Annotated in this window: 52 protein-coding genes, 1 pseudogene and 1 other annotated feature (2 of these 54 cut by a window edge); of the genes and pseudogenes, 18 read left to right on the forward strand and 35 right to left on the reverse strand. The window is 45.8% G+C overall.

Annotated elements, in window-relative coordinates:
• From BM358_RS05715 to BM358_RS05735, 5 genes and pseudogenes are all read right to left on the reverse strand, one after another.
• A protein-coding gene (locus BM358_RS05715; RefSeq protein WP_028543168.1) for a TIGR02680 family protein crosses the window boundary here: on the reverse strand, positions 1-1,399 show its beginning. The gene continues 2,789 nt to the left of window position 1, outside the view; only the first 1,399 of its 4,188 coding nucleotides appear in the window; its start codon is at positions 1,397-1,399; its stop codon lies beyond the left edge, outside the window.
• A gap of 2 nt (positions 1,400-1,401) precedes the next feature.
• Positions 1,402-2,595 (reverse strand): TIGR02678 family protein, encoded by a 1,194-nt coding sequence (locus BM358_RS05720; protein WP_028543169.1) that lies wholly within the window; start codon positions 2,593-2,595, stop codon positions 1,402-1,404.
• Complete coding sequence (locus tag BM358_RS05725; RefSeq protein ID WP_028543170.1) at positions 2,567-4,111, reverse strand: TIGR02677 family protein; 1,545 nt, start codon at positions 4,109-4,111, stop codon at positions 2,567-2,569. Before BM358_RS05725 ends, BM358_RS05720 begins: the two co-directional genes overlap by 29 nt.
• A 413-nt stretch (positions 4,112-4,524) precedes the next feature.
• Positions 4,525-4,746: pseudogene (locus BM358_RS05730) on the reverse strand (phosphoribosyl-ATP pyrophosphohydrolase); the annotation flags it as partial.
• Between the two features lie 76 nt (positions 4,747-4,822).
• Positions 4,823-5,362 (reverse strand): hypothetical protein, encoded by a 540-nt coding sequence (locus tag BM358_RS05735; RefSeq protein WP_028543171.1) that lies wholly within the window; start codon positions 5,360-5,362, stop codon positions 4,823-4,825.
• A 452-nt stretch (positions 5,363-5,814) separates the two neighbouring features.
• Between BM358_RS05735 and BM358_RS05740 the strand changes: the two genes are divergently transcribed.
• The gene (locus tag BM358_RS05740) at positions 5,815-6,162 is read left to right on the forward strand and encodes a helix-turn-helix domain-containing protein (protein WP_023987345.1); all 348 of its coding nucleotides are present in this window, start codon (positions 5,815-5,817) and stop codon (positions 6,160-6,162) included.
• A gap of 41 nt (positions 6,163-6,203) precedes the next feature.
• Here BM358_RS05740 and hcp read toward each other — a convergent pair whose 3' ends face one another.
• The 4 genes from hcp to BM358_RS05760 form a co-directional block, all read right to left on the reverse strand.
• Positions 6,204-7,496: a hydroxylamine reductase gene (hcp, locus tag BM358_RS05745; protein ID WP_028543172.1), complete on the reverse strand. Its 1,293-nt coding sequence runs from the start codon at positions 7,494-7,496 to the stop codon at positions 6,204-6,206.
• A gap of 145 nt (positions 7,497-7,641) precedes the next feature.
• Positions 7,642-8,943 (reverse strand): response regulator, encoded by a 1,302-nt coding sequence (locus BM358_RS05750; RefSeq protein WP_028543173.1) that lies wholly within the window; start codon positions 8,941-8,943, stop codon positions 7,642-7,644.
• The gene (locus BM358_RS05755) at positions 8,894-10,891 is read right to left on the reverse strand and encodes a cache domain-containing sensor histidine kinase (RefSeq protein WP_049828518.1); all 1,998 of its coding nucleotides are present in this window, start codon (positions 10,889-10,891) and stop codon (positions 8,894-8,896) included. The genes BM358_RS05750 and BM358_RS05755 overlap by 50 nt, the downstream gene beginning before the upstream one ends.
• A gap of 37 nt (positions 10,892-10,928) precedes the next feature.
• Entirely contained in the window at positions 10,929-11,936 is a 1,008-nt protein-coding gene (locus BM358_RS05760; RefSeq protein WP_023987342.1) for a substrate-binding domain-containing protein, read from the reverse strand.
• Between the two features lie 218 nt (positions 11,937-12,154).
• On the opposite strand from BM358_RS05760, the gene BM358_RS05765 reads away from it, so the two are divergent.
• Entirely contained in the window at positions 12,155-13,381 is a 1,227-nt protein-coding gene (locus BM358_RS05765) for an acyltransferase (RefSeq protein WP_028543175.1), read from the forward strand.
• A gap of 269 nt (positions 13,382-13,650) precedes the next feature.
• Here BM358_RS05765 and BM358_RS05770 read toward each other — a convergent pair whose 3' ends face one another.
• Both BM358_RS05770 and BM358_RS05780 read right to left on the reverse strand, forming a co-directional pair.
• Positions 13,651-13,836, reverse strand: coding sequence for an aspartyl-phosphate phosphatase Spo0E family protein (locus BM358_RS05770; protein WP_028543176.1), 186 nt, complete (start codon positions 13,834-13,836; stop codon positions 13,651-13,653).
• A 226-nt stretch (positions 13,837-14,062) separates the two neighbouring features.
• Positions 14,063-15,460, reverse strand: coding sequence for a helix-turn-helix domain-containing protein (locus tag BM358_RS05780; RefSeq protein WP_028543178.1), 1,398 nt, complete (start codon positions 15,458-15,460; stop codon positions 14,063-14,065).
• Between the two features lie 180 nt (positions 15,461-15,640).
• Between BM358_RS05780 and BM358_RS05785 the strand changes: the two genes are divergently transcribed.
• From BM358_RS05785 to BM358_RS05795, 3 genes are all read left to right on the forward strand, one after another.
• Positions 15,641-16,108: an AbrB/MazE/SpoVT family DNA-binding domain-containing protein gene (locus tag BM358_RS05785; RefSeq protein WP_034094986.1), complete on the forward strand. Its 468-nt coding sequence runs from the start codon at positions 15,641-15,643 to the stop codon at positions 16,106-16,108.
• 214 nt (positions 16,109-16,322) lie between these two features.
• Positions 16,323-16,781 (forward strand): MarR family winged helix-turn-helix transcriptional regulator, encoded by a 459-nt coding sequence (locus tag BM358_RS05790; protein WP_028543179.1) that lies wholly within the window; start codon positions 16,323-16,325, stop codon positions 16,779-16,781.
• Positions 16,782-17,040: 259 nt separating this feature from the next.
• Positions 17,041-17,919, forward strand: a complete 879-nt coding sequence (locus tag BM358_RS05795) for a hypothetical protein (RefSeq protein WP_028543180.1) — start codon at positions 17,041-17,043, stop codon at positions 17,917-17,919.
• 127 nt (positions 17,920-18,046) lie between these two features.
• Here the strand turns inward: BM358_RS05795 and BM358_RS05800 are convergent, their stop codons facing one another.
• A complete protein-coding gene (locus tag BM358_RS05800; protein ID WP_028543181.1) occupies positions 18,047-18,523 on the reverse strand; it encodes a hypothetical protein in 477 nt (158 codons plus the stop codon).
• 376 nt (positions 18,524-18,899) lie between these two features.
• On the opposite strand from BM358_RS05800, the gene BM358_RS05805 reads away from it, so the two are divergent.
• The 4 genes from BM358_RS05805 (at position 18,900) to BM358_RS05820 (ending at position 22,524) form a co-directional block, all read left to right on the forward strand.
• Entirely contained in the window at positions 18,900-19,988 is a 1,089-nt protein-coding gene (locus BM358_RS05805; protein WP_028543182.1) for a glycoside hydrolase family 11 protein, read from the forward strand.
• 37 nt (positions 19,989-20,025) lie between these two features.
• Complete coding sequence (locus BM358_RS05810; RefSeq protein ID WP_028543183.1) at positions 20,026-21,099, forward strand: polysaccharide deacetylase family protein; 1,074 nt, start codon at positions 20,026-20,028, stop codon at positions 21,097-21,099.
• Between the two features lie 177 nt (positions 21,100-21,276).
• Positions 21,277-22,212: a hypothetical protein gene (locus BM358_RS05815; protein WP_028543184.1), complete on the forward strand. Its 936-nt coding sequence runs from the start codon at positions 21,277-21,279 to the stop codon at positions 22,210-22,212.
• Positions 22,213-22,287: 75 nt separating this feature from the next.
• Positions 22,288-22,524, forward strand: a complete 237-nt coding sequence (locus BM358_RS05820) for an NHLP leader peptide family RiPP precursor (RefSeq protein ID WP_013309068.1) — start codon at positions 22,288-22,290, stop codon at positions 22,522-22,524.
• Between the two features lie 99 nt (positions 22,525-22,623).
• On the opposite strand, the gene BM358_RS05825 is transcribed toward BM358_RS05820, so the two are convergent.
• Positions 22,624-24,513: a sensor histidine kinase gene (locus BM358_RS05825; RefSeq protein ID WP_028543185.1), complete on the reverse strand. Its 1,890-nt coding sequence runs from the start codon at positions 24,511-24,513 to the stop codon at positions 22,624-22,626.
• A 132-nt stretch (positions 24,514-24,645) separates the two neighbouring features.
• Positions 24,646-24,933, reverse strand: a complete 288-nt coding sequence (locus BM358_RS05830) for a hypothetical protein (protein ID WP_023987328.1) — start codon at positions 24,931-24,933, stop codon at positions 24,646-24,648.
• A 183-nt stretch (positions 24,934-25,116) separates the two neighbouring features.
• On the opposite strand from BM358_RS05830, the gene BM358_RS05835 reads away from it, so the two are divergent.
• Positions 25,117-25,377: a hypothetical protein gene (locus BM358_RS05835; protein ID WP_023987327.1), complete on the forward strand. Its 261-nt coding sequence runs from the start codon at positions 25,117-25,119 to the stop codon at positions 25,375-25,377.
• 360 nt (positions 25,378-25,737) lie between these two features.
• On the opposite strand, the gene BM358_RS05845 is transcribed toward BM358_RS05835, so the two are convergent.
• The 3 genes from BM358_RS05845 to BM358_RS05855 are packed head-to-tail and all read right to left on the reverse strand — an operon-like array spanning position 25,738 to position 27,982.
• On the reverse strand, positions 25,738-26,409 hold the full coding sequence (locus BM358_RS05845; protein WP_028543187.1) for a hypothetical protein: 672 nt from the start codon (positions 26,407-26,409) through the stop codon (positions 25,738-25,740).
• Between the two features lie 24 nt (positions 26,410-26,433).
• Entirely contained in the window at positions 26,434-27,105 is a 672-nt protein-coding gene (locus BM358_RS05850; RefSeq protein ID WP_023987324.1) for a GNAT family N-acetyltransferase, read from the reverse strand.
• 16 nt (positions 27,106-27,121) lie between these two features.
• Complete coding sequence (locus BM358_RS05855; protein ID WP_028543188.1) at positions 27,122-27,982, reverse strand: carbon-nitrogen hydrolase family protein; 861 nt, start codon at positions 27,980-27,982, stop codon at positions 27,122-27,124.
• A 161-nt stretch (positions 27,983-28,143) separates the two neighbouring features.
• Positions 28,144-28,415: a binding site (T-box leader), on the forward strand.
• A 90-nt stretch (positions 28,416-28,505) separates the two neighbouring features.
• On the opposite strand from BM358_RS05855, the gene BM358_RS05860 reads away from it, so the two are divergent.
• Together BM358_RS05860 and BM358_RS05865 are read left to right on the forward strand one after the other, a co-directional pair.
• Positions 28,506-29,588: a bifunctional 3-deoxy-7-phosphoheptulonate synthase/chorismate mutase gene (locus BM358_RS05860; RefSeq protein WP_013309063.1), complete on the forward strand. Its 1,083-nt coding sequence runs from the start codon at positions 28,506-28,508 to the stop codon at positions 29,586-29,588.
• A gap of 236 nt (positions 29,589-29,824) precedes the next feature.
• Entirely contained in the window at positions 29,825-31,447 is a 1,623-nt protein-coding gene (locus tag BM358_RS05865) for a DUF1593 domain-containing protein (RefSeq protein WP_023987322.1), read from the forward strand.
• Between the two features lie 86 nt (positions 31,448-31,533).
• Here the strand turns inward: BM358_RS05865 and BM358_RS05870 are convergent, their stop codons facing one another.
• Positions 31,534-32,394 carry a TrmB family transcriptional regulator gene (locus tag BM358_RS05870; protein WP_028543189.1) on the reverse strand — a complete coding sequence of 287 codons (861 nt, stop codon included), beginning with the start codon at positions 32,392-32,394 and terminating at the stop codon, positions 31,534-31,536.
• Positions 32,395-32,549: 155 nt separating this feature from the next.
• On the opposite strand from BM358_RS05870, the gene BM358_RS05875 reads away from it, so the two are divergent.
• A complete protein-coding gene (locus BM358_RS05875) occupies positions 32,550-33,452 on the forward strand; it encodes a DMT family transporter (RefSeq protein ID WP_028543190.1) in 903 nt (300 codons plus the stop codon).
• A gap of 117 nt (positions 33,453-33,569) precedes the next feature.
• Here BM358_RS05875 and BM358_RS05880 read toward each other — a convergent pair whose 3' ends face one another.
• Together BM358_RS05880 and BM358_RS05885 are read right to left on the reverse strand one after the other, a co-directional pair.
• A complete protein-coding gene (locus tag BM358_RS05880; protein ID WP_025723205.1) occupies positions 33,570-33,749 on the reverse strand; it encodes an aspartyl-phosphate phosphatase Spo0E family protein in 180 nt (59 codons plus the stop codon).
• Between the two features lie 150 nt (positions 33,750-33,899).
• Positions 33,900-35,132 (reverse strand): MFS transporter, encoded by a 1,233-nt coding sequence (locus BM358_RS05885; RefSeq protein ID WP_023987318.1) that lies wholly within the window; start codon positions 35,130-35,132, stop codon positions 33,900-33,902.
• A 131-nt stretch (positions 35,133-35,263) separates the two neighbouring features.
• Between BM358_RS05885 and BM358_RS05890 the strand changes: the two genes are divergently transcribed.
• Positions 35,264-35,521, forward strand: coding sequence for a YqkE family protein (locus tag BM358_RS05890; protein WP_023987317.1), 258 nt, complete (start codon positions 35,264-35,266; stop codon positions 35,519-35,521).
• 330 nt (positions 35,522-35,851) lie between these two features.
• Positions 35,852-36,529 (forward strand): peptidylprolyl isomerase, encoded by a 678-nt coding sequence (locus BM358_RS05895; protein WP_023987315.1) that lies wholly within the window; start codon positions 35,852-35,854, stop codon positions 36,527-36,529.
• Between the two features lie 225 nt (positions 36,530-36,754).
• On the opposite strand, the gene BM358_RS05900 is transcribed toward BM358_RS05895, so the two are convergent.
• Together BM358_RS05900 and BM358_RS05905 are read right to left on the reverse strand one after the other, a co-directional pair.
• The gene (locus tag BM358_RS05900) at positions 36,755-37,426 is read right to left on the reverse strand and encodes an MgtC/SapB family protein (protein ID WP_028543191.1); all 672 of its coding nucleotides are present in this window, start codon (positions 37,424-37,426) and stop codon (positions 36,755-36,757) included.
• Between the two features lie 122 nt (positions 37,427-37,548).
• Positions 37,549-38,922 (reverse strand): hypothetical protein, encoded by a 1,374-nt coding sequence (locus tag BM358_RS05905; RefSeq protein WP_049828524.1) that lies wholly within the window; start codon positions 38,920-38,922, stop codon positions 37,549-37,551.
• A 259-nt stretch (positions 38,923-39,181) separates the two neighbouring features.
• Between BM358_RS05905 and BM358_RS05910 the strand changes: the two genes are divergently transcribed.
• Positions 39,182-39,973, forward strand: a complete 792-nt coding sequence (locus tag BM358_RS05910) for an SDR family oxidoreductase (RefSeq protein WP_028543193.1) — start codon at positions 39,182-39,184, stop codon at positions 39,971-39,973.
• Positions 39,974-40,089: 116 nt separating this feature from the next.
• Here the strand turns inward: BM358_RS05910 and BM358_RS05915 are convergent, their stop codons facing one another.
• Positions 40,090-40,872: a YwaF family protein gene (locus tag BM358_RS05915; RefSeq protein ID WP_028543194.1), complete on the reverse strand. Its 783-nt coding sequence runs from the start codon at positions 40,870-40,872 to the stop codon at positions 40,090-40,092.
• Positions 40,873-41,012: 140 nt separating this feature from the next.
• On the opposite strand from BM358_RS05915, the gene BM358_RS05920 reads away from it, so the two are divergent.
• Entirely contained in the window at positions 41,013-41,225 is a 213-nt protein-coding gene (locus BM358_RS05920) for a hypothetical protein (RefSeq protein ID WP_013309048.1), read from the forward strand.
• Between the two features lie 93 nt (positions 41,226-41,318).
• Here the strand turns inward: BM358_RS05920 and BM358_RS05925 are convergent, their stop codons facing one another.
• The 7 genes from BM358_RS05925 to BM358_RS05955 all read right to left on the reverse strand — a co-directional run bounded on the left by BM358_RS05925 (position 41,319) and on the right by BM358_RS05955 (position 50,987).
• Positions 41,319-42,590, reverse strand: coding sequence for a methyl-accepting chemotaxis protein (locus BM358_RS05925; RefSeq protein WP_023987309.1), 1,272 nt, complete (start codon positions 42,588-42,590; stop codon positions 41,319-41,321).
• 263 nt (positions 42,591-42,853) lie between these two features.
• Positions 42,854-44,194 carry a hemolysin family protein gene (locus tag BM358_RS05930; RefSeq protein WP_025723741.1) on the reverse strand — a complete coding sequence of 447 codons (1,341 nt, stop codon included), beginning with the start codon at positions 44,192-44,194 and terminating at the stop codon, positions 42,854-42,856.
• 141 nt (positions 44,195-44,335) lie between these two features.
• Complete coding sequence (locus BM358_RS05935; RefSeq protein WP_028543195.1) at positions 44,336-44,995, reverse strand: SGNH/GDSL hydrolase family protein; 660 nt, start codon at positions 44,993-44,995, stop codon at positions 44,336-44,338.
• 168 nt (positions 44,996-45,163) lie between these two features.
• The gene (locus tag BM358_RS05940; RefSeq protein WP_028543196.1) at positions 45,164-46,081 is read right to left on the reverse strand and encodes a PD-(D/E)XK nuclease family protein; all 918 of its coding nucleotides are present in this window, start codon (positions 46,079-46,081) and stop codon (positions 45,164-45,166) included.
• Positions 46,082-46,212: 131 nt separating this feature from the next.
• Entirely contained in the window at positions 46,213-47,508 is a 1,296-nt protein-coding gene (locus BM358_RS05945; RefSeq protein WP_028543197.1) for a galactokinase, read from the reverse strand.
• Positions 47,509-47,697: 189 nt separating this feature from the next.
• Positions 47,698-49,221, reverse strand: a complete 1,524-nt coding sequence (locus BM358_RS05950; RefSeq protein WP_023987305.1) for a copper amine oxidase N-terminal domain-containing protein — start codon at positions 49,219-49,221, stop codon at positions 47,698-47,700.
• Positions 49,222-49,322: 101 nt separating this feature from the next.
• Positions 49,323-50,987, reverse strand: a complete 1,665-nt coding sequence (locus tag BM358_RS05955; protein ID WP_028543198.1) for a PucR family transcriptional regulator — start codon at positions 50,985-50,987, stop codon at positions 49,323-49,325.
• Positions 50,988-51,231: 244 nt separating this feature from the next.
• Between BM358_RS05955 and ald the strand changes: the two genes are divergently transcribed.
• Complete coding sequence (gene ald, locus BM358_RS05960) at positions 51,232-52,362, forward strand: alanine dehydrogenase (RefSeq protein ID WP_028543199.1); 1,131 nt, start codon at positions 51,232-51,234, stop codon at positions 52,360-52,362.
• 91 nt (positions 52,363-52,453) lie between these two features.
• Here ald and BM358_RS05965 read toward each other — a convergent pair whose 3' ends face one another.
• The 5 genes from BM358_RS05965 to BM358_RS05985 all read right to left on the reverse strand — a co-directional run.
• The gene (locus BM358_RS05965) at positions 52,454-52,990 is read right to left on the reverse strand and encodes a mismatch-specific DNA-glycosylase (RefSeq protein WP_028543200.1); all 537 of its coding nucleotides are present in this window, start codon (positions 52,988-52,990) and stop codon (positions 52,454-52,456) included.
• Positions 52,991-53,004: 14 nt separating this feature from the next.
• Positions 53,005-53,868 (reverse strand): aldo/keto reductase, encoded by an 864-nt coding sequence (locus BM358_RS05970; protein ID WP_028543201.1) that lies wholly within the window; start codon positions 53,866-53,868, stop codon positions 53,005-53,007.
• A 12-nt stretch (positions 53,869-53,880) separates the two neighbouring features.
• Positions 53,881-55,110, reverse strand: a complete 1,230-nt coding sequence (locus BM358_RS05975; protein WP_028543202.1) for a beta propeller repeat protein — start codon at positions 55,108-55,110, stop codon at positions 53,881-53,883.
• A 146-nt stretch (positions 55,111-55,256) separates the two neighbouring features.
• Positions 55,257-56,711 (reverse strand): PstS family phosphate ABC transporter substrate-binding protein, encoded by a 1,455-nt coding sequence (locus tag BM358_RS05980; RefSeq protein WP_028543203.1) that lies wholly within the window; start codon positions 56,709-56,711, stop codon positions 55,257-55,259.
• A 192-nt stretch (positions 56,712-56,903) separates the two neighbouring features.
• On the reverse strand, positions 56,904-57,671 hold the end of the coding sequence (locus BM358_RS05985) for a DUF6449 domain-containing protein (protein ID WP_028543204.1). Its footprint extends 1,332 nt past the window's final position; 768 of the gene's 2,100 nt are visible here — the last part of the coding sequence; its start codon lies off the right edge, out of view — the gene reads right to left on this strand; the stop codon is at positions 56,904-56,906.

Raw genomic sequence — 57,671 nt, forward strand, 5'->3', positions numbered from 1 at the left:
TTTGGTCCAGCTCTTTAATTTGTTTGAGAAGTCCTCCAAGTCTTTGAAGCCTGATTCTTATTTCAGACTCCCAATTTGAAAAAAGATAATCCCCATTTTTTTCATTCCGTTTGAAATGGTCAGAGAATGCCAGATAGATGTCTTCAAATGCCGAATCTATCCCCAGTTCCTCCAGACTCTCCATCGCGACTTTAAGTTCTTTATCAATTGCCCACAATTCATTTTCAATATTACGCCTTTCGTTATTAGCATCCATTAATGATTTTTCATTTAACTCATAGCGATTCTTTTTGACTGATTTCTCATTCAATATTCGCGCTAGCTCTTGTCTGGCAGATTGAAGAGCATCATCCAAATCCACTATTTTATCATGCCCCAATTCCTGTCTTGCTTGCTTCAACCCTTCAATTTCACGTTCAATGTTTCGGAGTTTTTGCTCGGTCTCATCATAGTCGACACTCTTGGTTTCAATATCTCTTTGTACTCTCTGATGTTCCAAAGCAATGGTATCCCACGTATTTTTGCTTTCCAAATAATACTTAGCCTTCTCCGCAAATACGTATGAAACATAATCGTCATAACCTTTATCCAGTTTCGTTGCAAAACCAAGGTCGTTTTGCGTTTTTAGAATTTCCCGCTGTGTTTGGTCTTGTGCTTCCACGGTAGTGGTTAAAGCGGACAATTCATGATCGGATAATGGCGGTAATGATTCGTTCAAGGTTTCTTTTAAATCGTCCGGCCCTCCTCCTTTGGTTAATTTAGGGCTCTTAAGCCGTACGAGTACATCGGTAAAAAGCTTAAGTCCTGTTACATCCGGAAACTTGAACAGTTGCTTATTAATCAGTTCCGCGTAATCTTTACTATCAACGACCGTACCACTCTCGCCGATTGCTGTTGTTATTTGTTTTCTATCTAAGGGAATTTGCTCTGGTGAATCATCTAGTACTTCTACCTTATAGAGTGAGATCGGATTTGGTCCACGCCCAATACGCCGATGACGGTCATGAATCACAAACCCCCAGGCATCTTCCAACCTTCTGTTTTTCCGTTTGGAATGTAGTCCAAATCCCGTCGTGATATACTGCTCCGTGTTCGTCAACTTATATTCAATTACAACATAACCAATGCGCTCGATAATGTCCTTGTTTAACGACTCTTCTCCAAGCAAGATGTCATAAAACTTGCGGTCACTTGACTCAAATGGATCCAACCGCTTAGGGTCTTTGTTTCCATCTAGCATGAATGTAAAAAGCGTATTCATGGCAATCGACTTTCCCGCACCATTATGACCACGCAGTAACAGTCTTCCGTTCTTGAAGTAATATTCTTCATAATTAAAATACCAATAGTTAAATAGGATGAAGCGATGAGGCTTCCAACGCTGTGTATGATTAGTCATCATCATACTCCTTTATTATTTTCTTCTTTAGGTTTTTCAAAAAATCTTCCGATTACATCATATAGTTTTAAATCACCTTCTTGCGTTGTCTCCGCTAATTTCCATTCAAATAGCATATTTTTAATTGTATTCTTAATTTCAGTGATACTCATACTTTTTAGGCCCGTCGTCCATCCGTGACTATTCTCATCTATGAGCTGTCGACACATAATATCCAAATCAACATTTGTTAAAACGACTGTCCCATCTTTTTGTTCACCGAGACTGTCATCATCGTCGATGATTTTAAGTCTTAACAACGTTGCAAACTGAACAAGTAGGTTCGATTCAGCATTACTTGCTGGAAAGAACCGACGAAACGTGCTTACGTTTTCTTTTACTAAAAAAGCACTGCTTCCGTAGACATCCAGATTCATATCGTAGTATTTTTCGGCATGTTCATTTAAGTGGCGACTGTACTGTCTTAAGTAATCAAAATCTGACGCCGATACTTCATGCCGATACAAGGCTGGCTCTAAAAACAGTTTCCGGTACAGTAAATGCTTTCTTTCTAGACCTAATTCCCGTTCCTGAGTTTCTTGAATCAACATAATATCATTTAGCGTCAATTCTCCTTCAATATTAAAACCAATATTACGCATAAAATATTTCACAAGCCCGGTTGAACGCAACAGTGCATCATTGGTTTCTCTGTCTTGGAAGTCTTCTATGTTTTTATCAATCACTTCTATCAGACACCGTCGAACAGCTTCTTTCAATACACGAACAAGTGATAGTCGGTTTCTATAGCCTTCGTTACCCTTCCATGTTAATGGTAGGGGGTTTTCATTGACCGATCTCTTGGAACTTCTTGGGTAGTACGAAACGACCGCTTGGCAAACATCTGACAGCGTAAATTGCTTTGATGCCTTTCCATCCAAAAACGCAAGTACACAGTAAAAAATGATGTAATCTTTCACCTCTTTGAAATCTGATATGCCTGTTGACGGTTGAGGCGTTACTTGAAACTTCTCAACTTTTGCAAAATTTGTCCCAACTACCAACTTAAAACGGAAGTAGTCCTTAAAGTAATCTCGCAGAAACCCTTCGTTTTGTTTAATTTCATAAAAAAGCTCTGGATTCTCCTTGCGCACAACCCAAAAATTATCGAGTAGTTGATGAATGCAATTAAGAGACTCCTGAGACAACTTTTTCACGCGTTTTCACCTCGGTAAATGTCATTTGGAAATCGGGCAAGAAGAGGATTCCATCTAAACAATGCAATTCAATAATATCGTTACTAACCTTATGAAGTTTAAATTTCACGCCCAGTTCTGTGGTACCCTCATAAATGCCGTAGCCAACTGGATTCAACAGCGCCGCACTTATCCAATCCAATAATGCCTTTCGAACAAACGGCTCAACTCTGGTTTCCAAATCCTTCAAGATTAAGCAAGGCTGCTCCACGATCGCTTTTAATACAGTTTCTTCGTATGTCAGCCGCTCCGCGAGCAACCGTTGCTGCTCGAGTGCCTCCTGGCTCACTTTCGATACCTTCAAATTCTGCTTTATGGTTCTCTCGGATGGTGGTCGAATACGATACGTCACATCTAGCTCATCCGGGTCAAAATCCCATACCGTACCATCATTCTTTTCCGACGGTTTCCGTGCGACTTTGAAATGCTGGATACCTTCGAATCCAAATAGGTAAGAAAAAACTTGATGGGCTTCTTCCAAGTTGCCGGACTCATGTATCATGTCTGCAAGTCGTAAAAATTCTGTTACTCGACTTTTTTTCACAAATTGTCGCTCTGCATAAAAATGCGCAAGCTTAGACATTTTACTGATGGCATCCCGAGTACGAACTTCAAGTTGAAACGCTTTGCTCGATTTAGTATCACTTGCCAAAAACCAGTTACGGATACCTGTCCATACATCAAAAAAGGTATCGGAATACTCTTTATCCGACACAACCGTAGTGGTCGGCATATTTTTTTTATGACGGACGAGTTGCATTACGATGTTCTGAATTTTCTTCTCTGAAATGTGTGTAATAATATTAATTATCGCAGGCGAATTGCGGTTAAGTTCAACCATGAAATCCGTTAAATAAGAACAGAACTGATTTTTAAATACGATGAAGGCATCGGTTTCCATTTTGCTATCCAATTTATCACCGCTGATATGATTCAAATAATCCGAAGCATCATTATCAAGCTTTGTAAAACGTTCGAACAGCTCCTCCCACGCTTCATATAGTTGAACAAGCGAAGACGAATCCAACTCGGTTTGCATGGAAAATCCGTTTAATTTTACAAGCGCATTATATAGGTGCTCAGTGAGTTTTTTATCCAAAGAACCACCACGTATACGATGAAGTTTTTTCTCCATAAAAATAAGCATTTTTTCAAATTCAATCGTATATTCCGTTAGTGAATATGTTTTTCGATTCCTAATAAGTTCTTCCAATGTAACAGCATCTGTATTATCTTGGTTCAACACTAAGTTATTGTTTTCAACTAAGACCGATAAATCAGCATCTTGCTCTTCGAGTGTATAATCCCCAAATTCCGGAAATTGTTTAAGATGCGTGAAAATTTCTATTGGTAAAACTTCATTATTAAATATACGATGTTGCTCATACACGTATCTTAATATTGGACGATATCGGTGCGTTTTTTGTGTTGACAAATAACTTGCTTCTTTTATTGCACGCGTCAATGACAAATCCAAATGAAACACTCCTTTTCGAAGTCCTGTTTTACATAATTTGATAAACGTAGTCTCGTTTCTTAATATTTGGAAATACCGATATTATAAATATATAACATCGGGGTCGGATTCTAAATGAAAAATATTCAAAATGCGGTGATAATTCATGGTCTTGCCAGTTAACGCCGGCAAAGATGCTAAGAAAAATACAACATTCATTTCCGGACAAAACGGGAAGCGGGAAGCGGAAAGCGAATATACAAAATTTCGGCTGGAGGTTGAAGTAGATGAATATATCACGCCGGAAAAAAATGAATTTCGGAGCATTTATTGAGGAATGGTAATCGATAAGCCACTATATAAGTTGAACTTAATATTAGAAAACTATGGTAAGAATTTCGTTACTACATGTCGAAGTATGTAATAAGCGGCTTTACTTCTGCCAGCGCTCGGATAACTTCCAGCATATCCGCCAGTTCTTCCAGCGCATCCTGATCCTTTTCCGCTACAAAATATTCCTCGACTTCTTCACGAAGCTTTGTTCGCAATTCCTGCTTGTATTCCTCTGGTTCCAAGATACGTGTCCGACATTCCTTACCCTGAGACATAATGAGGTGCGGAATTCGATCCCGCACCAGTTTGTTGTATGTAGGCATATGAAATAACACCCTTTCTGATGTGGAAGTGTTAGCCAGCATCCAACATCTTCCTTTGCGTCATTATATCATTAGCTCAAAAAGAACCGGGTATTATTGATAAAAGATCTACCGATTCATTGAACGAATTTTCTTTATAAATAGATGGATACCGCTTAGACGGATCGGCTACGATCCGCTGTGACAGAGACTCTAGAATAGAGTCCGTTTTATAAAGCAACTTGTCTACTTCCCCCAGCTTCATCGGCTCTTTAGATACATCATCTTCTCCCGAAACCAGATAATGTACCGTACCGATAAACAGCACCATATCTAAATTGGGCTCAGCCTCTGTGTGAATTAAAGGGAACAGGTCAGTCACGGATAAACGAATATACAATGGAATGATTTTGTTTCGATGAACATAAATGGCCTTAGCCATAGAAAACATCGCTCGATCACAAAGAATGAGGCAGTTTTGAAACTGATGATGGTCGCGCATCATCTGTGCAAGCTTGATCTGGTATTCGGCAAGCTTTTGAAAATCCATCATGCAATTGAATATGTAGGTGTCGCTGTACTTAGGCAATTTGAAATCGGAATCACTATGTAGGGGACTTAAGGAGTAATGTTTCAAGGGGAATCAACTCCTGAATTAAAATTTCATAAACGAGGATTTTGCAAAAATCCCATAAGCGACTTCCAATGAACAAAATATAGATGGAAATAGTTTAGTTCGTCTATATCTTGCACTTCGGAGCGACTGGTATCGAATTTTGCAAAATCCTGAAACAATGTGAGCAACGTAGCACAATTATGTAACCATCAAGATGTATAATTTTCTAGCTACCGGACAAGCTTCATAATAAATATTACTATATAGTAGTTTTTAATTCAATTTACTTACTAACACTTATTAATTAGATGTAACTCTTTCTCTACACTTCTAACTAGAGGATTTTGCAAAATCCAATAAGCGACTTCCAATTAATAATATATAGATTGAGATGATCTCGTTCGTCTATATATTACATTTTGGAGCGATTGGAATCGAATTTTGTGAAATTCTTACTATAGAGAGGTGTAATCATGTCAGAACTTTTAGAATTAGTCGGTACACGTATTCGAGATATTCGAAAGTCTAAAGGGCTTTCCCAAGAAGCTTTAGCCGAAAAAGCAGGATTCAATTCGAGTTATATTGGTTTCATTGAGCGAGCGGAGAGAAATATATCTTTGAAAAATCTGGAGAAAATAGCGAAGGCATTGAACGTGGGCGTCTATCAGTTGCTTACATATGTGAAGGACAATGATGAGCTTACCGAAGAAGATTCGAGTATAAAAACCATTTTGACTCTCCTAAGAACTCGTGAATCCAAAGATACTGAGCTGGCATTAAAGATTCTTACGGACATCTTTATAAGAATCGATGAACGATGAAACAAAAAAGGAACTGCGCTTTGCAGTTCCCCACCAACCCCTTACGACAACGCCAACATCGCTTTCATATCTTCCTCTGCGGTAGTAATCAGTTTCAAGCCAAACATCTCCACCAGTACATCCAGTACGCCAGAAGAAATGAACTCAGGCGGCTTCGGCCCAATGCGAATATCTTGGATGCCAAGGCTGAACAAGCCCAGCAGGATGGCAACCGCTTTTTGCTCAAACCAGGACAGAACAATGCTGACAGGCAGCTCGTTCACCGTACAGCCGAAAGCATCCGCTAATGCCAGAGCGATTTTAACAGTAGAACCCGAATTGTTGCATTGTCCCAAATCAATATAACGCGGAATGCCGGTATCTCCAACGGTGCCATAATCCACGTCATTAAAGCGGAATTTACCACAGGACGTGGTCAGAATAACCGTATCGTTCGGCAAGGATGTAGCCAGCTCGCGGTAATAGTTACCGCCTTTGCCTGGTGCGTCGCAGCCTGCAATGACGAAGAAACGACGGATATGTCCGTCTTTAACGGCCTGAATAATCTCAGGAGCCAGCCCAATAACCGTCTCATGATGATATCCCGTCGTAAGCACCTGCTCCGAATCTACATCTGCGGCTGGCAGGGCTAACGCACGCTCGATCAATGGTGAAAAGTCGTCGTCCATGATCTTGGCTACTCCCTCCAGCCCGGCTACTTCATAAGAGAAGAAGCGGTCTGCATACGTGCCTTTAATCGGCATAACACAATTCGTCGTGGCGAGAATCGCACCTGGGAACTCCTCGAACAGTCTACGCTGATCGTACCAGGCTTTACCGATATTCCCTTTGAGATGTGCATATTTCTTCAATGCCGGATAACCGTGGGCAGGCAGCATTTCTGAGTGGGTATAGATGTTGATGCCTTTACCCTCTGTCTGCCGCAGCAATTCCTCCAGCGCATATAAATTATGTCCGGTCACGACGATGCATTGGCCTTCGATTTTATTTTGGCTGACCGTAATCGGCTGCGGAATGCCAAAACGATCCGTATGCGCACGATCCAGCACATCCATGATCCGTACAGCCGCATTTCCGACCTTCATCGCCATTTCCAAATGCTCTTGTACATTAAAGTTAGAATTGGTTAAGGTCATATATAACGCTTCGTGCGTGATCCGATCCACCTCAGGATCGGTATAGCCCAACTGGCGAGCATGTGTCGCATAGGCAGCAATCCCTTTTAATGCAAAAATCATCGTATCCTGCAAGCTTGCTATCGTCTCATCCTTCCCGCACACCCCAACTACTTTACACCCGCCACTCGGCGTCTGTTCACACTGATAACAAAACATATCGTTTTCCTCCAAATATTGATAGATATTTGTTCGTTATCCCCAGCGTAACAAACCCCTGAATACATAGGTGTGATTACACACACATTTTTTCTTACAGTTTATTATGAAACAGTGTGGGACTCATCCCTCATTTCAATCCTTCCTACTCTACCGTGCTTTCTTGAATTCCACCGCCTTTACGGTACTGCACAGGGGACACGCCCATAGTCTTTTTAAAAGCGGTGCTAAAATAGTGCTGACTGTCGTAACCCGTACGTTCTGCTATATCATAGATAGACAACGTCGTGGAATCCAGCAGTTGCACCGCTTTACGGATACGGGCACGCGTGACGAGGGTCACGAAGCTGTCGTTGAGCTCCTTTTTGAGCACACGGCTGAGATATACGGCGGATACTTGTAGCCGCGAAGCAAGGGCTTCCAACGTCAGCTCCCGATCGGCGTAACCTTCCTGAATGAGCTGCCGAGCCCGGCGTACGATGGGAGACAACTGCGATTCGCCATACACACGATCCCGACTCACCCGGTATGCGTCAATTGCGCCTTCCAGTCCACCCGCGTTGGACTCCACATGCGTATGAACCGCTATATTCAGGTAGCGCCCAATCGCCTGCTCCATGGAAGCGCCTATCGTCTCGGGTGCCTCCTGCCACAGGCATATGCCGATCAGTCCGTTCGCATCGCGGAACAACACATGCGGGCAGTCCTCCAGCAGTTCGCCAATAATATTTTCAGCGGCAAAAAGAAATAACTGGCGGTCATTCTCGCGCATAATCGTCTGCCGGGCCTCTGCCGCAGGCCACCGTACGACACCGATCTGAGCAGGCGGCCGCGATGGAAGCCGTAAAAACGCCAACTGCTCCATGACGTCTTTTCCCGTGTGTTGCCCTTCCAGCCATTCCAGGCAAAACCGCTGGCGCAGCAGCGGAATATTCCGTTCAATCTGTCCGGCGGCTTGTTCTACATAGGCGGCACGCTTGTGCTCTTCGTCCATTCGCTGACGAAGCCGCAACAACGCAGCATGAAGCTGATCCGCATCTACCGGCTTCAAAATATAATCCTCTACGCCAAGTCGGACAGCCTCCTGCGCATAAGCAAACTCATCATGCCCGGAAATGATCAGACAGCGGCATTCCGGACGTTCTTCCCGCAGCCGCCGAATCAGTTCAATGCCGTCCATGAACGGCATATTCATATCGACCAGCACGATGTCGATATGAAGCTGACCCACCAGCTCCAGCGCTTCTTCTCCGTCCTCCGCCTCTGCTGCAACCTCCATGCCCAGAGCCGCCCAGTCTATGCAATCTCGTATCCCCTCTCGGATGATCGGCTCATCATCTGCGATCAATACTTGGTAACGTTTTGCCGTCCCTATGGTCACTTCCGTTATGGCCTGGTCAATCAGACTCACCGTTGTCGAGTTGTCTGTGGCCTGTGATTTCGTCATCCTGACCCTCTCCTTTTTCATAAGGCTTCTTCAGTTGCGCCATATCCAGCAGCAACGGATGAGTGATCGTAACGCAGGTACCTGTCCCTTCTTTGCTCTCCAGTACAATTCCATATTCCTCGCCAAAAGACAACCGGATACGCGCTTGTACATTCAGCATGCCATAGCTTCTGCCATGGGTACTAACTCCCTTTTGCTTCTGCTTTCCCTCCATCGCCTCCAGGGGTATTTCCAGCCATTCGCGCAGTTCACGCAGACGGTCCGTCGTCATCCCTGCGCCATCGTCACGTACCGTCAGCAGCAGCTTGTCGCCCTCGGCTTTAGCTTCTATCCAAATCGTGCCTGGGCCTCGTCTGGCCTTGATGCCGTGATAAATCGCATTTTCCACTACAGGCTGAAGCATTAACTTCAACACGAACAGATCCTTTAGCTCGTCGGGTACATTCAATTCCCAGCGAAGTCGGTCACGATAGCGGGTTTGCTGGATTTGCATATAGCTCGATATATGCTCAATCTCGGAGCGCAGCGGAATAAAGTCATCCCCCTTGCTCAGCCCGAGACGGAACAATCTCGATAGGGCCCCCACCATGTCGGACACGTCGTCTGCTCCATTTTTTCGAGCCATCCAGTGAATGGTATCTAGCGTATTGTATAAAAAATGCGGCTTAATATGCTCCTGAAGGCTGCGCAGCTCGGCATCCCGTTTTTGTCGTTCCCTCAGTTCGCTAAGTGACATGAGACGGCGAATTTGCTCCAGCATCCGGTTAAAACTCCGCCCCAGCATTCCAACTTCATCCCCACGGTCACTCCATTGGCGAACTGTAAGATCTCCTGTCTCTGCTGCCCGCATATAGGACATCAGCCGGAAAATCGGCTGCGCAATGGAACTCGACAATCGCAAGGATGCCGTTAAGCCAAATAGACATACAATAAAAACAAAACAGACGACATAGAACTTAATTTGCCGAACTTCCAGTGTAGATTCGCGTGCCGGGAATACCCCCACTGTTCTCCAGCCCGTGAATTCGGAAGCCCTGAACATGAACAGCAATTCTCTGCCCCCAGCTTCACGGGTAAACATCCCGCTGTCACCTGCCCCGAACCATTGCGACGGAATGCGCTCAATCAAAGGCATATCCGGCCTGTACACGCTGCGCCCCTCAGCGTCTGTCACCATTAAATACCCGCTTTTGCCCAAGGTTACATCTCTGGCAGCCTGCGACACAGCCCGCAGCTTGAGGTCAATCATAATCACGCCTAACACGTGTCCGGTTTCCGGATCCGTAACCGAACGAACGACGGAGACAATTTCGCTGTCCTTGTACCGGACATGAGTAGTCACATTACGGTGGCTCGGCTGTCCTAGCACAGTGAATATGCCTGCATGCTGCGCCGCCTGTTGGTACCAGCCTTCTTCCGTCAGGCTACGCGTGCTTCGAGCATACATTTCGTTGCTGATATAGTCGCCTTTTTCGTTTACGATCAGAATCCCTGCAATTTCAGGATATAACGTAGTATAGCCCTGCAAAAATTGCTTCATTTTATACAGCGTATCCTGCTCCTGTACAGAACTTAATGCCTGCTTGGAAGTGAGAGTCTGGTTTTGCACCGAGTTCTGTGCCCGCTCCCCCTGGTTTTCCGGCGTTACTATACTCACATGACCCGCGTGGCCGTCTGCCAACGTCTTTCCTTTCCAGAACTCCCCGATATCGGGGTTAAAAGCAATCAGATACGTCATGTTTTGCAAATTTTCCATTTTGGTGTCCAGCGCTTCGTTCACCTTGCCAATCAATTGCATCGTATGGTCTTCCACCTGCCGCTCAATAATCCGTTCCACCGTCCAATTGACCAGCAGACCTAATCCCAGCGAAGGCACAATGCCAAACAGCAGGAATAGCAGCATGAGCTGATAGCGTAAAGGCATATTGCGCAAGCGTAAGCGAGGCATCGTTTGGTGCACCCTTAAGTGGATACGCTTCCAAAATTTATTTCGCATAATAATCATCTACATTCGCCCGGGTGACCACGGAAATCCCAGTATCTACCCGCACGGGCAGCGGAGTGTTGTCGCCAGAGGAAGAAGGTGCAGGAATCGTTAAATGATGATGCAGATGGAACAGATATTGAAGCGACCAATAGCCCATATTCCATGTTCCCTGGGCAATCGTTGCCGAGATCGTCCCACCACGAATCATATCCAGTGTCGCTTTATTTGTATCAAAAGAAATGATTTTCAGCGGATGGCTGTTTTTTTGACTCAGTACCGCTTCACCCACACCTGTTCCTCCCGTTGCATCGGTCACAAAAATGCCCGCCAGTTTCGGATAAGCTTTCATCAGCCTTTGCGACTCATCCCGGGAGACCATCGCGTCTGCACGGCCATCTGCGACTTCCACCACCTTCATCGCAGGATACTGCCGCTGAATGGTATCGCGAAAGCCACGCGAGCGTTCTTCATGATTTTGCTGTCCAGGCAGCGTCAGAACAGCGACCTGACCTTCTCGTCCCAACAGCTCTGCCATCTTATCCGCAGCGGTCACGCCCGCCTTATAATTATCCGTGCCCAAAAAGGAATACGCACGACTCCCCGGCGCTCCGGCATCAAACAGTACTACAGGAATGCCCGCATCCAGCGCCTTATTAATCACCGGAATCAGGGAGTGAGGATCAATCGCTGATATGGCAATCCCTGCGGGCTTACGAGCAATCGCCTGCTCAATAACGGTCGTCTGCTCCTGCGCATCATAACGGGTTGCTCCCCGATACTCCACAGTCACCCCCAGCGCATCCCCGGCATCCTCGAAGCCCTTGAGCCCGCTTTTCCAATACTCCAAACCAGACTGGAAGGTAATCATCATATAGGTTTCTCCGATGCTGCCTCGTAGCCCCTTATCCTCCCAAGTGCCATTCAACGGGCCCGTTTGTTCATACCTGAACACATAGAGAGCAAAGGCCGCAATCAACAGCATATATACCAGCAGCGTTTTTTTCATCCTTCCTCTCCTCTTCCTGTGTATATCCTTAAGTTATAAATTCACTTTAATTTATTCTGGTTTTACTTAGATTGTAAACGCAATCATATCAAATTGGAACTACTTCACTCTTCTTACTTTCAGGTGGCGTTAATCCTGCACTAATGTTTCTACGTTACAATACCTACAATTGTGCTAGGGAAAACATGTGCGTATCTTGAGGAAAAGGAGTGATATGGATGAGCAAGCCGCGTATCGCGGAGTGGACAGAACTACGGGGCCTTGCCTACCTCGCTGTCGTGCTTCAGCATTGCATTGGCGAATATATTTATCGCAGCGACATCCAACAGCCAGATTCTGTTATGCTCGCGATGCTGTATCATTTGACACGTTTTGGCACACCGACGTTCGTTTTCCTGTCTGCGGCGCTACTTTTTTATAATGGCAACAAACCGATTGGTTATCCTCGCTATATTGGCAGGCGGTTTCGAGATATTTATGTTCCTTTCCTTTGCTGGACTGTTATTTATTGGGTATGTACTCAGAACTGGTCAACGGCGCAGTGGGGAAATATTTATTTTTACAAAGGTATGTTCGAGGAAATGATCATCCCCGTCAGCGGATATCATCTATGGTTTGTAGTCATGATCTTTCAGTTTTATATTTTGTTTCCTTTATTTTTAAAAGCAGCCGGCCAGGTTCAAGCGTTTCTACGTCGTTACAGCGCGAAAAGACGCAAACAGCTTGTTTTGGCTATTATGCTGATTGCCGCTGTGGTTTATGCTTTGCTGTTACAATGGTCCTACTATGACATGTCGGCATGGAGCACCGGGTTGCCGTCCTTTTGGCAGACTCTGCTGGATTATCGCACCTATAACTTTGTCATGTACTTTTTCTATTTTATGCTGGGCGCAGTATGTGCTTACATGACAGACACCTGGCGTGGACTGGCCAAACAGACGTTGCCGTGGAATGTATTTGTCTTTATTGGTTTGTTCATGCTCATGGGTCACACGATGCTGATCCAGTCGGGTGATACGATCAATCTCAATATTTCCACCTATTTGAAGCCAAGCACCTTTGTTCTAATCGTGTCGCAGTTGCTTTTATTGTACGGACTGCTGCTCCATTTGCAAAAAGATACGCGATCCGAGCCGTTTCGCCGTATGCTGAACTGGATCGGACGTTATTCTTTTGGAGGATATCTGGCCCATGCGCTCCTACTGGCCTTCATATCCTACTACACCCGCCCGCTTGCACTGGGCGATCATCATTTTACAGCTACGCTCATTACGTTTATCGTCGTGGCAAGTGTTTCTCTGGGCATAAGCTGGCTCTTTGCCCATCTGCCTGGCGGCAACTGGATTGTTGGCTCTAAAGGCAGACAGCGGTTGAACTGGCACTCGTTTCGTTTCCAGTTCCTTTCCTCCAAACGTGCTTCCAAAAGCACGCAGGAGCTTGGCTAATCTTGTGCGTCTGTATTTCAGCATGGGGTTATAATTCCAATGGACTTTGGCAGGGCTCACTTATTGAGCTCTGCTTTTTTTTGTTGCCTTAGTATGCCGTCCCCTCAAAAAAAAGATTAACATTTTATGACATGAATATGTATTTTATTTTAAAATAAGTAATTATATAGAATAATCATAAACGTTACGCGGGAAAAGTCACAGTTTTGCATAACAAAGAAGGGAGAGGATGTACTGAACATAACATCGTCGTTGTTAATGATCTAGCCCTAAACATAGTGAGGCAGCTTCTTGGTTTGAAACATACGGTTGTACTGATTAATCAGTTCATCCAAAAGCATAGACTGCTCAAGTACACAAGCATGTCCGAAGCCATACTCTTCGTAAAGATCATACAAATGTTGTCTGGCGTGTTCCATCTGTTGAATTAACGTTACCGTTTCATACCTGTTCATCCTGCATACCTCCTAATGAATCTCATTTTAAGGAGGGATGTACAAATACGTCATGATCTTTTTTGAACCAAAAAATTACAAAATAATACAAAAAGAGACCAGCAATAAGCTGGTCCATAGTAATGAATTAGTGCTTGGTCAAGATCCACCAACGTGTCCTTGTGTTTGGATCGTGCCGGAGCTTGGATTTCCGGCTTGCACTGGTACTGTGAATACCAGCAATAAGCTAGTTACCGCCAAGTAGAAAGCCATCCTTTTGATCATTTTTTTCCCACACCTCCTCATAAATAGATTGGAACTGTGTCTGTGTTTCAGGAGCCGCATGTGTTTTGAAATGAGAAAATAATCCAAAACAATTGGCAATAAGTAGTACATGATTAATTGTAACAGCTTTTTCAAACGCGTTTATTAAACATTTGAAACCATATGGATATCTACCTTTATTTAGGCTGTACTTAGCCATTTTGTACCAGAAGCGTACGTACTCTTCCGGTAAAACTTGTTGTGTATACATGTCAGAAGACAACGGTTCCTGATAAGCTGCAATTTGAGATTCAAAACGCTGAAGGATATGGTCTACATCTACATTGTACCGATTAGCAACTTCAAGAACGTTTAGTAGCTCGGCAAAAATCTCATTTTCGGCAGCCATGTGTTCTACGTAATCGGGGAGAACACTAATATCCCCGGACATAAGCCTGTTGACGTACGTATTAATTTTCGCCCATTGCTGATATTGTTTCTTCCAATAAAGTGAATCAGGGTCCTTCTCTTTTACCCAACTTAGATCGGCATAACCTCGAATATGTTCTAATGCCTGTTCATGATCTCCTTTCGCATCGCAAGCATTAGCACACAGCAATTCGGAGTAAACTATGTATACAAACAGTGGCCTGCTTAGCTTTTTTCGTGGCTCTGTTCCTTTTCGCTTAGAGTTATGAACCAAATTATATTGGATCTGTCCTAATTGACCCATTTGATGTGCAAATTCATACACCTTGTCCCACATACTTAATGATCTGTACACGTTCGCCAAATCTTTTAATGCATCTAATTGCTCTATCTCGTCTAAACGATCAACAAAAGGGGCAAATTCAATGGCAGCTTGAAGATTTACAGCTCTATCTTGTCCAATATTGATTTGGAACAAACGATACTGGCAGATCGCCAATCGCTCTGAATGCTGCTGCTTCTCACTTTCAGCCACCTTTTTGTAAAGGTAAGCCGCTGCTTCATTATAACCGTCTTTGTATACATTTTCGGCAACTTCAAAGAGTGATGGCGGATAATTAGGGTTATCCAATAACAGAATTACCACTCGCTGCAAGCAGTCCAGTCGTCCTAGCTCAATGCATCGGTATAGGAAAGGGCTGATTTTTTTCCAGTTGAGCGGAGATTCTTCAATACATTCTTCAATATAACGCTCGTAAAAATAATCCGGTGGTAAATTCATTCCCGCAGTAATACTATCCAGTTGGTGAACAGAAATAGATCGGTTACCGGTCACAATGCTACTAACTGTACCTACATTCAAATCAATCGTGTGACCAAACTTGGTCATCGTTAAGCCTTTTCGTTTCAAATAGGTTTGAATTTCTGCCTGTATCGTAGGTGTGATTTCCATGGATAAACCACCCTTTCAGCATTTTCATAGAATTTCAATTTCAATAAACAATATAGTTTGGAAACTAATAGTATAATTATTGATTTTCCTTCACGATAATACCATATTTTGGAACAAACATAAATGCTTTTACTTTATTGATTTTTATATTTTTATTAGGAGATCATTGGATGTTGGACAATGGAAGGAGAAGATCATTTGAAAAATACAGGTATGACACGTCCCTTGGATACGTTAGGCCGGATTGTTATCCCTAAGGAGTTGCGAACCTCTATGGGTATTCAAGCTGGTGAGTCCTTAGAATTTTATTTAGATGTTGAAACAGGTTTATTGAGTATGCGGAAGTATATTGGAGTCTGCTGTCACTTATGCTATTCGATTCAGGATTTAAGCTATTTCAGGGATTCATTTTTATGTAAAAAATGCATAAACGATCTGAAGGGAAATATAGGTGTGAGTCAATTACCTGTTCCTGTCGTAAAGAAACCTGCGTACAAAGAAAAAAATGCACATCGGTTGTCTTCACAACATTTAGTTGAAAATCTAAGAAAACTCATGCGCGAGCATCCAACAGCCAAGCAAGGCGAATATGCTGAATGGCTCGGCGTGTCCCAAGGCCGTATTTCCCAGCTTAAAAAGCTATTATAGGTATCGCTCAACTCTTATTCTAGCAAAGCTAAATAACCAGTCGCCGGTTGATTTCGTGCGACTGGTTATTTCAACTTTTCATTAGTAGGAAGGACTACAGGGGATAAATCATGATAGACCGACAGAGCTGACTGCTGTGACAAATATCGCTTACAAAACCTACCACTTCTGAGATAGTGTAGATACACGAAACAGTACAAAGAATGGGGAACTTATGACAACGACAAGGAAGAATAAGAAATCTTCGCAGAAGCAATCAGCCTCAGTCTGTACCTGCATTAATCTGCGCCGTTCCTCGATGGCTGTTACGGGACTGTATGACCGGTATCTGGCCCCGAGCGGACTCAATATTAGCCAATTCTCGCTTCTCAAGCACTTAACTGCGCTGGGACCGGCAAGTGTAAGCGAATTGGCACTGGAGATGCGGCTCGACCGGACCACGATTGTGCGCAATTTGAAGGCGCTGGAGCATAGCGGATATGTGGAGGATACATCTGCTGAGGGCAGTCGCAACCGCTGCCTTACTCTGACGGAGAGTGGAAGAACGGTATACAACGACGCAGCAGAGCTTTGGGAGGAGGCGCAACGTTTTTTGCAGGAGTCATTGGGAATCGGACAGTTACAGATACTCAACACACTCTTATCCAAGATTGAAAATTTGGATGGATATTAGACGGCTCCTCATCCAGGTGGAGTTGTGTTCAATTCGTGTATATACACGAAAAAGATCGAAATGTTTATTGCGGTATCAAGGCTAGAGATGTCTTTAAAATGCTATTATAGCGATCGCATTGCATTTGATCACCACTGCGGGTCATCGGAGAAGTACTTCCAGCTGTAGTAAGAGGTCAGTGATATACCTTAGCCCGCCACAAGACTTCTGAAGGGAAGCTTTACTGTGAACAATAACCACGGAGAGGGATGTGGATAGGATGGTTGAATCCGTACCGGATATGAGAGAAAACATCGTAGCCGAGATGAAAACCTATGTGAGCGAAGACAAAGGCAATGTTTGTGAAGAACTACAGAGTCCTTATTACGAGGAGCCGATTATTCAATTTGCCGCGGGCAATGATCCTTTGTTTGAGGAGTACAAAAGAGTGGTCGGGCCCGACCACGCCACGCCGCAGGAAGCATTTGAACGTTCCTTTGGAATGGGGAGTTTTGATGGAGGTACCGTTATCAGCGTTGTGCTGCCGATCAGCGAGACGATCCGCAAGGCTAATCGGGCGCAAAAAGATAGAGCCTCAAGGGAATGGGCGCTGCTGCGGACCTTTGGCGATGAATATTTTGTACAGTCTGCAAGGCGGCATTTGGCGGGATACTTAACAGGCCTTGGTTACCGTGCAGTTGCACCGCTGGATACGGATTGGTACAGCATCTATGGTGCCACAGGGGGGCCGATCTCCAACTGGTCGGAGCGACACATTGCATATGCTGCGGGTCTTGGCACCTTCAGTATCAACGACGGCTTCATCACCGAAAAAGGAATTGCCATCCGCCTGCTGTCCGTGGTGACCGATCTCAAGGTGCCGCCTGATGCCAGAGCATCTTCAGTCACAGGCCATACCGGAAACTGCCTGCTGTGTAGCAAGGGCATCTGCGGTGTGTGCATTACCCGCTGCCCTGTGCAAGCCATCAGCAAGGAAGGCGGACATGACAAGATTGCCTGCATGAAATTTGTGTACGGCCAGGCATCACGGGACTTTGCGGTTCTAAACGGCGGCGAGGCCAAATCAGGTGCCGGCTGCGGACTGTGCCAGACCAAGGTGCCCTGCGAGAGCAGGAATCCGATGCGGACCGCCCGGTGAATATGGAAACCTTGAGGACCGCCATTCTCAAGGTTTTTTAGTGCAAAAAAGATCATGCTAGTTCTGCATCAGCCAGGCACCCCTTTTACATTTAGTTTTCGTTAGCCGAGGTTGACGGTATCCCCTGCTAACGCTTCAATTGAGCTTCATTCGAAGTGCCGGACTTACGATCGAATGTAATTGGCCCTTTGCGGTTGACGAGCCGTTTCAGATCGACGGTCATTTCATTTTTCAGCTTATTTATAAGCTGTTCCTCATTAATTCCTTTGCTTTTAGCGATGTCGGACAACGATTTGCCTTGTCCCAACTCATTTTCTAAGCGAACAGGAGTGATACCCAGTAGTTTGGCTACTTTTTCGTTCAGATGATGGTCCCAGCCTCCAGGCCGTTTGCCATGCCCGTGCTTATAAGCATGTCCTTGTCGATGGCAGTCCTGTGACTGCATGCGCCCTGGATCAGCCTCACCCTGAATAGAGTTGCTAGGAGTAAGAGCTTGCATCTGGGGGCTTGTCTTTATACCAGCAGCTTCGATCATCCCTGCACTACCATACATCATCACTCCTACATACAGGGTAGCAGTGATTAATTTCCATTGTTTTTTCATATTCAGGCCCTTCTTTCACCCATTTTAATTTAATATTTTCTCTTTCCGCTATTTTTATTCGTATTTTCACCTGTTAAGTAGTCACAAGACCGGGAAAATACGAGCTCATGAACATTTCTATCACGGTTATATCCCAATCTTCGATCTGCACGCACTCCTTGGGAAACCTTATCCTGTAGGGTAAGTAAAATGAAGTACTAAACTTTCTACAATATAATTCGAAATTTTTCAGGTAAAATATTAAGGAAAATATGATAAAATTTTTTTGTAATCGATTACAATTAAATTTTTGGAAAGAAATGTTGTATCAAGCTACTACAGAATGCATTGCATCATAGTCAGACTACATGCAATTACACACAAGGAGGAAAGTCCAATGAAACAAAAAAGAATACGGTTATTTTTATCAATTTTGATTTGTTTTTCGCTTATCTTACCCGCAGTAAATGCACAGGCGGCAACAACGATCACCTCAAACCAAACCGGTACCCATGACAACTACTACTATGAGTTGTGGAAAGATTCCGGGAACACAAGTATGACTCTTAATAGTGGGGGGGCGTTCAGTGCCCAGTGGAGTAACATTGGAAATGCATTATTCCGTAAAGGCAAGAAATTCGACGAGACCAAGACACACCAGCAAATTGGAAACATTTCCGTAAACTACAGTGCCAACTACCAACCAAATGGTAATTCGTATTTATGCGTCTATGGATGGGCAGTTAACCCGCTCGTAGAATATTACATCGTCGATAGCTGGGGAAGCTGGCGTCCACCCGGTGCAACATCGAAGGGCACTTTTACCGTTGACGGGGGAACATATGATATTTATGAAACCACTCGGGTTGACCAGCCTTCCATTAAAGGAGACAAAACAACTTTTCAACAGTATTGGAGTGTCCGGACATCCAAACGCACAAGCGGAACCATATCGGTTAGCGAGCACTTCAAAAAGTGGGAAAGCATGGGCATGAAAATGGGCAAGATGTATGAAACTTCACTTACTGTAGAGGGATACCAAAGCAGTGGGAGTGCTAATGTAACTAGTAATACAATTACGATTGGCGGCAGTTCTGACGGCGGAACGACTACTCCTCCAGGCACAAGTACGAAAATAGAAGCCGAAAGTATGACCAAAAGCGGTCAGCATACCTCAAATATCAGCTCGCCGTTCAACGGAGTGGCTTTATACTCCAACAATGATTCGGTGAAATATACGCAAAATTTCACTAGCGGCACCCATAGTTTTTCACTACGTGGTGCCTCGAACAACTCCAACATGGCCAAAGTTAACTTGAAAATCGGTGGACAAACAAAGGGGTCCTTCTATTTTGGTGGAAGCAACCCTGCTGTCTATACTTTAAACAATGTCAGCCATGGCACCGGAAACCAAGAGATCGAGCTCGTTGTAACAGCCGATGACGGAACATGGGATGCTTATGTTGATTATTTGGAGATCAACTAACCTTATTATCTATTAAAATTGTTAAGGAGGTACAACCTTGTTTATAGCTAAAGCAGGAAAATGGACGGCGATTATGTCAATCACCTTGTCTTTATTCACAGGCTCGCTGGTGATCTCGAGCAACCAGGCGCTTGCGGCTGATTGCTCGAGCGGTTATGTAGCGTTAACCTTCGACGATGGTCCCAATCCCTCTAACACCAAAGCGCTGCTTAGTGCTCTGAAGCAAAACGGTTTACGCGCGACGCTCTTTAATCTTGGACAAAACGCGCAGAATAATCCTTCGCTTGTACGTGACCAGCAAGCAGCAGGCATGTGGATCGGTAATCATTCATGGTCACATCCGCATATGACACAACTGAGCACATCGCAGATGTCATCGGAAATTACACGCACGCAGCAAATGATACAGTCCATTACTGGCACGGCACCAAAGTTGTTCCGTCCTCCGTATGGCGAGACCAACGCAACCCTCAAATCCATTGAGACCCAAAACGGTCTTACCGAAGTATTGTGGAACGTTGACTCCCAAGACTGGAACGGCGCCTCCACCGCACAGATCGTAGCTGCTGCGGGCAAACTTAAAAACGGCGATGTGATCCTGATGCATGATCAGTACCAGACTACACTCCAAGCTATTCCACAAATTGCACAGAACCTCAAAAACCGTAACCTTTGCTCTGGTATGATCTCACCAAGCAATGGCCAGGCGGTAGCGCCTGATGGCGGAAACGGCGAAACGCCGCCAAACAAAGGCACAAAAGTGGAAGCAGAGAATATGACCAAAGGCGGTCAGTACACTTCAAATATCAGCTCGCCGTTCAACGGAGTGGCTTTATACTCCAACAATGATTCAGTGAAATTCACACAGAATTTTACCAGTGGCACCCATAGTTTTTCACTCCGTGGTGCTTCAAATAATTCCAACATGGCCAAAGTTGACTTGAAAATTGGTGGACAAACGAAGGGTACCTTCTATTTCGGCGGGAGCAGTCCTGCGGTCTATACTTTAAACAATGTCAGCCATGGAACCGGAAATCAAGAGATTGAGCTTGTTGTAACAGCCGATGATGGGACATGGGATGCTTATATTGACTATTTAGAGATCATCTAATTTTAAAAAAACAAAATCCCGGCGGGATCTTCCCAGCCGGGATTTTTGTCGATATCCTTTTTACAACATTCTCAATGTAAAAATAACAAAATCTTGAAAATTGCAATCTGTTGTATAATGGCGGTTAACAACTAGAAATCGCTATAAAAATATTCATAAGAGATGCAGGTGATAGCGATGGAATGGTATTTTGCATACAAAGACGAATTGGAAAAAGTATTTCGTCAAGCGGAGGAACGGACGTCCACGTTTCCAGCTCCCTTTCAGCAAGAGGGTTTGGACTATCTGGCGCGTTTTAATCCGTTGAGGGAAGACAGCACGCGTAATTACATATGCTATTTGCTTCCATTTTGGCTGCAAGAACTCACCGGACTCCCCCCCGAAACATGCCGCAAGCTGTCACTTGGCAACGTGTTCGTCATGGCTCACTATTTAATTCAAGATGATGTGATGGACACAGCAGCAGACAACCGTAAAACGCAACTCGCGTTAAGCCAGCTATTCTATACCGAGTGTCTAAGCGTATATCGGGACCTTTTTCCGGCAACCTCTCCTTTTTGGTCATATGCCCGAACGTATATTGATGAATGGGCCGTTAGTGTGACATCCGAAGGAACAGAGGACTATTTTCAAGGGGAAAGAAATAAGGTCGCGCTGAAAGCAAGTCCATTAAAAATGGCCGGAACGGGTGCTTTACTGCTTGCAGGCCGTGCCGATCTGATCCAGATCATTACAGATATGACGGACTTGGCGCTACTCGTGCTTCAAATGTCGGATGATTGGGCGGATTGGTCAGAAGATTTGGTCGAACATAGCTATAACTGTCTTTTGTCCCATATCAGTGCCGAGCAGAAGACGGCTTACTGTGAAGGATTGGGACCCAAACAGATTCAGGAAGCGATTTATGTACGCGGTGCGCTCGCCAACTATGTGAACATTGCCGATCAAGCAGTCCAACAGTTAGAGACCCTGGAGCCTTCTATCCACGGCCTACGTAGTTTTGCACATTCTATCGCAGCGGAGCTGGGCGAAGTGGCGGCGGAAATTGAAGGCGGACGCTCGCATTTGAGAAGAGGCGGACTTGATTACTGGCTCTCCAAAAATATGAAATAATGCTAGATTTTTCTGAGTCTTTCGTGGTATACTGACTAGGTAAATATAACCAATTGAATGAGAGGGTGATTTTTGATGGCTACTGAAGTTCTTCAAACACAAGTCATTCAAAAAGCTTGGGAGGATGCCAGTTTCAGAGAGAAACTGATGACAGATCCCAAATCTGCAATTCGTGATGTGTTAGGAGTCGTGATCCCCGATCATATCCAAATCAAAACGTTAGAGGAAACGCCTGATCAGTTTTTTCTGGTAATTCCTCCAGACCCCTCCGGTGTACTCGCTGCATCCCAGAAACCTCGCTCGATGTGGTAAATTGGTTGTTAATGCTTATTTAATCTATATTCCTTAATCTCATGTGGGTGGGCTCAGCAAGCTTCCCTCCGTTTTCTCCGAATGCAAAAAAGCCGGATATTATCCGGCTACGGGGAAGCGGATGGTCGCTTCCGTTCCCACCCCTTTTGCACTTGTAAAAGTTATTTTTCCATTCATCGTTTCAATAATCCGAAAAGTCACCATCATCCCCAAACCCGTGCCTTTTGTCTTATTCGAGAAATAAGGCTCACCTAGTCTGGATAAAGTCTGAGCATCCATCCCTTCACCATTATCCCGAATATGAATGACAGCTTCTCCGTTGTCCACATAAGCCCATATATGAATATGACCCTGGTCTCGCAGCGCTTCAATGCTGTTTTTGATAATATTGATGAACGCCTGCTTGAACTTGGAGGAATTCCCGCGTACTTTGATTTCCTGGGGAATATCCAGTGAAATTTTTCCACCTTGCAAATTAGCCATTGGACTGATGATTCCTTCAATATGTTTGAATTCGTCCAATATGGTCAACGTTTTGGTTTGGTCAAACTCTGGCTTGGCAAAAGTCAAAAAATCAGTAATAATCGCGGAAGCTCGATCCAGCTCCTCCAGAGCGATATGTAGATAGTCTTTGTTTTTGCCATCCTCCTGCTTGCTCATCAACTGAAGAAATCCACGTGTAACCTGAAGGGGATTACGTACCTCATGAGCTACAGATGCAGCCAGATCGCTAATAATCTCCATTTTCTCCGAACGTTGAAGCTCATTATTGAACATCTCCAGTTCTCTGGAATACCGAACCACCTGCTTGTGCTTTTCTGCCAGTCTTCTGCCCAAAATCGCGATCAACGCCAGTACAAAACCGAACACGCCCCATTTCCACAAAAACATATTGTAGTGTCCGTCCAGAATAAAGAACCAGCTCAGTTCCCCGATAGAGATGACTGCAAAAAATGCAAAGCCTGTCGATAAAATGATCGCTTCGTGATCACCCTTAAGTGCCATGCGAACCGAAGCAAATACCAGCAGTATCATTAAGGCGACGAGTAATATACCCAGGATGACTACACTAAAAAAATAATATATATCGTTCAACCGCTCCTGTGCTCCTAAATTAACAATCATCATGGTAAAGCAGAACAAAGAGTAGGCGGTTAACACCTTTCTGAATTTGCGAATCAGTATAATCGAATTGATATTTTGCTCAAAAAAGTAGGCTAATGAAGGTAGCAGAATAAATAGTGCCACATCAAAAAGTTGTAAGTACAGCTTGCCATAGCCGCGATAGAATGTATACAAGAATGGTGAATACGTTACGATCATCAGACCAATAGACAATACAATCGCACTTAGGGACAGCCACATGGCCATACTCGGACGGAACAGAAAAAACGAGCAGATCAGTAATACCAGGGCGATAAAGATAAACGTACTGCCCAGTACAATATCTAAAACATCCATTCTGACCAAGGTTCCCAATAAATCACGATAATCACCGGTCATCACATTGCCGATAATGCCCAGTCTATTCTTACTGCTTTCCGTCCATATGTATAATGTTTTACCGCTGTCTTCCGGCTTCAGCGGAATCAGAATACGATTATTCTCATAATTGTACCCACGGTAGGATTCGTAAAAATTGGTCCCATCTTTATACAGCGTAATATGCCTGCCATAAATATTTTCAAAAAGTACCGCTGGCGTTTCATCATTTAACGAAGGTAACTTAATACGAATCCAGGCGGAGCCTATATTACCGGGCTGCCTAAGCAGTTGTGTATCATCTTCAATATGCATCCAGACCTTGCTGCGATCCTTTACCTCATCTAAAGAGCCATCCTCGTCTACCGCTCCCCATCTCATATCCCAGGAGGGTATTTTATAATCCCTTTCCGGGGTCATTTTGGCCGCATAGGCGGAGTGGCCCAGCGACAACAGCAACACAATGACCGCTAGCAGGGTGGCGACAGCTTTGGGCACATGCCTCATGTTAAGCACCTCAAAGTTACATAGTAGGATTTACAAGTTTGTATACGTTTTAACATTTTTTACGTCCTGAAATTATATTATTCTATACGATGATGTGCATACCTTCTTCATAAGAAGGGTATCATGTTCTTTTTACTCATTTTTTGTAAAATCTTCATATTGATTAATGATCATTTCCTGTTCGCGCCGCTCCTTCTGCTCTCTAAGCCCCAACCACGGTTCACAATCTTCATCTTCATAGATCGTCCAAATATCGGAAAATAAATAATCGCGTATTTCTACTATTTTTCCGGCTTGTCCGCCATCTGTCCAGTATAAGCCTTCCGGGCGCCGAATGAGGGTGCGGGAAAATCCCGGGGTAGATGCCTTTTGACCTACTCGGATACGACTAATCATCGGACCAAACATGTACCATTCCAATTCATATCCCTCCCTATCTTCTTTATCATATCACAGCAGTTACCAAAAAAACGCTAATTGAGAATGGGCATATCCCTATTCGCATGATTTTAACTTCCTACAGACACACTAACTCAAGGTTTAGCCGTTCTGCTGTTTGGGTAAGGTCGGAATAAGCAACAAAAAATAAAGGAGCTGAGCAACATGGCCAATCGTGATGATCGAGCTAATGAGCTACATGACAATGATTTTGAGCCTTCTCTGCAAAATGCAGAAACCAACTGGGAGAATCTGACGGAAGGGCCGGATACTCCTCTGGAGGACGTCCCAGATGCCGATGAACTGACACCGAACAGTCCTGTCGATCCTTCTGCTCCTGCTGAATTCCTGCATGGTACCGATTTGCTGAACGGTACGGATGGAGACGAAGAAGAGCAACTGGACAGCGACGATATGCTGGATTAACCACTTCATTTTATCAGGTGAAAGAAAACGGTTACCAATTCTGGTATGCGGGTAATGAAGTGTATAACAGAAAGGAGTTGACTGATCTCCTATGTATAAAGATCCGATGTCTCAGGCCGATATGGAGTATAAGCGCTACAAAACCTTGAATCCTGTGGAAGCAGACGAACGTAGGACCGCGGACAAGACAACTACAGATGATATTTCGGCCGAAGATAACCCACGAGGAGTCGCATCTGCGAAGCCCGAACCCAGGGATCAAGGAAAATGAAAGGGTCAATTAGAGAATGCAAAAAGGGTGCAACCTAAGCCACGCAGATGATACATGGCTTGAGTGCACCCTTTTTGTACTTCATATGTTTACAATGGCAGCAATGCTACTGTCGATTTAGCTTCCAATCCATCTACCATTTCGTTCCAGACAGCAGGCTTGTTCGGCAATACTGTATAGTACCGACGTATAAAAGCTGCCACCAATTTGGCGCTCACTTCTTCCACGCTATCATCCTCAGGCATAAAGCCTAAATTCAGCCCTTCTACTGCTACACCATCGTTATTCCAGGACGGATGTACGTAGTCCAGATCCAAACGCTTATAGCCCAGATGAGATAGCACCTCACGTCGCACGTACGGGTCCATTGGCTTGACACCACCAAAGGGATGCTCGTTGCCACGGTAAGGGTCATAGATTTCAGCAAACATCCCCTGTAACTGCTGTCCGCTGGCCTGAGCAAGCGCGTGCAAGTCATTCTGGCGTCGTGTCCAAAGAAAACGGCCAATGCCCAGTCCCGGTTGTCCGATGATCGTAAAATCTGTCATAGCTACATTAAAGTCCTCATAATAACGATACTCTGTTGCACCAACTACCTTATCATCCTGTACCGCAACAAAGACACGAATACCCGGGTCTTCCAGCGGTTCCTTCCACAGACTGTACTCCAGCACTTCCTCTGGTGGAAATACTTCCTGCATTAGCTGATGCATGCTCGCAAACAAGGGGTCTTCAATATGAGTAATGCGATGATATTCCATAGGATAGGACACGCTCCTCTACAATTAGTGATGGGTATGAAACGGATTTCGCCATTCCATGAGGGCAGCATAATTACGCGATTGTTCATCATCCAAATAATTCGGCAGGATACAAACAGGCACCCGTCCGCAACGAAGCAGAAAAGTTAATACCGGGTCCTTCAGCTCACCAGACACTACGGCATCCACATACGCTTCTGCGCTCAATTGGTCGGCATGATGCTGATAACTAGGCATACGCCCCGCGCCCAGCAAACGATCCAGTCTCCGTTCAATCACAAGATGATATAAGGAAAAAATCAGCCATTTGCCCAGACCCAATCTGCGGTAAGCAGGACGTACCGCCAAATCAATCACATACAGCGCCTTGCCGTCCTCACAATGCGTACGAATATAACCGTCATCTGCTACTTCCTCCCATGTATGCTGGGGATGTTCGGGGTTATAATGCATCAGTAGGCTGGTTACCGAACCCGCCAGTTCCCCCTCAATTTCCACACACAGCGCTCCATCTGCAAAATGCTCTGTCTGGCTAGCAATCTGCTCCCGGCTCCATAACAGCTCCTGCGGATAAGGTGGGGGGAAGCTCTCCTGCTGAATACGCAGCAATCCCTCATAATCGGCTGTAGAATAATTACGAATCACCGCCCGTAGCGGCCGATCGCCGTCAAAGATGAACCATTCTTTGCGATACATGGCTTATTTCCTTTCATTAGCTCCAGTCTGTGTATAAATCTGTTCTACGGTCACGCCAGGTTGTAACCGAGCCCCGCTCGCGCACATCGTACAACAGCTGCAAATCGAGATCTGCTGTCACAATCATATCGTTGTTCAGTTCACCCTCCACCATAATGCCGCGTGGCGGAAAAGGAATGTCATTGGGTGTAATGACTGCGGCTTGTCCATAATTGGCACGCATAAAATCAACCGTAGGCAAAGCGCCGACAGTTCCCGTTAAAACGACATACACCTGATTTTCAACCGCTCTGGCGTGGCTTGTATATCGTACCCGGTAAAATCCGTGACGATCGTCCGTACAGGAAGGACAGAAAATAATATCTGCTCCCTTGGCCTTCGCCATGCGAACGATTTCGGGAAATTCAATATCATAGCAGGTCAGCATCGCTATGGTGCCCTTGGACGTCTCAAACACATTCAGCCCCTCACCGGGAGCCATATTCCATTCATGCACCTCTGTCGGTGTAATGTGAATTTTGTCCTGAGTGGCCACACGCCCGTCCGGGTAAAACAAATGTGCCGTATTATATAAACGTTCGTTTCTCCTAACTACATGAGTGCCACCGATAATATGCATCCCGGTTCGACGTGCGAACGAAGTGAATAATTCAAGGTACCGGTCCGTAAAATCCGGCAGGTAGTTGATCGTCAGAGCTTTGCCTTCACTATCACCAATCGACATAAGCTGGGTCGTAAAAAACTCGGGAAACAGAACAAATTCCGCGCCAAATTCCTCCGCTGTTTTGATATAATGCTCCGATTGCAGGGCAAATTGCTCGAATGAGTCAATCGTATGCAGATGATATTGAACCGCCGATACTCTGATTTTGCTCATAATTCCTCCTCGGACATCACGTCTTTTAGATTGCAAGGGGGGCCCGTTGCTGTTCACATTATAACCGATTCAAAACGGTGCGAAAACTGAACCTGATAATCAGGGCTTGCCTTCTGCACCTACTTTGTTTAAAATAAGGTCAAATCTTTTGAATACCATGAACAAAGACAGTGACGGAGACAAGTAAACGTCTAACGGATTCCCACAGAAAGGTACGAATTGCTGAGAGCGTACCGCAATCCCGCGTTGAAATTCACTCCCGAGTCGAGCCTTGAACCGACAGAAGGATTCATTCCTTTGTCCGCAGTAGAGGTTTCCGGAAGCCCCCGTTACGGGCATCAAGCTCAGAAGTTACTGCCGTCGACTGAACGACGTTGACGATTCGTATGTATACTTCTGTAATTAGGGTGGTACCACGGCATTCGTCCCTTGCGACGAGTGCCTTTTTGTGTTATTTTCTGCAAGAAAAGTCTATGGGCTGACAGAAAAAACAAATTTAAATTCGGGAAGGATGTAGTACTGTATGTCTACAAATGAAAATTCTTTGGAGCTGCTGCGTGAACAGCTCGATGCTACAAATTTGCAATTGCTGGAGTTGCTGTCCCAACGCGCTGAACTGGCGGGACAACTTGGAAAATTGAAGGAAGCTCAAGGGGTACCTGACTTTGATCCGGTACGTGAGCAACAAATGTTGGACAAACTGATCGCGGCTAACCGTGGGCCTTTTGACGATGCTACGATTCGCCAGCTGTTCAAAAATATTTTCAAGGCTTCTTTGAACTATCAAAAAGAAGAACACAAAAAACATCTGATCGTTAGCCGCAAAAATCAACCGGATAGCACAGTTATCAAGGTTAAAGATACGCTGGTGGGCGGCAAAGCCTCCATCATGGTTGCAGGTCCCTGCTCGGTCGAAAGCTACCAGCAAACTCGCGAAGTAGGTGCGGCTCTCAAGGAAGCCGGTGTGCCGATTCTGCGTGGTGGTGCGTTCAAACCACGTACGTCCCCGTATGATTTCCAAGGGCTGGGCGTAGAAGGATTGCAAATTCTCAAACGTGTAGGCGACGAGTTCGGGCTGGCTACAATCAGTGAAATCGTCGATCCAAGACATTTGGAGGAAGCCATCCAATACATCGATATTATCCAAATTGGCGCGCGCAACATGCACAACTTTGAATTGCTCAAAGCTGCGGGTGAAACCAGAACTCCGGTTCTGCTCAAACGCGGACTGGCTGCCACAATGGAAGAGTTCCTTCATGCTGCTGAATACATTGTTTCCCGTGGTAACACGCAAGTCATGCTGATTGAACGCGGTATCCGTACGTACGAAAAATGGACGCGTAACACGCTGGATATTTCCGCTGTTCCGATTTTGAAAAAGGAAAGCCATCTGCCTGTATTGGTGGACGTGACTCACTCCACAGGACGTAAGGACATCCTGGCTCCTTGCGCCAAAGCTGCCTTGGCTGCTGGAGCCGACGGTATCATGGTGGAAGTCCATCCAAACCCAGCAGTCGCTTTGTCCGATGCTCAGCAACAGCTGAACATTCCTGAGTTCCACAACTTCCTGTCTGAAGTCAAAGAATCCGGTTTATTCAAAGCGTAAAACTAATTTTATGCCGGGATTCATAAACCGCTTTCATTTTCTCGGACAATGATGTAAAATTGAATCAGGATTGTGACTGATCATGCAGGCAAAACCTAAATGTATGTATGCTCGACTTTTGTTGAGACATATATATGTTTAGGTTTTTTTTATGCCTAATTCTTGAATAAAAAGAATACCTACATGGTTATAATCCTAAAAAAACATCATAGGAACGTTCAGAGAGGGGAACAGAAATGAGAGAAAGAAAAGGGTTAAGCATTTTTTTATTAGCCATGATTTGTATTTTGATCATCAGTGGCTGTAGTAGTAAGGCTCCCGCCGTTGTGAAGGATGAAAGCGCTGCTCCAACAGAAAAACAAACGGAAAATAAAGTAGAAAATAAAGCAACCAAGGCCAGAACGGTAATCACTACCGATGGAGAAGTAGATGATATGAACTCTGTCATTCGCTTTCTTCTTTACTCCAATGAAATGGATTTGTCGGGGATTGTACTGACTAGCTCCGTATATCATTATGCAGGTGATGAAAAGGCTGGCATCAAGCCATTTAGATGGACCGGAACACAATGGGTAACGGACATGATTGATGCCTACGGAGAGATTTATCCCAACTTAATCAAACATGCCGAGGGATATCCAAAGCCTGAATATATCAAGAGCGTTACCAAAATAGGTAACATTTCAAATAAAGGTGAAATGGACAAAGAAACGGAAGGCTCCAATTTCCTTAAAACACTTTTCCTGGACGATGACAAAAGAGATTTGTACGTACAAACTTGGGGTGGAACCAATACCACGGCCAGAGCTTTAAAGTCCATTGAAGACGAATATAAAAATACAGATCAATGGGAAACGATTCAAAAAAAAGTAAGTGATAAACTCGTACTGTACATCATTCTGGACCAGGACGATAGCTACAATAATTACATCGCTAAAAATTGGCCTGATATCAGAATTATCAATGATCAATCTAACTTCTGGCATTTCGCTTATGCTTGGAAAATGCACACAGAAGAAGTAAACAGCAAGTTGCACGGGGAATGGAACTTCAAAAATATTAAAGATGGTCATGGCAAGTTGCTCAATATGTATGCCTTGATGGGCGATGGCAATATCATCAAAGGCGAGTTGGATGAAGAACAAAGAGGCAGTGAAGCCTACTTAAAGAAAAATCCACAATACGACAAGTATGACTTTATTTCTGAAGGTGATTCTCCATCCTTCTTCTATTTAATTGATAACGGATTGCGGAGTATGGAAAACCCAACCTATGGTGGCTGGGGAGGTCGTTTCGGTGTCGTTAACGATAAATTATTTAGAAATACCGTGTTAGATTATGATGTGCATACGAAAAAATTCGAAGCAGAGTATTCTCTGATGCGTTGGTTTGATGATATTCAAAATGACTTTGCTGCTCGTGCAGATTGGGCTATTGCATCCGACTACAAAGATGCCAACCACAATCCAACGTTGACCATTAAAGAAGGATTAGACCTAACCGCTAGTCCAGGGGAGAAAATAACCCTGCATGCAGAAGGTTCAGATCCCGACGGTAATCAATTGACCTATAAATGGTGGAGATATTTTGAAGCAGACACGTATGAGGATTCTAAAGTAAAACCAGCACAAGTTAAACCTGAATTGCTGGGGGAAATGCAGCTTGGGCTTCATCGAGAAGTAGCTAAAGGCGAGAAAGTAAACACGATTGACTTGCAAGGTAGTGATACGAATGCAGTTAGTTTCACAGTTCCTGCAGATGCTAAGTCAGGGAATACGCTTCATATCATTGCAGAAGTACAGGACAATGGAAAACATCCTTTAAAGCATTATCAACGTGTGATTGTAACCGTAAAATAATTGAACACAACACCCAATAAAATTAGGCTCATGGAATAACACTCCATGGGCCTGTTTATTTTTGCACATCGGAACTCAGACAATCTCTATACACGTTTAATGCTTTTTTCAGTCAAAGGAACATAATATCCTTTGCCATTCGGACCCATAGCAAATTTATTGCGAAGATGAATTAGATTAGGGCCGAATTTCGCCTCTAATTGTTCACGGAACTCATATAGGATTTCCATGATATAAATATCATGAATAATCACTTCTGTAATCGGCATCACCAGACCCGGATGCAACGTCCATGCAGCGCGGCTGTCATCTCCAAGTGAAAGTATGCCAGCTACGACCTCCCTGTCGTCTACGCTAAGTACAATCCACCGACCACCAATTTCAGACGTAATCTCCTCACTCATATCATGGCGGTAAACAGTAGCGAAATCAAAATTAAGCTCCCCATACGCTACAATGATCACTTCAATTCCTTGTTGAGCGACTTGCTCTAAGGCATCTCGGAACACCTCGGCATCCTCTTTCCAAATTTCCAATAAAATTCGGTGTTTTGCTCCCTTTACCCCTTCATTTATGCGATTGATAATGGCTTCATACCCCGAAATATTCCAAATATTCTCTCTATTTTGAAATGATGCTGTGTACTGCTCCAAACTCTCTTGCGCCACATTGAAAATCTGCTCTGCTTTGCGTTTTCTCTGGGCAATCAATTCATGTGGCGGGAGCGGCACATACAGAGGCGTATTTTCTTGACTGACCATGATATCCCCACGGCTGACCATTCCAGACAAAACCTCGTAAATTTTGGATCTCGGTACCCCGGAATTCAATGAAACGGCGTATCCCGAAAGTGGAGAGCTTTCCAATAAGGTCACATAAGCCTTAGCTTCATATTCACTAAAATTCAAATCCCGTAGAATTTCTAATATATTTGGTTTTGGTTTCATGACGTCTTCTCCTCAATTCGTGTTCATCCTTACTATATCACTTCCCCTTGACAAAAACTGATATACACACTATCTTTTTAGTAACGTTTTTATAGTAGTCACTTTAGTAGCTACTATCATCATTTCACAGGGGATTACCTCAGGGAGGATTTAACTTGAACAAAGTCATAGCTCATCACAGCGAAAGCAGCCGGATTTACTACGGTTCTACGATTCTGGCCCTATTGATCTGGAGTACATCGTTTATTGCCACTAAAGCAGCCTACACGACGTTCCCCCCTCTTACCTTGGGTCTATCCAGATTTATTATAGCTTCCGTTGTGCTAGGTATCGTTTTGCTGATTAAAAAAGAACATATCAAAGTAAAGCCAAAAGATTTGGCTACGATTTCGTTTAGTGGTGTTTTGGGAATCACTCTCTATTTTTCAATGGAGAATATAGGGGTTAGCTTGACTACCGCTTCCAACGCAGCATTAATTGTTGCATCATATCCCGCAATTACATCGCTGCTTGAACTTATTTTGTATAAAGTGAAAATATCCAAATATAAAATTTGCGGCATAGCACTGGCCATGATCGGGGTATATTTCTTGACTTCAGTTGGCGAAAGTTCGGCTAATAAGAATCAACTAATCGGAAATTTAATATTGATTGGAACGGGTTTTGCGTGGGCGTTTTACACTTTCATGACGCGCAAGGTAGTGGACAAATATCCGCCTGTGACGTTATCTTTTTATCAAACTGTTGCAGGGAGTATCTTTTTTATACCGTTGGCTCTATTAGAAAAGGATAGTTGGCAGGCTCCGACAACAGGATCGTTTATGTTGTTAGTATATTTGGGCGTATTCTGCTCCGTTATCGCATTTTTGCTTTACAATTACGGATTAATCAAGCTGTCACCGAGCAGTTCCGTTTCTCTGATGAATTTGGTTCCGATATTTGGAGTCTTATTTTCTGTGTTACTTTTGCAAGAAACGATTACATGGCGCCAAATCATTGGTGGTTTGGTCGTCATTATAGGTGTCCTACTGAGTGCTCATCAAACGAACCGTACCTAAAATGATAGATTGCACACTAGTTATAAAAGTTAAGATAAGCATCGTTGTTATAGGTATTAGCGCTACAGTACAAGGGCGAGTGACCTCACCAAAAGTTTCTCGCCCAGTCGGTTGCATTTATGCAGTCGGCTTTTTTTCTTTTATATAAAAAAGGTGGTTATATTGATTGATGAGGTTATCCATAATTACAGACTGTCTGAGCACACTGGCATGATTAAAGCCATGTTTTGCTTGCAAAATATACAGCTTTTGACGAGCTTTCTCAAGCTGTTGACGCAAAATGTCGTCTCTTATCATAATATATCCCTCCTTGTCATATTATCAGTGTAGAGGGTTATGAATAAGTATACTAAAAGTAAAGGTTTGGGATAATTATCTAATAGCACAAAAAAAGACCTGCTCTATGAGCTCTAAGGTTGTCCTCTTAGACAATCCTGTGTGATTCGCTTATCCGGCAGAATGAATATCCTGATCCGTCACGTTCTTCCTGGCTGAAACCGGGAACACGTTTTTTCCCTTCGCCCATAGCAACAACGCTGCAAGCAGCAGTATGCCACCGTTTAACACAAAGATCCAGCGGATTGGCATCCAGCTGCCAAGCATACCGCCAATCAACGGCCCCGCCATGGTCGCGAGTTGAGTAGCTGATTGGCTCAAGCTAAAGGCTCGTCCGCGAAACTCCGGCTTGGTGACCTCCACAGTCATTGCGTTGATAGCCGGCATGACGGACGCATAAAACAATCCATATCCAAACCGAAGCGCACCAAAACCAACAAAGTTGGTTACAAAAAATTGTAAGATGTTCCCGATTCCCGAACCGATCAGTCCAATCAGCAGCACGTGTGCAAATCCGGTCCGGCCTCCAATCCGTCCCCATCGGGGAGCCATGAGCACCGCCGCAATACCAACGGCTGAGAATACAATCCCGGAACTTAAAGACGCCCGGCTACGGTCAACTCCCATTTCAAGCACATATACCGTAATTAACGGTTCCAATATCATGACGGAAAAGGTACTTAATCCCGCCAGAATAAGCAAAAAGCACAAAGGCCGATTAGCAATAGCCTCCTTGATATCATCACGAACATGCGAGCGGGTACTGGTTCCCTTGAAGCTGTCCTCTCTAGCGCCAAAAGTCGCGATTAACGCAGATACCAGCACAAGAGCTGCAGAGAAAAAAAAGGCATTTCGATTGCCATAATAATGGCTCACTACACCGCCAATCAGCGGACCTATAATGCTGCCTGTCGCCCCAGCGGTCGCCATAATACCGAGTGCATAGCCGGTTTTCTCCTCAGGCGAGCCCGTTCCGACCAGCGCAATCGCAGCAGGAATAAACCCGGATAGAAGGCCTTGAAACAACCGTACTCCTACGAACACATACGGATCTGTCACAAAAGCACATATCAGGTACAACACCGCCAGGCTAAAGCCTGAACGAATCAACATCGGCTTACGTCCATACTTATCTGCAAGCGAACCCCAAAATGGGGCAATCAGCGCGCTGGCTAAAAAAGTGACTCCAAAGGCAATCCCCGACCACAGTTCCAGATGATCATTTACGCCCATTTCCGTATTCAGAAAAATAGGTAAAAACGGAATAGACACGGAATAGGCCATGCTGCAAAACAATACTCCAATCCACAAAATGACCAGGTTTCGCTTCCAATATAGATGCATGATGCCACACGTCCCTTCTGCTCATTCCATTATTACCCTCTAAATTAGAAAAGTCTACCGCCCAGCTCATCCTTCAATCGTGGAACAACCGTGCAGAAGCTGATATAATCGAATGGAATGGAGATGATGACATGGCTAAGAAGAGAAATTCGTCTTCCCCTGCTCCTGCGGCTCAGGACAAACCTGCTACGTTAAAAGATCTGTTGAGTCAGGATGTGCTGAATAAGCTTAAGGCTCAAGCCAATGAAGCCCAAGCAGAACAGGACAAGCGTAAAGAAGACGAACGGCAGCGTGCCGTCGAAGCAAAAAAAGCTGAACAGAAGAAGCTGGATAACAACTTCGAGCATCTACTGAATAACAGCAATTTGGACTGGCACAAATATAAATAAGCCAAAACCACAACGGTTTTGGCCTATCTTTACGCTTTATGTTATAGCCAGTCACGAATATGTTGTACTGAGTACAGCACCCCTACCCAAACCGGCAGACTGAACGCCATACCCCATATGAGACCTTTCGCCAGCTTTTTGTCTACCTCCATCATGATCCTGCCCCTTTCCTTGGGAATAGCAGCAGTATGGGTCAAGAATACGGCTTTCAAACCCGTATTTCCTTATCCCCAGCAAAAAAGGTATGATAGAAAATGGAAAAGTGTTCTGCGCTGCCCCCAAACTATAATTTAGGATGTTACACCATCCAACCTTTCAGGAGGAATATCAATGAACCGAAAAACGATACGCCCATGGTACACGCTGTGCCTGCTGGCCATCATGCTCGTGCTGGTTGCTGGATGCGGCACAAAAGCGGCCGATGTGGAAGCTGCCAGCCGGACAAGCACTACAACTCCTGCTGCGACTAAAGACAAAAGCAAGGCTGTTTCCCATCCGATTGTCACGATTGTCATGAATGATGGCAAGAAAATTAAGCTTGAGCTGTATCCGGAAGTAGCACCGAACACGGTTAACAACTTCATTTCTTTGGTGCAAAAGGGAGCCTATAACGGTACCATTTTCCACCGTGTCATCCCAGGCTTTATGATTCAGGGTGGTGATCCGCAAGGTAACGGTACAGGTGGCCCCGGCTACAGTATCAAAGGCGAATTCAAGAGCAATGGTGTTAACAATACACTCAAACATACACGTGGCGTATTATCCATGGCCCGCTCAGCGGATCTGGATTCGGCCGGATCGCAATTTTTCATCATGGTTGCCGATGCGGACTACCTCGACGGTCAATATGCCGCTTTCGGTAAAGTAACGTCCGGGTTGGATGTGGTCGATGCTATCGTCAATTCCAAACGAGATAGCAATGACAAACCGATCAAACCGGCTACGATGAAAAAAGTCACTGTGGATACGCTGGGTAAAAAATATCCAGCTCCAGTCAAAGTAAAGTAAGACATCAAATCAGTCTTTCAAAACGGGATAACAGCAACGACCTTGTGCATACGCATGAGGTCGTTTTTGCTTATCCCCTGATGCTTTCTAAGCTGCTGTCTCTGTGATGTAGTAAGAGTATATACACAAAAGGAAGCGTTTTCAATCATTATTTTTAAAGTTTTTTACTGTTAAATGGGTCTGTCAGCGTTCGACAAAAAGCTACTAAATAAGCAGTAAATTCGTCTAATTGGACTTAGTCTCGACTGAACGAATACCTTCCATCTCTTGCAGCAGTGACAGCAGTTCCTCCACTCCCTCTGACCGGGACAGCTTTACAAGCATATGAATAACCAACTGCTCACCGTTATTGATGCGCTCGGCGTGAAAGCTGTGAATCGTCAGCTTCTTGTGCTCCAGCAGTTCTTTGATCCGATTCAGTACGCCCGGCTCATTGTCGACCTGAACAACTACTTGTCGCGTAGACGGGGTAGCCATCTGATAAAAACGACTATGGAGCAAGGACTGAGCCGCTAAAATAAACAGCGTTACACCTGCACCAAGCCCATACATCCCTGCACCTACGGCAATACCGATTCCGGCGGTAGTCCAGATGCCTGCGGCAGTGGTCAGTCCTTTAATTCTATTTTTTTGTGTAAAAATCATCCCTGCGCCGATAAAGCCGACTCCACTTATAACCTGTGCTGCTATTCTGGAAGGGTCCAGCGACAGGTTCGACCAGACGGTTTGATCCTGAAAACCATATTTGGATACCACCATCATGAGCGCTGCGCCAATACCGACAATGAAATGGGTGCAAATGCCCGCTTCTTTCATGCGACTTTTGCGCTCATAGCCAATTAAGGCGCCGCATAGTCCGGCAAACATGACCCGAATCAGGTAATCCCAATCCCACATACTTTTTTCACTCCACTATCGTTTATGTTTTGAAAAGATGCTGCTCCTCAAAAATATACAATTCTAAAATGCTATGGCAAATGAGCCGTTTATACAGCTGTTATTTTGTTATTACCCAAATTTTAAGGAACCCTCACTTCATCCTCTGGCAGATTGCGATGTAGCTTCCTCCCCTTGAGCAACCACAGCTCCGGTGTATCCTGTACACCATCAAGGCGCAAGCTGAACGCCTCTGCTGGTAAATTGTGTATACGCAGCAATAGACGGTTTCCGTCTGCTACGGCATCCACAAGCTCCAGCAACGTTAGTGAATCGTTTCTTAGGTGGCGGCTCACCTCGCGTGTTGTACCTGCTCTGTCCTCCCGGCTCCAAATACGCAGCTCATCTACAGACGGTGTGGCAATCCGCTTGCTGAAAGAAATAACTACCTCATCTTCGGCTGAACGTTCCGCCTTAAGCGGTTTGGGCGGCTCATCGTACATGTAACCACCCAAATGGTATTCATAGGCGGTCCAGGCGTCGTAGCCGCCCTCAAGGGCGGTAGCCCCAAACCGCTGCGTCCACTCGCGGTCACGTACCATACGCGCGAGGGAGCCAATATCCGCCTGCACCCCGAGGGGCAGGCCCGGATAAGCGGCCCGTATCGACTGCGCGATGCGAGCATAGCCCCGGGTATACTGTGGCGGTAGACGGCGGCGCATCCAGTCCGGCCAATGGGTCTGGAGTACGTGCATATCCGGGGCGACGCACCCGATCATAGCTACCGCGTCCAGCCCCTGCCATTCCCGCAGCTGGCCTGGGACATCGCCGCGTCCGCTCACAGCAAGCGACCATGTCGCCACGCAGATGTCCGGCCGGACATCACGCACACCGCCCGCGCCGTTCACCAGCTCGCTGATCAGGCCGTTCACGGCGTCCACACGCAGATCAACCCACTGCGCGTACAGCTTCGGAACCTTCCGGTAATAATTCCGCGCATGCTTGTCGCGGAAATCCGGAATGTTCTCACCACTGCGCTCGCGAAAGGCACGCTGTGCATGCGGCCCAACATCCCCGTACACTCCACTGCGCAGCCCGTTCCATTCGGGGAAATAAGGCTCCGCCACCTCGAACCCGTCGAACGGAATGTCGGTGACGAGCCGGGCAGCGGCTTTCTTTTTCCATTCCACATACTCCTGAGCAAAATGCGAAAGCCGCTGAAATCCGTCGTTTGGTTCGCGCAGCAGCTCCATGCGCCATTCTTTCCACTCTGGCGGCAGCTGGGACACGCCAAAAGAACCGTTGCCTAGCACCATCGCCCACACCGCTATGCCTCTGCGTTGAAAAGCAGCAACAAGCGCTCCATCCACTTCATTTTCACGCACGACAAAATAATGAACGGTCTGGTAGCCCGCAAGGGCGATCTCATCTGCTATACTGTCCCGCGAACGGTTGGCGTAATAGGGAAACAACGGATCGATTTGAATACTGGGGCCGTTCAGTGCCCACGGTTTCATTTTTCCGGTCAGTGCTATAGCGTCTGTCGATTCGGGTCGGTCATTTGCGTTATAGCTCAATTCGATCCACCTCCGTCACTCGGTCTTCTCCATACTTGTTCCTGCTATATGATTTTGCTATAAGTTCCTGCTGGTTCGCCTATGTTACCATATTTCGCAAATGGGATGAAATCCAGCTGTGACTGTTTCACCATCAACGTACAGAGGTATGGAATAACGAGTCAGGTTTAGTTTATGAACGGAATGGGAGGAATAGTCAATGGCAGAGCAGAGATTGCAAGGGAAGATAGCAGTGGTCAGTGGTGGAGGTTCAGGGATCGGCAAGGCGACCGCGATCCGTTTTGCAGAACAAGGCGCCAAGGTGGTCATGCTGGATCGGACACCCAAGCATGCAGAGGAGACCAAAGCAATCATTGAGCAGGCTGGCGGCGAGGCACTTGTACTGGAATGTGATATTTCCAAGCCGGACATGATTCAGCAGGGGTTCGCTAAAGTCGTGGAAACGTACGGAAAGCTGGACATAGTATTCGCCAACGCAGGCATTAACGGCACCATGGCCCCTATTGAGACACTGGAACTGGAGGAATGGGACCGCACGATGAACATCAATCTTCGCGGCACCTTTGCTACCGTTAAATATGCCGTCCCTTACCTGAAAGAACGCGGCGGCAGCATTATCATTACCAGCTCCATCAACGGTAATCGAACCTTTTCAGGTATTGGATTCTCAGCCTACGCCTCCACCAAGGCAGCTCAGGTTGCTTTTATGAAAATGGCAGCGCTGGAGCTGGCACGTTACAAAATTCGGGTCAACGCGATATGCCCGGGAGCTATCGACACGGAAATTGACGATAACACGTACCCTTCGGAAGACTTGAAGCAGGTACAAATTCCAGTCGAATTTCCGAAGGGCGGAGAGCATCCGCTAGAGGATGTCCCTGGTGAGCCAGAGCAGGTTGCCAATCTGGTCCTGTTTCTCGCCTCAGACGAGTCATCTCATGTATCGGGTACGGAAATTTATGTAGACGGAGCAGAATCACTACTGCGTTAAGTATTAGAATGGGGAACGTTATACCCATGTGTACTACTGTTTAGGCATTCTTAGCAGCCTTATCCCTGGTCATATACTTGTGGAATAGGCTGCTTTTATATCGCTTTACAACGGCTTTATATCGACCTGTCAGCACCATGCAGAGCTCCTTTGCGAAAGCGGACATACAGCCTGCCTCCTGGAAGCACCTCGAACAACAGCATCAGAAGCGAAAAGAACAGCAGTGCAATGGCTTCTTCTGCCAGAATGTACAGAGGATATGGCCCCAAAACATCCAATATCGACGGTGTCGACGGCTTTCCAGCTAGAAACATGTAGTTAGCACCGAGAGCATCGTCTACGATCCACACCATCAGCGCCAAGCCATTCAGAAAAAGCATCACTCCTCCCACACTCTTCCACGTCGGTCGGAGTTCTTCTATCCAGGTCATATACAAGGCTGCCAAAATAATAGCACTATGAGCTACGAAAAAATGGATAAAACGATAATGCGGAAATGCGTATGCCAAATTAGGCGTCAGTACGGCTTGGAGCGCCCCTCCAATTCCGGCAAAAAGGATGATCGGATATAACCAGCGGCTTCGAAAAATAAGCATCAGGATAGACAGCAGCAGTGTCACACTGCACAGTTCTAATGGCAATGAGGTCTGGACATCCCAAATATGCTGCATCACATACCAAATATTCAGAGTCACCTCTGACAGAATGAGGAATGTAATTAACAACCAGCGAATTCCCTCGCTTACAGGCTTGTTCGATCGAATCCATCCCCGAGTCAGCCACAGCATCAAAGCGCATACAATGAGTCCCAATATAGCCAACCCATGTGACGGAGTAAAAGCCTCGAACCCTTCTGGCGCATTGGCATCAAACCAAGGCCCTGACCACGACCTATCCATAGCTAGCCCCCTTTGATCTCTTTCTCTCTTCGTTGCATTCTATTTTATACCCAATAGCCGATTATGTTCTAGCCGTGTTTCTTGCTTGTTCAATACCTTACCTTTATGATAAAAGATATTATATTTAAAGGAGAACCCTCATGGCCATTAATCGCCGATTAATTACAGATCAGGATTTCAATGAGGCACTGGAACGTCATCTTCGTGTCCGAGTATTTCAGGATGACCAATTGATTGGCTCTGGCGGAATCATAATCCGTTTCGACGATCAAACCATCGTCGTGCAATCCAGCGTCAGTGATCTGGCTTACCACCCCAGAAAACAATGTGAGTTTTTTGAAATTAAAAAATAGCCACTACACACCGGGGAACCATTTTGCTTCGTTTTCCGGTGTGTAGCGGCTATATTTTGTTTGTATATATCATGCCTCACATGACGGTTTCTGTTATAGTTGCATTCCCCGTGTTTTCATCATGAGTTTATTCGTAAGCACTTTCAAATCCTCGGAAGAAGACGAAATTTCCTGCATAATTGCTGTCTCCTCATGAGCAGCTGTATAAATTTTGTGAGCTCCTTCAGAGAAGGCCCCTGACATTTGCTGAATACGATGGATCTGCTCAAAGGTTTGATCTACCCGGTTCGTCTGCTCCGTCACGGCTTCTTCCATTAAACGGATGCTCTCGACAAATTCACGTACAATAGCGTTCAAACGGTTCAGCGTCTGATCCACAGAGCTTGTCCGTTCCGCCTCAGCACTGACCAATGACGTCTGCTGATGCATCAACTGCACTGTCTCTACGATTTGTGACTGGACACGGCTAACGATGGCATTTATTTGCTGCACAGACTCCGTACTTTGGGCAGCAAGTGCGCGAATTTGGTGAGCCACTACAGCAAACCCGTTCCCTTCTTCTCCCGCACGCGCCGCTTCTATGGAAGCATTTAACGCCAGCAAATGGGTCTGTTCCGCAATATCCTTCACGGTGCTTGTAATCGCTTCAATTTGGGAAGCTTCTTTTTCCAGTCGGGCAATTACCTGCTGCGAACGACCATGTGATGCTGTCAGCTCTCCCATTCCATCCATCAGGGATGAAAATACGGTCTGCGTCGAATCTACTGAATGCTCCATATGGCCTGACAGTTCCAGCATATGCCCCGATTTGCTACGCATCATTTTAAAATCGCCCAGCATTCGGTCTGCTGTTTTAATAGATTGGGCAGATGCTTGCTTTTGCTGCTCCACGCCATTCAAAATATCTTCTACCACCGAAGACATGGACTCAATTTGTGTGGTAGCCTGCACAATAGCCAAGCTCAGATTTTCCGCACTTTGCGAAGTTGTTCTGGTGCTGTACGAGATCTCATTGAACATATCTTTAATGTTCAGCATCATATGCCGAAATGCATCATACAGAACTTTAATTTCATCCTCCGAACGACGTTCAGGAATCACAACAGACAGGTTCCCCGCCGAGGCTTCCTCTGCCGCCTTTGCCAACCTAACAATTGGCCGTGTGAGTAATTTTGAGATCAACCAGCCCAAAATGCCACTCCACAGAACACCCAATAACAGAATGATCGAAGTGTACACCCATTCTTGTGTACCTTGAGCAAGCCAGTCCTTGAGTACAAAAATAAAAAAAGCGCTTGTTCCATAGGTTATTGCAGAAATTGAGACAAATGCAGTAACCATTTTCGTACCTAGTGACATCTTCATGTACTGTAGCCCACCCCAAAAAACTCAAATTTGATTCCATTTTACCATAAAATTGCTACATTTCTAGTAGTATTTTTCATAGACAGATATATTCATGAGCATAAAGATACAGAGTCTTAAGTCCCCTATCCTAATCACAAAAAACAATATGTTACCAGGTAGCAGCTTGCATCTTAAAACGGACGAATCGCGCTGTCACAAGCTTTACAGGCCATTCGTCACATCTTAAGCGAGCTGTTACTCGACAAAGTCATTTTCCATTATTAAAAATCATTGTCATTTTTCTGTTCAACGACTGCTTTCTTAATCGCTTCAATTGTGTCTATTTGGTGACTGTTTTTTTCCAGTACGGTAAACTCCCATAAACCGATGGTCAGCTTCTCTCCTTGCTGGATATCAAAACGCTCTGAAAGCATCCATCCCCCAATTGTATATACGTCCCCGGCCTCAATATCCGTCTCCAAGCGTCGATTGACCTCATGAATGAGCGCCTGTGATTTGAGTATGTAACGATGATCATCTGTTTTTGTAATGAGTGGAGTTAACGCTGCGGGGGTTTCGGTGTCGGTATAGGAAGGAATGTCTCCAACAATCTCCTCCATAATGTCCTCCAGTGTGACAAGTCCAGATGTTCCACCATATTCGTCCACCAGCACCGCTACTGGAATGCGTCGTTTTTGCATCTGAATCAGCAGATCCCGAGCCTGAACCGTCTCGATAACCTGAAGCACCGGGTGAATATAAGAAGCCATCGTCGTATTCCCTGTGCTGTGCCCACGTGCCAAATCATGCAGGGCTTCCTTGACGCGAATCATCCCGATAATACGATCCCGGTCGCCATGTTCAGCTACAGGTAGAAAATTATAAACTTTGTCCTCGATCAGCTCCATAAACTCGGCCACTGTTGCCTGGTGGGAGATGGAACGGATGTGGATGCGCGGTACCATAATTTCCTGCGCCGCACGGTCGTCAAAATCAAATACATTGTTCAGATATCGATATTCTGTCGGTGTAATTTCACCACTACGAAAGCCTTCAGATAACGCCAAACGAAGCTCGGCTTCACTGAGTGCCGCATCTTCTTCAGATACCCTTTTGAGCCCGAAGAGACCCGTAATGACACGCGATGAACGACTGAGCACCCAATTCAGGGGATAGGTCATTTTATAGAATATCGTGATCGGACGGGCAAAAAACAATGCCATTGGTTCAGCAATCTGTATGGCGAATGTTTTCGGTACCAGCTCCCCAATGACCACCTCGAAATAGGTCAAGATTAGAAAAGCCAGCAAAAAGGAGAGCACTCCCGTCAGGCCTGCTGGAATATGAGCCAACACAAACAGGGGATGTAGCAGATGTTCAACAGTAGATTCCCCTAGCCAGCCTAGCGCCATTGAGGTTAATGTGGTTCCGAGCTGACAAGCAGATAAATACTCGTCCAGCCGAGACAGAATGTTTTTAACGGCTTTCGCATTTTTGTTGCCTTCAGAGGCCAATTGATTGATGCGAGATACTCGCACACGAATAATGGAATACTCCGAGGCCACAAAAAAAGCAGTTAATGCGATAAGTAATATAACCAGAATGATATTTATCGTTTCCATAGCCCTCTCTTGCTCCGTTCATAGCGAAGCAAAAAGTACCCCCTTTGACATTCATTTTTGGATGGAACCATAACATAAGTAATGATGTCCATAATCGTGTATTACCCAAAAATGACAAGGAGTAGACTATGTATGCCCCTGTTAGCAAATCGCCAGCGGACTCTTTTGCACAATATCTATCCATTGATCAGCTATCAACTGATGCCCAACCGCTGTCGGATGAACCCCGTCATGCAGCCAATAGGAGGCGTCCGCCTGGGTAGCGGCTTCGTTCAACATGCTCTGGAGCGGCACAAATACGGCCCCAAATTCGTCCGCAAGCTGACGTACAATACGCTGGTATCCCGTTATTTTTTCTTGCCAAATGTCCCATCGCGCCTCGGTAGCTCCCGTTTTCAAAATAAACGGCTCGCACAGCACGAGTCCCAGATCAGGCATCACTTCACGCGTTTCTTCCAGAAGGTGGCGATAGGCTCGTTCAAATCGGTCCGTCACCCCGGACGGCTCCTGCTCCACGATCCGCCAGGCGTCGTTCACTCCGATTAGAATACTGAGCAGGTCCGGCTTCAGGCTAAACGTGTCCTCATTCCAACGTGCATACAAATCCGAAACTCGATCCCCCGAAATTCCCCGGTTCACAAACTCTGGCTGCGTGGTAGTCAAACGGCTCCCCAACGCACCTGCGATCAGATACACATAGCTCTGACCCAGCCAATGGTTCGCGTCCTCATTTCGTCCCCTTCCTCCGTCTGTTATAGAATCTCCCTGAAAAAGAATACGTGCATGTTCTGTACTCGTCATCTTCCTAACTTCCTCCTTCGCATTTTCCAATAATACCCTTATCATACCTCGCAGCTTCTAAATTATAAAGCGGTTTCAAAACATAGAAGAATTATAGATTTGCCATATGGCCGGATTCACTAGCTTTAATTAGGGTAGGAATCCGGTGGCAAAGGCGATCAAGTCATTTCACATCGCTCGGTACTTACACACCTCACGAAAATTACAGCCTCCGCACGCTCTGCGTGAAGGCATCGGAGTGAAGAAAGATTCAGGCTTGGGGCGATTATAGTAATCGTCATCGAGACAGGACTTCATTTCCTCGATGTATCGTCCGACATTACCAACCACTTTGTCGATATCCTCTTGCGCGGGACGATACACCTCATGCTCTCCTGTCATCAGATACTCCACACGTACCTCGATCTTCTCCAATGGAAGCTGATAGTGCTCCTGCACATAGGAAGCATACAAAAAAAGTTGGTCGGAAAAATCGCCTTCCTTGCCTGTTTTCCAATCCACGATGACCAAGTCTCCATTGTCTCTACGGTAGAGCAAATCCATTTTGACATACACTTTCGTCTCGTGAAGGAGCATCGTATCCCACTTCTCCACTTCTACAATTCGGGCCTTTCCCTGTTGCAGTTCATGCCAAACCGCAGTACGGTATAAATTGTGTATCACCGCGTGCTGTCGCTCCTTAATAAGGGCGATTCGTTCCGAAAGCACCTCGTCGTCGTAATAAACCTCCGCCAGCATGACGCGATTTTTCGGATCTTGTAGCCATAGCTCACGGTGTAGCGATTCCTTGTAGCTGTCATTCAACATGTTCTTCATAGCTGTCTCGAGGTATGCTGTACGCGGGATAGCCCCTTTTTCCATCCATCCACGTATGACTGATTCACACATTTGATGCGTGATATTCCCGAATAAAATATATAAGTTGCTCAGTTGCTTGAGCCGATACAACGTAACTTGCTCTTCAGTGCCCTGTGCCGAATTCCAGCCATTATGCGAGCCGTAATAATGATAATAGTATTTGCGTAAGCATTCATCGAACGTTTGAGCCCTCGATTGCGAATAGGACCAGGACGGGTATATAGCCATGACAGGCCCTCCTTCATTAAAACTATCATCTCTTTATTATAACGCAAACCTAAGCTGTATCGGCGATAAAAAGGACAAAGACTTTAACCCATGGGTTAAAGTCTTCTACTGACTGACTAGTTTGTAAACTCTCAATGAGTCCGTTCAACATTTATCAAATCACTAACATTAACGGCACCGTCCTCACGGACGTTGACAACAAGTACCGGAGTTCCCAGCATTCCGCTGATCCACTCCTTATAATCATCCACATGATCATTCGGAAGAATCGTCAAGATGACACCAGCGAAGCCACCCCCATGTACCCTGCATGCGCTGTTATCTATTGATTTTAAATACATTTCGGTTAAAGCCAGTGCAACCGATACGTCTTGTTCCCGCGCAACCCCACTTCTATATACGTTTTGGAGCCATTTCCATGAGGAATTACCAGATTCGGTAATGAGCCTCAGGAAATCAGTAAAGCGCCCCTCCTCCAGTGATTTCACCTGTTCATCCACACGCCTATTTTCTTCAAAAAAATGCAACGCCCGCAGTACTGCACGGTCTCCTGCTTTTTCCCTGACCATTTTAAGGTTGGCATATAGATCCTCTGGCAATAAGTCACGGCAAACCGAAGCGTCTAAAGATTGAGCCACTGCAAACATTTCGTTGGGCACCGCCGCGTAATCGTCCGTTAAATCAGCATGATTTCCGCCTGTATTTACAATAACGAGGGAATATCCGTTTTGTTCAAAATTCCAATGAACAGGATTTATGATCGGTTCCTTGGGATTTTCAAAGTCAATGGAAATCAAGCCGCCATACGCGCAAGCCATCTGATCAAGCAGCCCCGACGGCTTGTTCCAATAGCTATTTTCCGCATACTGACCAATTTTGGATTTAGCAACTGCATCTAACGCTCCCTCGTTATAAAAATGATTTAATATCGTGCATATCAACATTTCAAAAGAAGCGGAAGAGCTTAAACCTGAAGCAGAGAATACATTACTTGATATATAAGCTTGGAATCCCCCGATACGGTATCCGAATTCAAGTAGACCAGCGGCAATACCACGAACCAGCAGCATCGTACTGTCATCCTCCGGTTTTGGCGACAAGTCGGTTAAATCGATGACGTACTTCGTCTTATAGCCTTCAGAAAAGAATGTAATTACAGACTCCTCCACTTTAGAAGCTGCAGCGATGGTATCGAGTGTTATACTGCCTGCCAGCACCTTCCCGTGATTGTGGTCTGTATGATTTCCACCAATTTCGCAACGTCCCGGAGCACTAAACAGTTCAATATCCCCTACACCAAAATGCTCCCGATACGCCTGTATAAGTGATTCATATCGAGTCGTTTGCTCAGAGATTTGCTGTTGACCGTACATTCGGGCAAGCACCATTTGTCCCTCTCTGGAATTCAATAGTTCCATATCTTTCATCGTATATCCCCCTAATTGTATGTGTTTTCCTATGCTGGAATGATACTATAATTATCTCAATTTTCCCTGTATAAAAGTATGGCACTTTTAAAATTTGTAAGCGCTTATTTTAATCGCTTTACTGAGCATTTTACCAATTTAACTAAAAAAGAACCAGCCCTAATTGGGCCGGTTCCTTGAATATCTTTTTTAGTCGCGTTTCAGTACATATTCCCCATCATTGTTACGAGTTACTGTGGCGCCAAGCGCCTCGGCAACTGATTTGAAAGGAACATACAATGTGCCATATTCATCCGTATATGGAGCTTGTGGCAGCGTCAATGTGCTTCCTTCCAATACAGCCTGTTTGGAGCCACTTTTCAGCTTAATCGTCTTACCTGTAATATCATCAATTACAGTAGTTTGTTTAGCAGCTGCATCCCATTTTAACTCGGAGTTCAGTTCGCTCGTCAGTTCACGCAATGGAATAAAGGCAGTGCCACCACGATTCTCCAAGACGTAGTAATCGTCTTTAGGATCGAAAATGGTTTCTACTTTTGTAATTTCCAAATCATTTTTTAAAATGTTGTAGATCGGAGAATTCGCTTCAAAATTGCGCAGCGTCGCTCCCGGAGTTAATTCAGCTTGTTTATTCAAATCAATAACACCGTTAGAAATATCCACTTTATCAGCTGTCACACTACCATTGACGTTCCAAGATTGAGTTTCGGTCAGAATTGTGAAGGACTTCACTGGAAGACCGTCCACATCTGGCAAAGCAACCGTCAGGTCTGTCGCCGCTTTGCGAACATTTCCTTTTTCATCAAAATACATGTCGCTTTTCAGAACCGTGTTAGCACTCAGAACCGTTTTGATTTCAGGGGACTGTGCATACATGGTGCTAACGCCTACATCATACTGATCAACGGCCAGATCCAAATACTTTTTAACTTCGGTATAAGCCTCATTGACCATTTTTTCTTTGTTAGCACTCAGTTCCGTTGTTACTTTATCACTACCTTCAATATTCATGCCGGAAGCAATCGTTTTAGTCATATCAATGGCTTGCCCGATCAGCTCTTTCAAGCCTGCTTCGTCCTTCGCCAGATTCGCCAGGAACGGTTTTACCAATGTTACCAGCTCATCACCACGAAGTTCAGCATGCAGATGGGTCAGTTTCACTTTGTCTTTTTCACCGTATACTTCCTCGGTTACAGACGTTGCAGAAATGGTAGAAGGGTTAGGCGCATGCTTGAGCATAAGTGCAGCGGCTGTTTTCGTCAGTTCTCTCACGTCTTTGGAATATACATATGGATCAAATCCAGCAGGCAGACCGCTCAAACTCTCTTGCGAGTTCAAAGATATGTAATAAGGTTTTTTGGCACCTTCCAGTTGAATAGCCAAACCTTGGCGGTCTAAAGCAAGTTCAAACGGCAAATTATACTTATCGATGTGCAATGTACCTTTGGCAGAAGCAAGTTCCTCCGATTGTACCTTGGCTTCATCCACTGTGACGGAAATCGAATTAATCAAATCTACGATTTCTTTATCTCCTTGCGTGATTCCTTCTTTTGGAGTCAATTTAAGAGAGATTTTCTCCGTTGTTTGCTGGGATTTCACATCAAGTGTTCCCAATAAATTTTTACTTACATCAAATCCACCTACTGCCTGGCAACCTGTCAAAGCTACCATTAACAGAATAAGAGGGACGGCGATCCATTTTTTTATATTCATATTAATCCCCTTTCAAGATATTTCCGTTATCTCTTCTATTATCTCAGTGTTAACACGCATTGTAAATGAGTAGAATGGAAAATAGAACTAGTTATTTAGGATCAATTTTCAGCCTGAAGCATTCGGTAAGCCAGTAGCGCCATCTCTAGGCAACGACGTTTGTCAGGGTCTGCCAGATTTCCCTCTATGATTTCATTAATTTTATCCAGCCGATTATAAAGGGTCTGTCTGTGAATGTACAAAATTCCGGCGGTATCACGCTTGGAGCCATGGGATTGAAAATAGGCATCCAGTGTATCCAGAAGCTGCATATGGTGCTCACGATCATGCGCAATCAGCCCGCCCAAATGGTCCTCTACGAACTCTTGTAGAAAAGGAATGCGGGGCACCGCCTTCAACAACTGATAGATTCCGATGCTGTCGTAAAACAACCGATCCTTCATGACTGGGACGCTTCGTGCCACTTCAATGACCTCATATGCCTCTTCAAAACTGCGATCCGTCCCCGTCATGCGATGCCTTACTTTACCAAAGCCTGCATGAATGCGCACCTTATCAAGCTGTCCTGCGGCATAATTCTGAATATATTGAACAGTATGGGCAAGCACTTTTTTCATTTGCGCTGCGGAACGCAGTGTTAATTCCTCCTTGGCACAAAGGATGTAGCATTGACTCCCCTTCATCATCAGCAGATTGTGCAACGTTTCTTTTTTCAACAATGAACGAAGCAGCACCAGCACATCCTGATTGATGGATTCCTTGCGTACCTGACTGGCATCCTTGTCCTGATGTTCCACCTCGATGACCCCTGCCCAAAATAAATACTGCCCCTTCGATAACAATCGCAGGCCCATTCGGGTCTGGGCCTGTTCTTCACTGGGAAGCTGTCCGCTCAATACATCCTGAATCAATTCATTTTGATTACGCAGCAATCGGTCTTCAAGAAACTGTGTTCTCAGCACCAATGTAGCGGCTGCCTTGGCAGTGTAATCGAGTAACAGCGACATTTCTTCCGTTGGCATTTCACTATGCAGCACCAAACCTACTGCGGAAAACACCTGACCGAAGCATACAACGGGCTGGAACAAGACGGCGGTGGATTCATTCAGGTGAAACAGCAGATGCCCCTCCCGATCGGCTGTCATACTAGATTCCACTTCATTGGCATAAAAATCTGCAATACGGTCCGCTAGATCCGGCTGGACGGAAGGTACGAATCGATTGGTTTCAATGGAAGACATGTAGATGACCTGCCGGGCTGCATAGTCATGAAGCACACGCAAGAGGGCGTTCATATCAGTGCTGCGCAGGGTCTCCTGCTGAAGCTGACGTGAAAATCGCTCCAGATCTTTTAGGAGTTCATGATGTCGGTTAATAAGTAGGGAATGAATATCTTGTGTAATTTCAACAAAACGCACTGGCTGCTCAAATACGATGACCGGGAAGTGATGTCGTTCCGCCAACTCCAGAATTTCAGAGGGGATTTCATGAATGCTCGTGCCCAGCTCCACGCACAATCCCGCAGCTTCCGAGCGGATCAGTTGCTCCATATACTCGGCACGCTCTTCCCCCTTCCGTGTGAGCCACAGGCCGGTCGTCAAAATCAAGTCATGACGGCTCACAAACGGAGAAACATTTGTGATTTCTAGTACATGGACCCAACCCACACGGCGATTTACGCCCTGTTCCCCCGCCGCCAGTTTTGCCCGCCGGAAAACGGGACGTTCCAGCACATCCGCAATGGTAAATGTTTTTTTACCGTTCATCGGCATTCTCCTTATGTATATGTCTTTATGTCATTTTATATGACATATATTCATCAAAAAGTCGAGCCTTTAAGTCAGATAATCCGACAAAATGTATGATGTCAAGGAGCTTCCCCCCTTGTAAACTGTACCTAATCTAACATGAATTGCATTTATCGGCTTGAGTCCATGTAACTAATCGGCAAACTGCACAAAAATGATAGTGTAATTTTCTTAACAATTATTTTTAGGAGAGGTGAATGAAATGAAAATTGGGATTCCGAAAGAGATTAAAAACAACGAAAATCGTGTCGCTCTAACGCCTACAGGTGCAGCTCAAATGATTCAACACGGACATCACGTATTTGTGGAAAGCCATGCAGGTGTTGAAAGCGGCTTTACGGATGGAGATTATGCCACTGCGGGTGCGACTCTTGTGCAACAAGCTGCGGACGTGTGGTCCCAGGCGGATCTGATTATCAAGGTAAAAGAGCCGCTCCCCTCTGAATACGGGTATTTTCGACCAGGATTGATTTTATTCACCTATCTGCATTTGGCTGCCGAGCCAGCACTGGCCCGCGCTTTAACAGACAACGGCGTAGCCGCCATTTCCTATGAGACGCTAGATGTTGAAGGCAGCCTCCCGCTGCTTACCCCGATGAGTGAGGTTGCCGGACGAATGGCTGTACAAATTGGAGCACAACTGCTGGAAAAACCAAAGGGTGGCAAAGGCATCCTGCTGGCAGGTGTGCCGGGGGTCAAACGCGGTAAAGTGACCATTATTGGCGGAGGGGTGGTCGGCACCAATGCTGCCAAGGTCGCCATCGGTCTCGGGGCAGATGTGACACTGATCGACCTGAGCCTGCAAAGACTGCGCCAACTGGACGATATTTTTGGCAATCAGCTCCATACGCTGGTGTCCACCCCGTCCAACATTGCTGAAGCCGTGGCGCAAAGTGATTTGCTGATCGGTGCTGTCCTGATCACTGGTGCCAAAGCCCCGCGGCTCGTAACGGAAGCCATGGTACAGACGATGCAGCCCGGCTCTGTGATTGTGGATGTCGCCATCGACCAAGGCGGCATAGTCGAGACGATTGACCACATCACGACACACGACCAGCCTACCTATGTGAAGCATGGCGTCATTCACTATGCGGTAGCAAACATGCCGGGCGCGGTACCGCAAACCTCGACGCTCGCTCTGACGAACGCGACGCTCCCCTTTGCTCTCCAGCTCGCAGATCTGGGTGTGCAAGAGGCGCTTCGCAGAAGCAAGCCGCTGCTTAGCGGCACCAACGTCCTGAACGGACATATTACCTACGAAGCGGTCGCACGTGATCTGGGATATCCTTATGTTCCCGTGGAACAGGCATGGCAGGCGAAAGCCTTACAATAGAAACAGCTCAAAGAACCACACGCTCTTCCCAGCAGGGACTGGAGCGTGTGGTTCTTTTTGTGCTAGCTGTATTCACCATACTTACTGCATTTCAGACGATTTCTGACGAAAGGAACGTTTGAAGATGGCGATAAATATCTGTGATTTCTTCCAGCGACATGCGCACCAGTCCGCTAGACGAAGGTGCCACAAATTCATGCATCTCGGGAATTAGCGGTTCAGGCTGAAATCCCCAATCTACTTTGGATTTTTTACTGTATTCGGTGTACACGCCTTTGCCGACAAAGCAAGCAACCCTCGGGCGGTATTCCTTTAGCTTCTCGTATAGCTTCAGACGTCCTTCGGCGTATTCCTCGCGTGCAATGTCCTCTACTCCCCTCGTAGGACGGGAAACAATGTTCGTAAAGCCGAAGCCCAGCTTCAGCAGCTCCCGATCTTCCGATGGATCGTACAAGCGAGGTGTCAAGCCTGCTCCCTCCAGTATGCGCCAAAAGCGGTTGCGCGGATTCGCATAATGATGTCCTACCTCGCCTGATTTCAAGCTGGGATTAAAGCCGATGAATACAACGGATAATCCATAATCCAGATGATCATCTACCTCATGCAGTTCTGTCTCTCGCTCTGTCATGGGCTCCTCCTTTCTCAAACAATATCCAGCGGCTGCTTCCGCGTTGGCGGAGAAAAAGCTTCGTCTATTTGTTGAAGTTGTTCAGGAGTGAGCCGAATACTTGCTGCCGCTGCATTTTCTCGTACATGCGATTCCTGCACCGCCTTCGGAATTGCCCAGACATCACCGTCCCGTATGACCCACGCGAGCGCAATTTGGGATGGAGTTACCCCGTGGCTGGCAGCAATGTCTACCATAACAGGATGCTCCAGCAGACCCCGTCGCAAGCGGCCACCTTGGGCAATCGGGCAATAGGCCATCACAGGCACTCCATGCGTACGGCTCCAAGGTAGCAGATCATATTCGATGCCCCGCGAAGCCGCGTGATACAGCACTTGATTGACAGTGCAGGCTTCGCCTCCACCCAGGCTCCATAGCTCCTCCATGTCGGATTTGTCCAGATTGGACACTCCCCAGCTACGGATTTTGCCCTGCTCACGCAGTTTTTCCATGCCTTGTACCGTTTCTTCCAGCGGAATATTCCCGCGCCAATGCAACAGATACATGTCCATGTACTCTGTTCCCATTCGTGTTAGGCTCGCTTCGCACGCTTGAGCCAGTCCTTGGCGGTCCGCATGATGAGGATACGCCTTGCTAACAAGATAGACATCGTCCCGGCGACCCCGAATGGCCTCTCCGACGATCTCTTCTGCGCCGCCCTCCGCATACATTTCAGCCGTGTCCACCAGCGTCATACCCAGCTCCAAGCCTAGTTGAAGCGCGCGCACCTCTTCCTGCCGGAGTGACGCTTTTTCCCCCATATGCCACGTGCCCTGCCCGATTAGTGGTACTTCACGACCGTCAGTCCATCTAATCACACTTTTCTTATGTTGGCTCATATTCATCCCTCCTTAGGATCCTGATGCCACAGGCTTGTCAAATACATGGCTCTGCGTCCAATGCTGTCCACCATCCGAGGTGGTATACATAACTGGGGCCTGCTCTGAATCTGAGAAAATAGCCCAGCCTTCCTTGGCATTTGCCATCCCGATTTGCTGACCGCCATAACCGTCAAAGCCTTGCTTGCCATTGTTCCACGTCTTGCCGCCGTCAGTCGTCCAGCCGATCGTATTAGGCTTGTCGCACGGTGCGCAGTAGCCACCCATCCATGCGGTACTGCTATTAACCGGATAGAGCATACCTGGTGCCGTCCCTTCATTTTTGGCAACCTGGTTCTCTTGCTGGCTAATACCTGGTGCCGGACCGCCGCCAGCGGTGGCATTCGCCAGCACAGCACGCCAGCTTTGTCCACTATCGGCAGTATGCCAAAGCGAATACGACGTCTGATTCATCCCCGTATCTCCAACCAGCTCGATCCATGCGTTGCCACGTTCTACCGAACGAATAATGGCTCCATTTAGAGGCGCCTCCGTTGTGCGTGACATGACAGTAGTCCACTTTTGGCCCCCGTTAACAGTGTGTAAAATCTGAAACGAACGGTCTGTGTCCTGCGTAACCGCCCAGCCGTTTTGCCGATCATGGTAATATGGCTGTCCTACCATGTGGCCAGGCATGGGGAGCGAAGACCAGCTATGCCCGCCATCCTTCGTATATTGGCTGCCACTGAACCCTTCCTTGGACGATACAAAGTGTAAAAAGCCCGCTTGCCCTTGCTCAGGTACAGTCCCCACAACCTCCCAGCGTTTGCCGCCATCGCGAGTGGCCAGCAGCGATCCGCTGTCTGCCATCACAGTCCAGGCCTGCTGTCCGTTCAAGGCAAAAATCTGCTGAACCGTACCTTGGCCCTGATATTGCACATTCCACGTCGATCCGACTGAATCGGATGCAGCCGCGTCCGTTCGGGCAATCCAGCCATTTCCGCCGATCCAGCCGGATTGACCGTCGATCAAACGCAGCGCGGTAATATTGTCCATGCGGACCTTCGCTATAGTAGAGTCTGTGGTTGCTTGTCCTCCTGTTTTCGGTGTATCTACAGTTGTTCCCGAACCATTCGCTTGTGCCGAGGCGGCACCCTTTTGCTCATTTTGAGCCGTTTGTCCTGTTTGCGAGCCTGTTTCACACCCCGCTGTCACTATGGCTACGGCGAGCAAAAGCACCCATACCGATGTTTTTTTCTTCATTTTCGTTCATCCCCTTATGTTGGTGATATACATGCTGTGCGGGTATTGTATTCACAGCAAAGCATATTCTATGTATTACCCTGCTGTCTTCGTTTCACTCTTAAGGTGAATATACGGGTGACTGTATGCGAACCATCGTTTCAGGTTTACGAGTTTACAGGAACAAAGCCGCCTTTTTCGATGGCCCGGGTTCCTTCTTCACTTTGCAGCCATTCGAGTAATCGTTGCATCGAAGGGCTTGGTTTCTCGCCTTCCCGTGTGACCACGAACAGTTGAGCTGTGAATGGATATTGCTTCGAGCGAATGTGTTCTTTGTTCGGCTCTACTCCATCAATAGACAAAAATTTGACCTCTTGACGATTATGCATCACATTTGCAAAATAATAAAATGAATATCCGAGCGCGTTGTGATCCTTGTTAAAATCTGCGACTGCATTAATCATACCACCCATAATGCCAATTTGTAGTTCACGTGGCGGGTCAGCCATCTCATGGCCTGCCATCACTTTCTTTTGCATGTATGTCTGACTGCCTGAATTTTCTTCTCGCTGATAAGCAATGATCGGCTGATCCTTGCCCCCTACTTCATTCCAATTATGGATAGCCCCTTCATATATGCGGCGTACCTGCTCCGAAGAAAGTCCGTCAACCGGATTGTCTTGATGCACGAGAAAAATAAACGCATCCCACCCAATGGGTGTTAGCCTCATTTGTATTCCCCGGCTTTTTGCCAGACGCAGTTCCTCATCGGAAGGACCGGCCACCAGGATCAGATCCGCCTTCTTTTCGATCAAATTGACATATGCCTGATGGGTCGTGTTGAATCTCAGCTCGTGCGCCGCTCGCGCCTTGCTCATTCCAGTCAGTTCATGCAGCATATCCTGCGCAAACGGAATGGCCGCCGTAGCCCCGTCAACTACCGGAAAATCCTTCTCTGCAATGTACGGGCGTTGAGGAAGCATCAGTGTAATCGTCAGCACAATGACGAGCGCAGCAGATATCGCGGCAACAATCCATTGCCATCTATGATCCACCTTACCATTCTTGTCGGTTAGCGCTGGATAACGATTCACCCCAACTCCTACTACCATGCCAGCTATCGGCAGCAGTGCTGCCAGTAGAAACCAGATTTCACCATGCTGTGTATATGGCCCCAGTACCTCCAACACAGGCTCTGCCCAGGCGTGATAGAGTGAAAAAAGTTCCCACGCCCCTCCCCACACTTCAGCAGGTTGACCACCAGACCCTTGTATTCCTATAATCCACAACCACAGCCCACATAATAATGATAATAGCCCAGTCAGCATCAGCGAAAGCTTGCCCATGCTGGACACACGTGCACTCAAGGCACCATAAGCTGCAAAAATGAGACCGATAATCCATGCATATAGAAGCAGTATTACAAACACAGTTGTATCTGTGACACCTTCATGCCTCAGCAGAAGCTGCACTTGGGGTGCCACAACCATACTCCAAACTACATTAAACATGACTGAAAACAATCCAAACATAAACGTACCGCCCAGCCATGGCCAAAACCATGCTATCCGCACAGACTCGTCCTTTTCCGGCTTGGTTATAACTCCCTTTGGATCAGACATGTACATCCCCCTATATCTAATGAATGAAATGAGACTGAAAGCCATCGCTTCTTCATTGTACAATTATGGTAAAGATTAGTATACGAGAGGAGGAAAAAATGTCCTTATCCGGTCATCCGAACGAGGAGGCACTCAAGCTGCGTATGGCAAAAAAGGCCTCCCCCACGGGAAAGGCCTTTTTGGTATCGGATTTTAAGGAACTGTCGGTAAAGCCTTTGCAAGCTCCGGTGTCATTTCGTTTGGAGTTAAATAGCAATAGCGTGTATGGGGGTCTGAACTAAATAAAGGTTTGATCTTGACCTGAACCAGGTAAGTGCCTTTCGCCCTATTTGGAGTATAGCTATAGGGTCTGCGCTTTTCCAGTACAGTGCTCCAGAGCTTCGGATCTTCAATCGTTATTGCTTTATGCTTCTGTTGGATGCTTTTAAATAGCTTATAGTCTTCAATATACTGATTGGGTTGATAAGGTTCAAGCTCTTCAGCAATAATAGGAACAGCCCGTATCGAAAAAATATCCTTGGAATCAATGATCACCTTATCCGCATACCCCTTTTGCTCTAGCCAACCTGTAAGCTTGTGATAGGAAGCCGGCCATTCAAATGAAAATTCACGATGCCAGCTCGGTTCGTTATTGGTAAAGGATGACTCTTTGTTTGTAATAGAAACACTCCCTAGGGGATATCGATGTGATTGCATTTCGCTATAACTCATATTTAATACTTCTTCTCTGAGTATATCTTCAAATTCACGAGTTTCTTTTGGATTGGTTAAAACCACTCGTCTTTCATTATCATCTACGGATTGGATATTAATCGTCTCTGCTTTTCCTTGCAGCTTATCCAGCTCGTATCTTACCGTTTTATAAGGCTCTGTTTCCATCACTTTAGTCAGTTCTGTCCGGAAAGGCTTCTCCGGGAATGTATAGCGGCGAGTCATGGTGGAACCATCATCCAAGCGGTA

The organism is Paenibacillus sp. cl130 (assembly GCF_900116035.1).
In the GTDB taxonomy this organism is placed as follows: Bacteria; Bacillota; Bacilli; order Paenibacillales; family Paenibacillaceae; genus Paenibacillus; species Paenibacillus polymyxa_B.

Coding starts and splice junctions, on each gene's coding strand:
- BM358_RS05740 (WP_023987345.1), top strand. CDS start 5,815: ATGTCAGAACTTTTAGAATTAGTCGGTACACGTATTCGAGATATTCGA.
- hcp (WP_028543172.1), bottom strand. CDS start 7,496: ATGTTTTGTTATCAGTGTGAACAGACGCCGAGTGGCGGGTGTAAAGTA.
- BM358_RS05750 (WP_028543173.1), bottom strand. CDS start 8,943: ATGACGAAATCACAGGCCACAGACAACTCGACAACGGTGAGTCTGATT.
- BM358_RS05755 (WP_049828518.1), bottom strand. CDS start 10,891: ATGCCTCGCTTACGCTTGCGCAATATGCCTTTACGCTATCAGCTCATG.
- BM358_RS05760 (WP_023987342.1), bottom strand. CDS start 11,936: ATGAAAAAAACGCTGCTGGTATATATGCTGTTGATTGCGGCCTTTGCT.
- BM358_RS05765 (WP_028543175.1), top strand. CDS start 12,155: ATGAGCAAGCCGCGTATCGCGGAGTGGACAGAACTACGGGGCCTTGCC.
- BM358_RS05770 (WP_028543176.1), bottom strand. CDS start 13,836: ATGAACAGGTATGAAACGGTAACGTTAATTCAACAGATGGAACACGCC.
- BM358_RS05780 (WP_028543178.1), bottom strand. CDS start 15,460: ATGGAAATCACACCTACGATACAGGCAGAAATTCAAACCTATTTGAAA.
- BM358_RS05785 (WP_034094986.1), top strand. CDS start 15,641: ATGGAAGGAGAAGATCATTTGAAAAATACAGGTATGACACGTCCCTTG.
- BM358_RS05790 (WP_028543179.1), top strand. CDS start 16,323: ATGACAACGACAAGGAAGAATAAGAAATCTTCGCAGAAGCAATCAGCC.
- BM358_RS05795 (WP_028543180.1), top strand. CDS start 17,041: ATGGTTGAATCCGTACCGGATATGAGAGAAAACATCGTAGCCGAGATG.
- BM358_RS05800 (WP_028543181.1), bottom strand. CDS start 18,523: ATGAAAAAACAATGGAAATTAATCACTGCTACCCTGTATGTAGGAGTG.
- BM358_RS05805 (WP_028543182.1), top strand. CDS start 18,900: ATGAAACAAAAAAGAATACGGTTATTTTTATCAATTTTGATTTGTTTT.
- BM358_RS05815 (WP_028543184.1), top strand. CDS start 21,277: ATGGAATGGTATTTTGCATACAAAGACGAATTGGAAAAAGTATTTCGT.
- BM358_RS05820 (WP_013309068.1), top strand. CDS start 22,288: ATGGCTACTGAAGTTCTTCAAACACAAGTCATTCAAAAAGCTTGGGAG.
- BM358_RS05825 (WP_028543185.1), bottom strand. CDS start 24,513: ATGAGGCATGTGCCCAAAGCTGTCGCCACCCTGCTAGCGGTCATTGTG.
- BM358_RS05835 (WP_023987327.1), top strand. CDS start 25,117: ATGGCCAATCGTGATGATCGAGCTAATGAGCTACATGACAATGATTTT.
- BM358_RS05845 (WP_028543187.1), bottom strand. CDS start 26,409: ATGGAATATCATCGCATTACTCATATTGAAGACCCCTTGTTTGCGAGC.
- BM358_RS05850 (WP_023987324.1), bottom strand. CDS start 27,105: ATGTATCGCAAAGAATGGTTCATCTTTGACGGCGATCGGCCGCTACGG.
- BM358_RS05855 (WP_028543188.1), bottom strand. CDS start 27,982: ATGAGCAAAATCAGAGTATCGGCGGTTCAATATCATCTGCATACGATT.
- BM358_RS05860 (WP_013309063.1), top strand. CDS start 28,506: ATGTCTACAAATGAAAATTCTTTGGAGCTGCTGCGTGAACAGCTCGAT.
- BM358_RS05865 (WP_023987322.1), top strand. CDS start 29,825: ATGAGAGAAAGAAAAGGGTTAAGCATTTTTTTATTAGCCATGATTTGT.
- BM358_RS05870 (WP_028543189.1), bottom strand. CDS start 32,394: ATGAAACCAAAACCAAATATATTAGAAATTCTACGGGATTTGAATTTT.
- BM358_RS05880 (WP_025723205.1), bottom strand. CDS start 33,749: ATGATAAGAGACGACATTTTGCGTCAACAGCTTGAGAAAGCTCGTCAA.
- BM358_RS05885 (WP_023987318.1), bottom strand. CDS start 35,132: ATGCATCTATATTGGAAGCGAAACCTGGTCATTTTGTGGATTGGAGTA.
- BM358_RS05890 (WP_023987317.1), top strand. CDS start 35,264: ATGGCTAAGAAGAGAAATTCGTCTTCCCCTGCTCCTGCGGCTCAGGAC.
- BM358_RS05895 (WP_023987315.1), top strand. CDS start 35,852: ATGAACCGAAAAACGATACGCCCATGGTACACGCTGTGCCTGCTGGCC.
- BM358_RS05900 (WP_028543191.1), bottom strand. CDS start 37,426: ATGTGGGATTGGGATTACCTGATTCGGGTCATGTTTGCCGGACTATGC.
- BM358_RS05905 (WP_049828524.1), bottom strand. CDS start 38,922: ATGAAACCGTGGGCACTGAACGGCCCCAGTATTCAAATCGATCCGTTG.
- BM358_RS05910 (WP_028543193.1), top strand. CDS start 39,182: ATGGCAGAGCAGAGATTGCAAGGGAAGATAGCAGTGGTCAGTGGTGGA.
- BM358_RS05915 (WP_028543194.1), bottom strand. CDS start 40,872: ATGGATAGGTCGTGGTCAGGGCCTTGGTTTGATGCCAATGCGCCAGAA.
- BM358_RS05920 (WP_013309048.1), top strand. CDS start 41,013: ATGGCCATTAATCGCCGATTAATTACAGATCAGGATTTCAATGAGGCA.
- BM358_RS05925 (WP_023987309.1), bottom strand. CDS start 42,590: ATGAAGATGTCACTAGGTACGAAAATGGTTACTGCATTTGTCTCAATT.
- BM358_RS05930 (WP_025723741.1), bottom strand. CDS start 44,194: ATGGAAACGATAAATATCATTCTGGTTATATTACTTATCGCATTAACT.
- BM358_RS05935 (WP_028543195.1), bottom strand. CDS start 44,995: ATGACGAGTACAGAACATGCACGTATTCTTTTTCAGGGAGATTCTATA.
- BM358_RS05940 (WP_028543196.1), bottom strand. CDS start 46,081: ATGGCTATATACCCGTCCTGGTCCTATTCGCAATCGAGGGCTCAAACG.
- BM358_RS05945 (WP_028543197.1), bottom strand. CDS start 47,508: ATGAAAGATATGGAACTATTGAATTCCAGAGAGGGACAAATGGTGCTT.
- BM358_RS05950 (WP_023987305.1), bottom strand. CDS start 49,221: ATGAATATAAAAAAATGGATCGCCGTCCCTCTTATTCTGTTAATGGTA.
- BM358_RS05955 (WP_028543198.1), bottom strand. CDS start 50,987: ATGAACGGTAAAAAAACATTTACCATTGCGGATGTGCTGGAACGTCCC.
- ald (WP_028543199.1), top strand. CDS start 51,232: ATGAAAATTGGGATTCCGAAAGAGATTAAAAACAACGAAAATCGTGTC.
- BM358_RS05965 (WP_028543200.1), bottom strand. CDS start 52,990: ATGACAGAGCGAGAGACAGAACTGCATGAGGTAGATGATCATCTGGAT.
- BM358_RS05970 (WP_028543201.1), bottom strand. CDS start 53,868: ATGAGCCAACATAAGAAAAGTGTGATTAGATGGACTGACGGTCGTGAA.
- BM358_RS05975 (WP_028543202.1), bottom strand. CDS start 55,110: ATGAAGAAAAAAACATCGGTATGGGTGCTTTTGCTCGCCGTAGCCATA.
- BM358_RS05980 (WP_028543203.1), bottom strand. CDS start 56,711: ATGTCTGATCCAAAGGGAGTTATAACCAAGCCGGAAAAGGACGAGTCT.